At 63.9% G+C, this 53376-nt stretch carries 49 protein-coding genes and 1 pseudogene (1 of these 50 only partly in view); 24 read left to right on the top strand and 26 right to left on the bottom strand.

Annotated features, from left to right (window positions below; all coding sequences use genetic code 11):
• Positions 1-128, top strand: a pseudogene (locus AC19YR_RS05900) (IS5/IS1182 family transposase); the annotation flags it as partial.
• Between the two features lie 42 nt (positions 129-170).
• Here AC19YR_RS05900 and AC19YR_RS05895 read toward each other — a convergent pair.
• On the bottom strand, positions 171-641 hold the full coding sequence (locus AC19YR_RS05895) for a hypothetical protein (RefSeq protein WP_095107530.1): 471 nt from the start codon (positions 639-641) through the stop codon (positions 171-173).
• 552 nt (positions 642-1193) lie between these two features.
• Between AC19YR_RS05895 and AC19YR_RS05890 the strand changes: the two genes are divergently transcribed.
• Together AC19YR_RS05890 and AC19YR_RS05885 are read left to right on the top strand one after the other, a co-directional pair.
• On the top strand, positions 1194-2129 hold the full coding sequence (locus AC19YR_RS05890; RefSeq protein ID WP_095107531.1) for a chemotaxis protein CheV: 936 nt from the start codon (positions 1194-1196) through the stop codon (positions 2127-2129).
• Positions 2130-2196: 67 nt separating this feature from the next.
• Positions 2197-3003, top strand: coding sequence for an MOSC domain-containing protein (locus AC19YR_RS05885; RefSeq protein WP_500597536.1), 807 nt, complete (start codon positions 2197-2199; stop codon positions 3001-3003).
• A gap of 58 nt (positions 3004-3061) precedes the next feature.
• Here AC19YR_RS05885 and ppnP read toward each other — a convergent pair whose 3' ends face one another.
• The 7 genes from ppnP to AC19YR_RS05850 form a co-directional block, all read right to left on the bottom strand.
• Entirely contained in the window at positions 3062-3346 is a 285-nt protein-coding gene (ppnP, locus tag AC19YR_RS05880; RefSeq protein ID WP_095107533.1) for a pyrimidine/purine nucleoside phosphorylase, read from the bottom strand.
• An 80-nt stretch (positions 3347-3426) separates the two neighbouring features.
• Positions 3427-3969 (bottom strand): 3'-5' exonuclease, encoded by a 543-nt coding sequence (locus AC19YR_RS05875; RefSeq protein ID WP_095107534.1) that lies wholly within the window; start codon positions 3967-3969, stop codon positions 3427-3429.
• Between the two features lie 79 nt (positions 3970-4048).
• Complete coding sequence (locus AC19YR_RS05870; RefSeq protein ID WP_500597534.1) at positions 4049-6010, bottom strand: acetyl/propionyl/methylcrotonyl-CoA carboxylase subunit alpha; 1962 nt, start codon at positions 6008-6010, stop codon at positions 4049-4051.
• Between the two features lie 86 nt (positions 6011-6096).
• Entirely contained in the window at positions 6097-6900 is an 804-nt protein-coding gene (locus AC19YR_RS05865) for an enoyl-CoA hydratase-related protein (RefSeq protein ID WP_500597533.1), read from the bottom strand.
• Positions 6897-8054 (bottom strand): citronellyl-CoA dehydrogenase, encoded by a 1158-nt coding sequence (atuD, locus tag AC19YR_RS05860; protein WP_095107537.1) that lies wholly within the window; start codon positions 8052-8054, stop codon positions 6897-6899. The genes AC19YR_RS05865 and atuD overlap by 4 nt, the downstream gene beginning before the upstream one ends.
• Before the next feature lie 33 nt (positions 8055-8087).
• Positions 8088-9704, bottom strand: coding sequence for a geranyl-CoA carboxylase subunit beta (gene atuC / locus AC19YR_RS05855; RefSeq protein WP_500597532.1), 1617 nt, complete (start codon positions 9702-9704; stop codon positions 8088-8090).
• Positions 9705-11507, bottom strand: coding sequence for an acyclic terpene utilization AtuA family protein (locus AC19YR_RS05850; protein WP_500597530.1), 1803 nt, complete (start codon positions 11505-11507; stop codon positions 9705-9707).
• A gap of 179 nt (positions 11508-11686) precedes the next feature.
• Between AC19YR_RS05850 and AC19YR_RS05845 the strand changes: the two genes are divergently transcribed.
• The 3 genes from AC19YR_RS05845 (at position 11687) to AC19YR_RS05835 (ending at position 16184) form a co-directional block, all read left to right on the top strand.
• The gene (locus tag AC19YR_RS05845; protein WP_095107540.1) at positions 11687-12322 is read left to right on the top strand and encodes a TetR/AcrR family transcriptional regulator; all 636 of its coding nucleotides are present in this window, start codon (positions 11687-11689) and stop codon (positions 12320-12322) included.
• A 79-nt stretch (positions 12323-12401) separates the two neighbouring features.
• Positions 12402-13193, top strand: coding sequence for a substrate-binding periplasmic protein (locus AC19YR_RS05840; protein ID WP_095107541.1), 792 nt, complete (start codon positions 12402-12404; stop codon positions 13191-13193).
• Positions 13194-13457: 264 nt separating this feature from the next.
• Positions 13458-16184 (top strand): hypothetical protein, encoded by a 2727-nt coding sequence (locus AC19YR_RS05835; protein WP_500597528.1) that lies wholly within the window; start codon positions 13458-13460, stop codon positions 16182-16184.
• A gap of 50 nt (positions 16185-16234) precedes the next feature.
• On the opposite strand, the gene dsbG is transcribed toward AC19YR_RS05835, so the two are convergent.
• The 3 genes from dsbG to dsbD are packed head-to-tail and all read right to left on the bottom strand — an operon-like array spanning position 16235 to position 19577.
• Positions 16235-17005, bottom strand: coding sequence for a thiol:disulfide interchange protein DsbG (dsbG, locus tag AC19YR_RS05830; RefSeq protein ID WP_095107542.1), 771 nt, complete (start codon positions 17003-17005; stop codon positions 16235-16237).
• A complete protein-coding gene (locus AC19YR_RS05825) occupies positions 16981-17838 on the bottom strand; it encodes a TlpA family protein disulfide reductase (RefSeq protein WP_095107543.1) in 858 nt (285 codons plus the stop codon). The genes dsbG and AC19YR_RS05825 overlap by 25 nt, the downstream gene beginning before the upstream one ends.
• Positions 17838-19577, bottom strand: coding sequence for a protein-disulfide reductase DsbD (gene dsbD, locus AC19YR_RS05820; protein WP_500597526.1), 1740 nt, complete (start codon positions 19575-19577; stop codon positions 17838-17840). The genes AC19YR_RS05825 and dsbD overlap by 1 nt, the downstream gene beginning before the upstream one ends.
• A gap of 170 nt (positions 19578-19747) precedes the next feature.
• Between dsbD and AC19YR_RS05815 the strand changes: the two genes are divergently transcribed.
• Positions 19748-20422 carry a response regulator gene (locus tag AC19YR_RS05815; RefSeq protein WP_500597525.1) on the top strand — a complete coding sequence of 225 codons (675 nt, stop codon included), beginning with the start codon at positions 19748-19750 and terminating at the stop codon, positions 20420-20422.
• A gap of 2 nt (positions 20423-20424) precedes the next feature.
• Positions 20425-21750: an ATP-binding protein gene (locus tag AC19YR_RS05810; RefSeq protein ID WP_500597542.1), complete on the top strand. Its 1326-nt coding sequence runs from the start codon at positions 20425-20427 to the stop codon at positions 21748-21750.
• A gap of 120 nt (positions 21751-21870) precedes the next feature.
• Here AC19YR_RS05810 and AC19YR_RS05805 read toward each other — a convergent pair whose 3' ends face one another.
• The 8 genes from AC19YR_RS05805 to AC19YR_RS05770 form a co-directional block, all read right to left on the bottom strand.
• Complete coding sequence (locus AC19YR_RS05805; protein WP_500597523.1) at positions 21871-22770, bottom strand: metal ABC transporter solute-binding protein, Zn/Mn family; 900 nt, start codon at positions 22768-22770, stop codon at positions 21871-21873.
• Positions 22771-23670 carry a metal ABC transporter permease gene (locus tag AC19YR_RS05800; protein WP_095107547.1) on the bottom strand — a complete coding sequence of 300 codons (900 nt, stop codon included), beginning with the start codon at positions 23668-23670 and terminating at the stop codon, positions 22771-22773.
• Complete coding sequence (locus AC19YR_RS05795; protein WP_095107548.1) at positions 23670-24434, bottom strand: metal ABC transporter ATP-binding protein; 765 nt, start codon at positions 24432-24434, stop codon at positions 23670-23672. Before AC19YR_RS05795 ends, AC19YR_RS05800 begins: the two co-directional genes overlap by 1 nt.
• A complete protein-coding gene (locus AC19YR_RS05790; RefSeq protein ID WP_500597540.1) occupies positions 24431-25306 on the bottom strand; it encodes a metal ABC transporter substrate-binding protein in 876 nt (291 codons plus the stop codon). The genes AC19YR_RS05795 and AC19YR_RS05790 overlap by 4 nt, the downstream gene beginning before the upstream one ends.
• An 89-nt stretch (positions 25307-25395) precedes the next feature.
• Complete coding sequence (locus AC19YR_RS05785) at positions 25396-25971, bottom strand: DUF6162 family protein (RefSeq protein ID WP_500597522.1); 576 nt, start codon at positions 25969-25971, stop codon at positions 25396-25398.
• Positions 25968-26312, bottom strand: a complete 345-nt coding sequence (locus tag AC19YR_RS05780; RefSeq protein ID WP_095107551.1) for a hypothetical protein — start codon at positions 26310-26312, stop codon at positions 25968-25970. Before AC19YR_RS05780 ends, AC19YR_RS05785 begins: the two co-directional genes overlap by 4 nt.
• Positions 26309-26851, bottom strand: coding sequence for a PA2404 family protein (locus AC19YR_RS05775; RefSeq protein ID WP_095107552.1), 543 nt, complete (start codon positions 26849-26851; stop codon positions 26309-26311). Before AC19YR_RS05775 ends, AC19YR_RS05780 begins: the two co-directional genes overlap by 4 nt.
• Positions 26848-28068, bottom strand: a complete 1221-nt coding sequence (locus tag AC19YR_RS05770) for a PepSY-associated TM helix domain-containing protein (RefSeq protein ID WP_095107553.1) — start codon at positions 28066-28068, stop codon at positions 26848-26850. Before AC19YR_RS05770 ends, AC19YR_RS05775 begins: the two co-directional genes overlap by 4 nt.
• A gap of 269 nt (positions 28069-28337) precedes the next feature.
• On the opposite strand from AC19YR_RS05770, the gene AC19YR_RS05765 reads away from it, so the two are divergent.
• Positions 28338-29024 carry an HAD-IA family hydrolase gene (locus tag AC19YR_RS05765; protein WP_095107554.1) on the top strand — a complete coding sequence of 229 codons (687 nt, stop codon included), beginning with the start codon at positions 28338-28340 and terminating at the stop codon, positions 29022-29024.
• Between the two features lie 69 nt (positions 29025-29093).
• On the opposite strand, the gene AC19YR_RS05760 is transcribed toward AC19YR_RS05765, so the two are convergent.
• Positions 29094-29828, bottom strand: a complete 735-nt coding sequence (locus AC19YR_RS05760; protein WP_095107555.1) for a phosphoadenylyl-sulfate reductase — start codon at positions 29826-29828, stop codon at positions 29094-29096.
• 172 nt (positions 29829-30000) lie between these two features.
• Between AC19YR_RS05760 and thrH the strand changes: the two genes are divergently transcribed.
• Complete coding sequence (gene thrH / locus AC19YR_RS05755) at positions 30001-30618, top strand: bifunctional phosphoserine phosphatase/homoserine phosphotransferase ThrH (protein WP_500597520.1); 618 nt, start codon at positions 30001-30003, stop codon at positions 30616-30618.
• Positions 30619-30664: 46 nt separating this feature from the next.
• On the opposite strand, the gene pabB is transcribed toward thrH, so the two are convergent.
• The 4 genes from pabB to rloA form a co-directional block, all read right to left on the bottom strand.
• A complete protein-coding gene (gene pabB, locus AC19YR_RS05750; protein WP_500597519.1) occupies positions 30665-32008 on the bottom strand; it encodes an aminodeoxychorismate synthase component I in 1344 nt (447 codons plus the stop codon).
• A 149-nt stretch (positions 32009-32157) separates the two neighbouring features.
• On the bottom strand, positions 32158-33144 hold the full coding sequence (locus tag AC19YR_RS05745; RefSeq protein ID WP_095107558.1) for an alpha-L-glutamate ligase-like protein: 987 nt from the start codon (positions 33142-33144) through the stop codon (positions 32158-32160).
• Entirely contained in the window at positions 33144-34676 is a 1533-nt protein-coding gene (gene rloB / locus AC19YR_RS05740; protein WP_095107559.1) for an osmotic stress tolerance membrane protein RloB, read from the bottom strand. The genes AC19YR_RS05745 and rloB overlap by 1 nt, the downstream gene beginning before the upstream one ends.
• A gap of 5 nt (positions 34677-34681) precedes the next feature.
• On the bottom strand, positions 34682-35218 hold the full coding sequence (gene rloA, locus AC19YR_RS05735; protein WP_095107560.1) for a retropepsin-like aspartic peptidase RloA: 537 nt from the start codon (positions 35216-35218) through the stop codon (positions 34682-34684).
• Positions 35219-35507: 289 nt separating this feature from the next.
• Here rloA and AC19YR_RS05730 point away from each other — a divergent pair, with 289 nt between their 5' ends.
• From AC19YR_RS05730 to prpF, 5 genes are all read left to right on the top strand, one after another.
• Positions 35508-36230 (top strand): GntR family transcriptional regulator, encoded by a 723-nt coding sequence (locus AC19YR_RS05730; RefSeq protein WP_095107561.1) that lies wholly within the window; start codon positions 35508-35510, stop codon positions 36228-36230.
• A complete protein-coding gene (gene prpB, locus AC19YR_RS05725; RefSeq protein WP_095107562.1) occupies positions 36227-37120 on the top strand; it encodes a methylisocitrate lyase in 894 nt (297 codons plus the stop codon). Before AC19YR_RS05730 ends, prpB begins: the two co-directional genes overlap by 4 nt.
• A 54-nt stretch (positions 37121-37174) precedes the next feature.
• On the top strand, positions 37175-38302 hold the full coding sequence (prpC, locus tag AC19YR_RS05720) for a bifunctional 2-methylcitrate synthase/citrate synthase (RefSeq protein WP_500597517.1): 1128 nt from the start codon (positions 37175-37177) through the stop codon (positions 38300-38302).
• Between the two features lie 123 nt (positions 38303-38425).
• Complete coding sequence (acnD, locus tag AC19YR_RS05715; RefSeq protein ID WP_500597515.1) at positions 38426-41020, top strand: Fe/S-dependent 2-methylisocitrate dehydratase AcnD; 2595 nt, start codon at positions 38426-38428, stop codon at positions 41018-41020.
• A 47-nt stretch (positions 41021-41067) separates the two neighbouring features.
• Entirely contained in the window at positions 41068-42258 is a 1191-nt protein-coding gene (gene prpF / locus AC19YR_RS05710) for a 2-methylaconitate cis-trans isomerase PrpF (RefSeq protein ID WP_500597513.1), read from the top strand.
• A gap of 55 nt (positions 42259-42313) precedes the next feature.
• Here the strand turns inward: prpF and AC19YR_RS05705 are convergent, their stop codons facing one another.
• Positions 42314-43192 carry a DMT family transporter gene (locus AC19YR_RS05705; RefSeq protein WP_371856220.1) on the bottom strand — a complete coding sequence of 293 codons (879 nt, stop codon included), beginning with the start codon at positions 43190-43192 and terminating at the stop codon, positions 42314-42316.
• Between the two features lie 142 nt (positions 43193-43334).
• On the opposite strand from AC19YR_RS05705, the gene AC19YR_RS05700 reads away from it, so the two are divergent.
• Complete coding sequence (locus AC19YR_RS05700; protein ID WP_500597511.1) at positions 43335-44744, top strand: aminotransferase-like domain-containing protein; 1410 nt, start codon at positions 43335-43337, stop codon at positions 44742-44744.
• 70 nt (positions 44745-44814) lie between these two features.
• Here AC19YR_RS05700 and ppsR read toward each other — a convergent pair whose 3' ends face one another.
• A complete protein-coding gene (ppsR, locus tag AC19YR_RS05695) occupies positions 44815-45633 on the bottom strand; it encodes a posphoenolpyruvate synthetase regulatory kinase/phosphorylase PpsR (RefSeq protein ID WP_095107568.1) in 819 nt (272 codons plus the stop codon).
• Between the two features lie 176 nt (positions 45634-45809).
• On the opposite strand from ppsR, the gene ppsA reads away from it, so the two are divergent.
• From ppsA to AC19YR_RS05655, 8 genes are all read left to right on the top strand, one after another.
• A complete protein-coding gene (gene ppsA, locus AC19YR_RS05690) occupies positions 45810-48185 on the top strand; it encodes a phosphoenolpyruvate synthase (RefSeq protein WP_095107569.1) in 2376 nt (791 codons plus the stop codon).
• Positions 48186-48285: 100 nt separating this feature from the next.
• Positions 48286-49275 (top strand): alpha/beta fold hydrolase, encoded by a 990-nt coding sequence (locus tag AC19YR_RS05685; RefSeq protein WP_500597509.1) that lies wholly within the window; start codon positions 48286-48288, stop codon positions 49273-49275.
• A gap of 142 nt (positions 49276-49417) precedes the next feature.
• Entirely contained in the window at positions 49418-49909 is a 492-nt protein-coding gene (gene rraA / locus AC19YR_RS05680; protein ID WP_095107571.1) for a ribonuclease E activity regulator RraA, read from the top strand.
• A gap of 10 nt (positions 49910-49919) precedes the next feature.
• Positions 49920-50915: a divalent cation transporter CmaX gene (gene cmaX, locus AC19YR_RS05675; RefSeq protein ID WP_500597508.1), complete on the top strand. Its 996-nt coding sequence runs from the start codon at positions 49920-49922 to the stop codon at positions 50913-50915.
• A 63-nt stretch (positions 50916-50978) separates the two neighbouring features.
• Entirely contained in the window at positions 50979-51224 is a 246-nt protein-coding gene (locus AC19YR_RS05670; protein WP_095107573.1) for a CrfX protein, read from the top strand.
• 2 nt (positions 51225-51226) lie between these two features.
• Positions 51227-52051 (top strand): mechanosensitive ion channel family protein, encoded by an 825-nt coding sequence (locus AC19YR_RS05665; RefSeq protein ID WP_095107574.1) that lies wholly within the window; start codon positions 51227-51229, stop codon positions 52049-52051.
• Positions 52052-52141: 90 nt separating this feature from the next.
• Complete coding sequence (gene sigX / locus AC19YR_RS05660; RefSeq protein ID WP_095107575.1) at positions 52142-52732, top strand: RNA polymerase sigma factor SigX; 591 nt, start codon at positions 52142-52144, stop codon at positions 52730-52732.
• Positions 52733-52838: 106 nt separating this feature from the next.
• Positions 52839-53376, top strand: partial view of an OmpA family protein gene (locus AC19YR_RS05655; RefSeq protein ID WP_095107576.1) — the 5' portion only. The gene runs 494 nt beyond the window's last position; 538 of the gene's 1032 nt are visible here — the first part of the coding sequence; its start codon is at positions 52839-52841; the stop codon falls past the right edge of the window.

Raw genomic sequence — 53376 nt, 5'->3', positions numbered from 1 at the left:
TTGGCTGGCTGAAGGAGAACCGTCGCATCGTGACGCGCTTCGACAAGCTCGCAACAAGTTTTGCGGCGATGGTCTCATTGGCCTGCGCTATGCGGTGCTTGCGACAATACTTTACGTACAGAGCCTAAGTGCGTGGCAGCACACACTGCAAAGAAACTGGTTCAGGCGCGTCACGCCGGGCCTTGGGCGAAGGTCGCCACGGCCAGGGGCTTGGCCTGGTAGGCCGGCGGTGGTGGCGCCAGGCCCAGGTGGCGGGCGAGCACGTCGAGCAGGGCGGTTTGCTCGTTGTCGTCCAGGGCCAGTTTGCCGGTGCGCGCATCGATCAACTCCAGTTGCCAGGCCAGCAGGGTCAGGCAATCGTGCAGGGCTAGCAGGGCTGGCTCGGCCAGTTCCTGATGCCGCGGGTCACGGCTGAGCAAGGCGTGGATCTGCCGGCAAAACGGCGCGATAACCGACAGCGCCAAGGCGTCGGCGGCGCCGGCCAGTTTGAGCAAGGTGGCCTGCAGGCACTCGATGGCGTCCCGGTCATTGAGTATCAATTGCAGGTGACTGAGGCAGTCTTCTGACTTGGCCAGGAGCGTTTCGGCTTCGAGGAGAAACTCGGGGAAGCGCCGCTGCCATTCCTTCGCGTCGTTCAACATGCTTTTCTCCACAACATTATTGAATGTGAGAGGGGAATGTCGCGTGTGGCGAACGATCGCAATTTAGTTGGGCGCTCGGAATCTTGTATGTAGTCCACTTCCGAAAGTTTACGCACTGAAACAATTGTGTGCGCTATTTCACTTTCTTGTGGGGTTGCAGCATGGTAGGGGCTTGGGTCTTGCGCTGGCCAGGCATGAACGCCAGGAAAGACTGGGCGACGAGCGGCGTTTGTCCAAGGTTCGGGTATCACGAACAAAAGCCTGACTCCATTCATGCAATGAGAATGGCGTCACATTAATGGCTATTGGAAAGGGCGAATATCAGGCCGTGCCTGAGTGCCCATAGGGGAATCCCTTAGGCACAGGAACTTTCTGCCGGGAGGCGGGTCTGGCAGCGGTGATGGCAAAGTAATATGACTGATGTCAGTAAAGCATGATGTTAATGTGACATCAATGCTCGATCGTGGCATTTTGTCGGCAGGGTCAAGGTCCGGCGGTAGCCGCCGATAACTCTGTTTAGTGAATTCATCAGAACAAGCCCAGGAGTCATTAATGGCCGGCATTCTCGACACGGTAGACCAACGCACCCAACTGGTGGGTGAGAATCGCCTGGAAATCCTCATGTTCCGCCTGGCCGGGCGACAGTTGTTCGCGATCAACGTGTTCAAGGTCCAGGAAGTGCTGCAACTGCCCAAACTGACCCTGATGCCCCAGCGCCACCCGTTCGTGTGTGGCGTAGTCAACCTGCGCGGCCAGACCCTGCCGGTGATCGACCTGTCCCAGGCCATCGGCATGCGCCCCCTGGTGCCGGGGCCCGACAGCACCATCATCGTCACTGAGTACAACCGTTCGGTGCAGGCATTTTTGGTGGGCGGCGTGGACCGCATCGTCAACATGAACTGGGAAGCCATCCTGCCACCGCCCACCAGTGCCGGCCGCCAGCACTACCTGACTGCCATCAGCAAGGTGGACGAGCAGTTGGTGGAAATCATCGACGTCGAAAAAGTACTGGCCGAAATCGTGCCGTACAACGCCAAGGTCTCGCGCGACAAGCTCGACGACCCGCTGCTGGCGCGGGCCATTGGCCGCGAAGTGCTGCTGGTGGATGACTCCAAGGTGGCGCTGTCGCAGTTGCGCGACACGTTGTCGCAACTGGGGGTGAAGATGCACGTGGCCAGTGACGGCCTCAAGGCGTTGAACATGCTCAAGGCCTGGGCCGACAGCGGCGTGGTGATGACCGACAAACTGCTGATGATCTTCACCGACGCCGAAATGCCGGAAATGGACGGCTACCGCCTGACCACCGAGATCCGCAACGACCCGCGCCTGCGCGGCCTCTATGTGGTGCTGCACACCTCGCTGTCCGGCAGTTTCAATGACTCGATGGTCAAGAAGGTCGGCTGCGACAACTTTCTCTCCAAGTTCCAGCCCGACAAACTGGTGGACGTGGTGCGCCAGCGCCTGGTCCTGGATGAAGCGCCGGCCTGATCCCGGCCTTTGATTCGGCCCGCCACCTCGTATAGGGTGGCGTTTTGACCCTATCGGGAGCCGGATCATGCTCTACCTCAGCGCGCTGTATCGTTACCCGCTCAAATCCGCCAAGGCCGAGCCTTTGCAGCAGATCAGCCTGGACAAACTGGGCCTGGACGGGGACCGGCGCTGGATGCTGGTGGACGAAGCCAGCGGCCGCTTTCTCACCCAACGCGCCGAACCCGGCATGAGCCAGCTCACGGCCCTTTGGAACGCAACCGGCGGCCTGACCCTGAGTGCCGTCGGCCGTGCCTCCCTGGACGTACCCTTGCCCGGCGCCGATGAAGCCCTGCGCGGCGTGACCATTTGGCGCGACAGCCTGCGCGTGCCGGACGCCGGTGACGAAGCGGCGGCGTGGGTCAGCGAGTTCATTGGCAAGCCCACGCGCCTGGTGCAGGTGCCCGTGGCGCGGGCGCGCACCACCGAAGCCGGCTATGGCCGCGACGATGACAAGGTGGGGTTTGCCGATGGCTATCCGCTGCTGCTGATCGGCCAGGCGTCATTGGAAGACTTGTCCGGCCGCGTTGGCCGCTCCCTGGAGATGCTGCGCTTTCGTCCCAACCTGGTGATCGAAGGCAGCGGCGCCTTTGCTGAGGATGGCTGGAAACGCATCCGCATCGGCGACGTCGAGTTTCGCGTGGTCAAGCCGTGCTCACGCTGCATCCTGACTACCATCGACCCGCAGACCGGCGAGCGTGATGCCAGCCGCGAACCCCTGGCCACGTTGCAGAAATACCGGGCTCAGGAGGGCGGCGCAATGTTCGGCCAGAACCTGGTCAACGACGGCAACGGCGTGCTGGAAGTGGGCATGCCGGTGACTGTGCTGGAGTAAGGGGTGGGAGTGGGCACGCTCACTCCCACGGGAGGGACGACACATTCGGGGGCTGCAATCAGCCCCGGTACTCGCACAGGTAAGCCGAGTCGACCGCCACTTTGAGCTGGAACTTGCTGTTGGCCGGGATGTTGAACTGGCTGCCGGCGGGGAAGGTTTCCCAATCGCTGCTCTCGGGCAGCTTGACGGTCAGCGCGCCGCTGACCACGTGCATGATTTCGCGCTGGGCGGTGCCGAATTCGTACTCGCCCGGGGCCATGACGCCGATGGTCGCCGGGCCTTCGGCGGTGCCGAAAGCTATCGATTTGACCGTGCCGTCGAAGTATTCGTTGACTTTAAACATGGGCGATTCCTCGAAATGGGCTGAAAAGGCCGGCCAGTATGCACAAGCCCCCCTGAGCCGTCACCTGCCGCCTGCGGGGCTCAGGCCGGCAGAATCAGCGGCAGCAAGCGTGCGGTATTGCGCGCATCTTCCAGGGCGCGGTGTTGCTGCCCGTTGAATTGCATCCCGGCCAATTGCAGCGCGCCGTTGAGCCCCAGTGGCCGCTCCAGGCGCCGGGCCTTGGCGAAGCGCTGCTTGAGGTTGATGTGCGGCACCTGGCGCAGCAGGCTGTGTAACGGCTGGTCGCGCCATTCCTGTTCCAGTTGGCGGCGGTCGTAGTCGCCCCAACTGGCCCAGCCTTCGAGGCGGCTCGCGTGCTGGCCGAGCCAACGTTCGAACAGCGGCCACACCTCGGCCAACGGGCTGGCAGCGTCGATCTGGGCCTGGGTGATGTGGGTCAGCTCGCGGCAGAACGGTGTCAGCAGCGGGCGGCGCAGGGGCCGCACGAAGCGCTGGAAGTGATCCACCTCGCGGCCCTGGCGGGTAACCAGGGTGGCGCCGATTTCAATGATTTCCATCTCGGTGACCGGCCAACCGCCGTCGTCGGTGGTGGCTTCAAGGTCAATTACCAGCCAATGAGGCATTGCAGGGTTCCTGGTATCCGCGTCCTGATGGGGCTTGAGCGTAGCCAAAGCGTAAGGATAAGCCCAGCTGCCCGTAGGACTATTCGACCTCCAATAACACCTGACGGTTCTTCACCTGATCGCCCGGGCTCACCTGCACGCGGGTGACCACGCCGTCGATCCCGGCCTTGAGCGGGTGCTCCATTTTCATCGCCTCCAGCACCAGCAGCGGTTGCCCCGCGCGCACGCGGCTGCCGACCTCCACCAGCACCTGCACAATCGCGCCATCCATGGGCGCCCCTAGCACACCGCTGGCCACCCCGGCCTGGGCCGCCACCGGCGCGTGGGTGTAGTCATGCAGGTGCACGGCGCCCTGGCCGGTGAGCAGCCACAGTTCATCGCCCGCCAGGTGATAGGCGTGGCGGCGGCGCACGCCGTCCCGTTCCAGCAGCAGCCAGCGGCCATCGTCGTGCAGCAGCTTGAGGTCGATCAGTTGTTCGCCGACGCCAATGCACAGGGTTTGATCGCCCCGTGCACTGAGTTCAACGGGCCATTGCTGCTCGCCCTGGCCGATGCGGTAGGTCAGCGCCGTGCCCTGGTGGTTGCGCCAACCTTGCAGGCCCGTGGCGTGGGCGCTGGCCGAGCGCTGGTAGAACAGCGCGGCGGCGATGGCCAACGCACAGGCCTGGGGCGGTTGCGGATGCAGGCTGGGGGCATCGGCAAACTGCTGGGCGATGAACCCGGTGCTGAACTGGCCGCTGGCGAAATCCGGGTGAGCGAGCAACTCGGCGAGCAGCCGCTGGTTACTCGCCAGCCCCAGCAGTACGCAATCCTGCACGGCGCGCAGGAGTTTGCGCCGCGCCTCTTCGCGGGTGGCACCGTGGGCGATGAGCTTGCCCAGCATCGGGTCGTAGAACGGGCTGATGACCTGGCCCTCCACCACGCCATGGTCCAGGCGCACCCCCGGTTGCAGGGCCGGTTCCCAGCGCAGCACGCGCCCGGTTTGCGGCATAAAACCCTGGGCCGGGTCCTCGGCGTACAGGCGCACCTCCATGGCGTGGCCGTGGCACGCCACTTGTTCCTGGCGCAACGGCAGCGGCCACCCGGCGGCCACCTGCAACTGCCAGGCCACCAGGTCCAGGCCAGTGGTCATTTCGGTCACCGGGTGCTCCACCTGCAACCGGGTGTTCATTTCCAGGAAGTAGAACCGCCCCTGCTTATCCAGCAAGAACTCCACCGTGCCTGCACCCACATAGTCGACGGCGCGCCCGGCCTTGAGCGCCGCCTCGCCCATGGCCTGGCGCAAGGTATCGGTCAGTACCGGGCAGGGCGCTTCCTCGATGATTTTCTGGTGGCGGCGCTGGATCGAGCAGTCGCGTTCGCCCAGGTAAATCAATTGGCCGTGGTGGTCGCCGAACAGTTGTACCTCCACATGGCGCGGCTCGAGCAACGCCTGCTCGAGGATCAACTCGGCGCTGGCAAAGGCATTCAGCGCCTCGGAGCGGGCGGTGTGCAATTGCGCCACCAGGTCGTTGGCGTGCTGCACCAGGCGCATGCCGCGCCCGCCGCCGCCGGCGCTGGCCTTAATCATCAAGGGGTAGCCGATGCGCGCGGCTTCGCGTGCCAGGGTGGCGTCGTCCTGGGCCGCGCCCTGGTAGCCGGCGATGCAGGGTACGCCGGCCTCGAGCATGGCCAGTTTCGACAGGCGCTTGCTGCCCATCAGCTCGATCGCCGCGCTGCTGGGGCCGATAAAGGTGATGGCCGCCGCCTCGCAGGCCCGGGCGAACTCGGCGTTCTCCGAGAGAAAACCGTAGCCGGGGTGGATCGCATCGGCCCCGGTGCGCCGTGCTGCGTCGAGGATCGCGGCGATGTTCAGGTACGACTGCTGCACCGGCGCCGGGCCGATGTGCACCGCCTCGTCGGCCTGTTGCACATGCAGGGCCTGGGCGTCGGCATCGCTGAACACGGCCACCGTGCGATAGCCCAGGGCATGGGCAGTGCGCAGGATGCGGCAGGCGATTTCGCCACGGTTGGCGATCAGGATTTTGCTGAAACGGGGCATGGCGGCTCCTTGGGGAGTGGGCGCGAAGTGTGGGGGCGGCGGTGTTTCGCTTGCCATCCAACCCACTTCTATTGGCAGGCCTGTCGCTAGCGCGCCGGGCTCCAGTTGGGCGGGCGTTTTTGCATAAAGGCCTGGGTGCCTTCGCGGCCTTCGGCGCCGGTGGCGGCGTCGGCGAACCAGACGGCGGCCTGGTCCAGCAACGGCCCCAAGGCTAGTTCGCTGCTGGCCAGCAGCAGGGCTTTGGTCCGCGCGTTGGCGCCGGGGGCGCAGCGCAGCACTTGGCCGAGCACTTCGTCGAGGCGTTCGGCCAGGGCTTGCGGGTCGGCTTCGGTGAAGTGCACCAGGCCCAGGCGCAAGGCTTCGTGGCCGTCGAAGCGGGCGGCGGTGAGGGCCAGGCGCCGGGTGTGGCTGAGGCCGATGCGCTTGACCACGAACGGCGCGATCTGTGCCGGCAGCAGGCCGAGGCTGGTTTCTGGCAGGCCGAAGGTGGCGTTCTCGGCGGCAATGGTGATGTCGCTGACGCAGGCCAGCCCCAGGCCACCGCCCAGCACCACGCCTTGCAGCAGGCTAATCAGGGTTTGCGGCAGCTGTTCGGCCTCTTGCAGCAGGGTGCCGAAGGCGCGGTTCAACGCTTGGCACGCGGCCGGCCCAGCGTGGTGGGCTTGGGCCATGTCCGTGAGGTCGGCCCCGGCGCAAAAATGCCCGCCGGCGCCGCTGAGCACCAGGGCGCGCACCTGGGGTTGTTCGCGCACGGCGGCGAACACGGCGCGCAGTTCGCTGACCATCGCCAGGCTCATGGCGTTGTGGCTTTGCGGGCGGTTGAGGGTGACGTGCAGCACGCCGCCATGGGCGTCGAGCAGCAGGGTGGTGCAGGTGGGCAGAGTGCTCATGGCTTTTTCCCCGGCAGGGTGCCCATCAATTTGCAGATGATGCCCAGCATGATTTCGTCGGCGCCGCCGCCAATAGATACCAGGCGCATGTCGCGGTAGGCGCGGGCCACCGGGTTGTCCCACATAAAACCCATGCCGCCCCAGTATTGCAGGCAACTGTCGCTGACTTCCCGGCCCAGGCGCCCGGCCTTGAGCTTGGCCATGGATGCCAGGCGCGTGACGTCCTGGCCTGTGACGTACTGCTCGGTGGCCTGGTAGACAAGTGCGCGCAGGCACTCGATTTCGCTGGCCAGTTCGGCCAGGCGAAAGTGGATCACCTGGTTGTCGATCAGCGCATTGCCGAAGGTACGCCGCTCCTGGCAGTAGGCGATGGTGCTGTCGATGCAGTGCTCCAGGCCCTTAATCATGTTGGCGGCGCCGAACAGGCGTTCCTCCTGAAATTGCAGCATTTGCATCATGAACCCCGCGCCTTCGTGGCCGATGCGGTAGTGCTGGGGCACGCGCACGTCGTCGAAGAACACCTGGGCGGTCTGCGAGCTGCGCATGCCGAGCTTGTCCAGGTCGCTGCCCAGAGTGATGCCGGGGCTGTCCATCGGCACCACGATCAGGGATTTGTTGGCGTGGGGCTTGCCGTCCGAGGTGTTGGCCAGCAGGCAGATGAAGTCGGCGCAGGGCGCGTTGGTGATCCACATCTTGCTGCCGTTGATGACGTAGTCGTCGCCGTCCTTGCGTGCGCTGGTCTTGAGCCCGGCCACGTCGGAGCCGGCCCCCGCCTCAGAGACGCCGATACAGCCCACCTGTTCACCGCTGATGGCCGGGCGCAGGAACTGCTCGCGCAGTGCATCGCTGCCAAACCGTGCCAGGGCCGGGGTGCACATGTCGGTCTGCACGCCGATGGACATGGGAACGCCACCGCAGCGCACGGTGCCGAACTCTTCGGCGGCGACGATGGAATAGCTGTAGTCCAGGCCCATGCCACCGAACTGCTCGGGCTTGGAGATGCCCAGCAGACCGAGGTCGCCGGCCTTACGGAAAATCTCATGGATGGGAAAGCGCCCGGCCCGTTCCCACTCATCGACATAAGGGTTGATCTGGTGCTCGACAAAGCCGCGGACGGTGCGGCGCAGTGCTTCGTGTTCCGGGGTGAAGATCATGCGGGTACTCCCTGTCTATGCGGTGGTCGTGAATTAGAACCGCGCCACGCCGAAGGTGTTGGGCTGCAAGGGCCGCACCTGGGCTTCGTGGCAGATGTCCAGCAAGTAGCCCAATAGCGTGCGGCTGTCGCGCGGGTCGATGAGGCCGTCGTCCCACAGGTTGGCGCTGGCGTAGAGGGCGGTGGATTGGCTGTCGAGTTTTTGCGCGGTGGCCTGTTCGAGCATGTCCAGCATCTTCGCGTCCGGTTCCAGCCCTTCCTTGAGTTGCCGGGCCTCGGTGACGATGCGCAGCACCTTGCCGGCCTGGGCGCCGCCCATCACCGCCGTGCGGCTGTTGGGCCAGGCGAAGATGAAGCGCGGGTCCAGGCCGCGCCCGCACATGGCGTAGTTGCCGGCGCCGTAGGAGCCGCCGACCACCAGGGTGAGTTTTGGCACGCGGGCATTGGCCACGGCTTGGATCATTTTTGCGCCGTGCTTGATAACACCGTTGCGCTCGGACTCGGTGCCCACCATAAACCCGGTGGTGTTGTGCAAAAACAGCAGCGGCGTCTGGCTCTGGTCGCACAACTGGATGAACTGCGCCGCCTTGGCCGCGCCCTGGGCGGTGATCGGGCCGTTATTGCCGATCAGGCCACAGGCGCGGCCCTGGATGTGCAAATGGCCGCAGACCGTGTGGGGGTCGTATTCGTTTTTGAAGCCGAGAAAGCGTGAACCATCGGCCAGGCGCGCGACGATCTCGCGTACGTCGTAAGGCTGTTTTGGCTCCGCGGGGATCAGCCCCAGCAGTTCTTCGCTGGGGTACAGCGGTTCGTCATAGGCCGGGGCCGGGCGGTGCGGCAGGTGTGCGTTCCAGCCCAGCAGGCTGACGATTTCGCGCACGATGCGCAGGCCATCGGCGTCGTTCTCGGCCAGGTATTCGGCGGTGCCGGCCACTTGCGCGTGCATCTGCGCGCCACCCAGTTCCTCCTCGCTGGCCACTTCGCCGGTGGCGGCCTTGAGCAACGGCGGGCCGGCGAGGAACAAACGGGCCTTGTCGCGCACCACCACCACATAGTCCGACAGCCCCGGCTGATAGGCGCCGCCCGCCGTGGCCGAACCGTGGACGAGGGTGATCTGCGGCAGGCCCATGGCCGACATCCGCGCCTGATTGGCGAAACTGCGCGCGCCTTCGACGAAGATTTCCGCCGCGTAGTTGAGGTTGGCGCCGCCGCTCTCGGCCAGGGTGATGATTGGCAAGCGGTTTTCCAGGGCGATCTGTTGCAGGCGCAGGGTCTTTTTCAAACCGCTGGGGGAAATGGTGCCGCCCTTGATCGCGCTGTTGTTGGCCACCACCAGGGCGCGCACGCCACTGACGTAGCCGATGCCGGCAATCAGGCCGCCGCCGGCCTGGGTGCCGTCCTTGTCGTCGTGCAGCTTGTAGCCGGCCAGGCTGGCCAGTTCGAGAAAGGGCGCGCCGGGGTCGAGCAGCAGGTTCAAGCGCTCGCGGGGCAGCAGTTGGCCGCGCTGGTCGAACTTGGCTTTGGCCGTGGCGGCCTTGTCCAGCAGGGCCTGTTGCAGGGCCTGCAAGTGGCCGAGGCTGTCGAGCAGGGCGGCGCGGTTGTGGGCGTAGGCGGCGCTGGCGGGGTCGAGGTGGGAGTGGATCACCGGCATTTAGGCGTTCCTCGGCAGGACGTGGTCGGCGATGTGGCGCGGCACTGGGATCTGAATTTCCAGCAATTGCTGGGCGAACGCCTTGCCCTGGGGGTCGATGCGCAGGCTGGCGACACCGCCGCCGCCCAGGGCGTTTTCCAGGACGAAGTTGAGGCTGTGGCTGGCGGGCAGATACCAGCGCTGCACGCGGCCGTGGATCGGGTCGAGTACGTGGCCCATCCACTCGACCACCACTTGGGCGCTCAAGGCTTCGGCGATCCAGGGCAGAAAGCGCGGCTCGCGGGCCATCACGCCGATGTTGCTGTGGTTGCCCTTGTCCCCCGAGCGCGCCACGGCCAGGTGCACCAACGCCACGCTGGCATCGGCCAGGCCTTCGGCGGCGGGCGGTTCGGCGGGGGCGGGCAAGGTGCTCCACTGCGGCGCGGCGAGTTCCGGCAACGCGCAGGGGTGGCGCTCGCCGGCCAGTTCCACCGCCAGGGTGCAGGCGCTTTTGTCGATCAAAAACGAGAACAGGCGAATCAGCGGGTACACGCTCGGGCGCCCGCCGACGATCCCGGTCAGCCCCGGCGCCATGCCGGTGGCGGCCTGGGCGATCTCCCGGGAAAACAGCACCAGTGCGGCTTTGAGCGGGTGGCGCACGGCCAGTTTGATAACCACTTCGCGGCTGTCGCGGCGCTGGCCGTGAGGGCCGTAGGTGGCTTCGCTGCCCAACAGTTCAATGTTGACTTCGCTATAGGGCGCCCAGCCGCGTTCGCTGAACATGTGTGCGGTCTTGGCGATGATCGCCTGGCTCACGCGCTCGGCCTTGGCCACGGCGTCGATGCCGGCGAGCACGCAACTGGCGGTGCAGCGAAAACCGTCCGGGTAGGTGGCGCTGACCTTGTATTGAGCGGTGGGCGGCAGGCCTTTGGCGCCGTGTACCTGGACGCGGTCGGGGCCGTGCTGGCGCAGTTGCACGGCGGTGAAATCGCAGATCACATCCGGCAAGCGATAGGCGCGTGGGTCGCCGATTTCGTAGAGCAATTGCTCGCCCACCGTCAGCGGGCTGACCAGGCCACCGGTGCCGGCGACTTTGCTCACCGTGAACGTGCCGTCGGCGCTGACGTCGACGATGGGGAAGCCGATGTGCTCGTAGTCGGGTACGTCGCGCCAGTCGGTGAAATTGCCGCCGGTGCACTGCGCGCCGCATTCGATGATGTGCCCGGCCAACGCGCCCTGGGCGAGGCGGTCGTAGTCGTCCCAGGCCCAGGCGAATTCATGCACCAGGGCCGCGCTGACCACCGCGCTGTCCACCACTCGGCCGGTGATGACGATGTCGGCGCCCAGTTCCAGTGCGCGGACGATGCCGGGGGCGCCCAGGTAGGCGTTGGTGGATACGCACAGCGGCGGCAGCGGGGTGTCGTTGAACATTTCCCGCAGGCCCAGGGTCGCCAGGTGTGGGAACTGCGGTTGCAGGTCATCGCCCAGCAGCACGGCGATTTTCAGCGCCACCCCGGCCCGCTCGCACGCCGCTTGCAGGGCGGCGGCGCAGGCGTGCGGGTTGATCCCGCCGGCGTTGCTGATGACGCGGATGTTTTGCGCGCCGATCTGTGGGAGCAGCGGTGCGAGGACTTCGACAAAATCCGTGGCGTAGCCGGCGTTGGGGTCTTTGAGGCGGGCGCCGGCCAGCAGCGACAGGGTGATCTCGGCCAGGTAGTCGAACACCAGGTAGTCGAGTTGGCCGCCCACCACCAATTGTTCGGCGGCAGTGCTGGTGTCTCCCCAGAATGCGCTGGCGCATCCGATGCGCACGGTCTTGTTCATCACCCAGGCCCTTTGCGAAAGAATGCTGGCGAGACTACCAAGCAAGCGCTTGGTTTGTAAATCCTCGATGCATCTGTGGGCCAAGCGCTTGCTTGGTTGCCCCTGTGGGCTTAAATTGCCGCCCACACCGCGCCTGTGGGGCGCGTGGCAGACGATTGAAGTTGAGGCAGGAGACAGGCGTGGACGAGCAGACAGCCTTGCGCGTGATGCGCGGCATGGTAGACGAAGGGCAACTGACCGACCCCGACAGCGCCCGCGGCAAGCTGTTGCAAACCGCCGCGCACCTGTTCCGCAACAAGGGCTATGAGCGCACCACGGTGCGCGACCTGGCCAGCGCGGTGGGCATCCAGTCGGGCAGCATCTTCCATCACTTCAAGAGCAAGGACGAAATTCTGCGGGCGGTGATGGAGCAAACCATCCTCTACAACACCGCGCTGATGCGCGCGGCCCTGGCCGAGGCCACCACCCTGCGCGAGCGCGTGCTGGCGCTGATCCGCTGTGAACTGCAATCGATCATGGGCGGCAGCGGCGAGGCCATGGCGGTGCTGGTCTACGAATGGCGCTCGTTGTCGGCGCCGGCCCAGGCCGATGTGCTGGCGCTGCGCGACATCTACGAGCAGATCTGGATGCAGGTGCTGGGGGAGGCCAAAGAGGCGGGGTTCATCAAGGGCGATGTGTTCATTACCCGGCGTTTCCTCACGGGCGCGCTGTCCTGGACCACCACCTGGTTTCGCCCCCAGGGCAGCCTGAGCCTGGACCAATTGGCTGACGAGGCGCTGACCCTGGTGCTATCGGCGCCGGCCTTAGCGCGATAAACCGCAGCAAAGTTGTTTAAGTGCTGGAAACCGCCTAGCTTGGTGGTATCGATTGTGTTTCCAGAGGTGTGTGGTCTTGATGTTTTCACCAACGCGCACGGCTTTGCGGATCGGCCTGGTGCTACTGGCCGGGCTTTGGGTGGCACCGGTGTTCTGTGCACAGTTGGTCAGAGTGGGCGCGGCTCACTTCCCGCCCTACACGGTGCGCCCGGAAAACGGCGCCGACACCGGCCTGCTGCCGCAGATGCTGGACGCCCTGAACCGCTTGCAGGATGACTACCAATTCGTCCTGGTGCCCACCTCCATTCCCCGGCGCTTTGGCGATTTCAAACAGGGCCGGGTGGATTTGGCCATTTTCGAGAACCCCGACTGGGGCTGGCAGGACATTCCCCACACCAGTGTCGATATGGGCCTGGAAGACGCCGAAGTGTTCGTCGCCCGCCGCGAACCGGAACGCCAGCAAGACTACTTCACCGATCTACAAGGCAAGCGCCTGGCACTGTTCAGCGGCTATCACTACGCCTTCGCCGATTTCAACGCCGACCCCAAGTACCTCGCCGAGCACTACACCGCCACGCTCACCTACTCCCACGACAGCAACCTGCTGATGGTCCTGCGCGGCCGGGCGGACATCGCGCTGCTGACCCGCTCGTACCTGAGCGACTACCTGCTGCGTAACGGCAAGACCGCCGACAGCTTCCTGGTGTCCGAACGCATCGATCAGCTGTATCACCACTACGCCTTGATCCGCCCCCGCGCGCCCATCAGCGCCGCCACCTTCAAGCAATTGCTGGCGCAACTGCACCGCAACGGCGAGATGGTGAAAATATTCGCGCCGTACCGCATTGCTATTACCACAATGGCGCCTTAGGCCTTGCAGCAAGCGGCCTCGGCTGCGCGGCGGCGGTAAAAACCTGCCATGGGTTGAATGACCTGATGGTCCAGTTCGAGACATTGAAGGCGGTTTTCTCGCCACTAGCGGCATGTCGCCACTGGTCGGAAAACCGTTTTTTTTCGCGCTGACCTGTCAGATCTGACAGTAGGCAAGCGCTCCTTTCCAGGCGTTAGATAACCCAGGTTCCCCCTGCATTGGCGGTGGGTTACACCGGTTACTTTCCTGGACAGGAGTCATGTGATGGCCAAAAAGCCCCCCTCCAAAGCCACTTCGCAGCCTGCTACGAAGTCCGTATCGCCACCGAGTACTGCCGCTGCCGAATTGCCCTACCCGCAGATCGAGCATGCCACCAACAACAGCGTGCTGTACCCCATCGATGCCCTGGAGGGCACCTCGGCCACCCTTGCTTTTACCGGCATGACCACCGCGCCCATCACCCTGTATTGGGCGATCAAGGGGCAGGACGAGCCCGCGTTCGAGCCCATCGTGCAGCCAGGCAGTACCAGCGGCAGCATCCAGATTCCCATTCCCTGGCAACAGGTCAGTACCTGCATCGGCCACACGGTGTTGGTCTGGTATACCGCCACGGTGGGCGGGGTGCTCAAGGAGTCTTTGGTGTTGGAATTGGAGATCCAGCACATCCGCGAAGCCGACCTGCGTGGCTCGCTGCCGGTGTTCGTGCACTCGCGCGAGGAGTTCAGCACCTGGTGGCTGAACATGTACGAGTTCCAGGGCGACGAGACCATCCGGATCAAGGCCTGGCCGATGATCCAGGCCGGGCAGCGGCTGTTCGTCACTGTGGCCGGTGACCAGCATCAGGTGCCGTATCAGTTTATTTGGGTGGTGTTCGACCACCTGGTCACGGCGGCGGAAACCGATCCCGAGCATGTCTTCGAGTTCCGCCTGGCGCGGGGTTGGATGTCGCGCCGTCAGGACTATTCGGCCCTGACCACCCACATGGGGGTGATCTGGGACGGCACCGAGCCGAAATTGCCCGAGCCTGACGATCCGGTGCACGAAAACCCACTGCCTCTCAATGCCCAGGATTTTCACCTGCGCACCACCACTTTACTGCGGGTGGCCCCGGCCCTGGACTTACCGCCACCGCACCTCAAGGAGTCGGTGGATTGCGGCAGCGACGGTTGGCTGGTGAACCCGGTCAACACGGTGAAGGGCGCCCATGTAGTGATCGTCTATGACGGCATGCATGCCGGGGATGTGGTCTGCCCCACTTTCAGCGGCACGCCGGGGCTGGGTTCGCCGGCCCTTGAATGCCGCACGGTGAAAGAGGGCGAAAGCAGCCTGGAATTCTTCGTGCCGCCTTCGGCCATCAGCGCCAATTTCGGCTTGCCGATTAACCTGACCTACAACGTCAGGTACAACGGCACCGGCCCCTGGCAATCGCCGCCCAGGGTGGTCAGGGTGCTGGACATCAGCGGCTTGCCCACCCCTGTGGTGGAACAGGCGACGGCAGGCCACCTGGACCTCAATACCTTCAGCGGCGATGCCGATTGCACGGTTATCCCCTGGCCATACATTGCGCTGGGCCAGCCTTGCTGGCTGTGGGTCACGGGCGTGTTGGAGGACGGCACGCTCTACAGTTTCCCAGTGCTGGAAGGCGAACCGGTGACCGCTGAGTGGCTGGCCAGTGGCGTGAACACGCCGCTGCCGCGCCGTGAGCTGGAAAAATTCGCCGATTGCGGTAAGTTCCAGGTGCATTTTGCGGTGAACTTCAATGGCCAATCCGATAGGGCGACGGCGAAGAAATTCCCAGTGCTGACACTGGGCATCGAGCAGGAAAACCTGGTGCTGGATCCACCGACCGTGCGCGAGGCGGTGGGCTCGCAACTGACGATCTACAACGGCCGTGACGGCGTAACGGTGCGGGTGGCCTATGCGCGAATGAGCACCCATCACCAGATCAGCCTGTGCTGGCAGCGCGCCGACGGTACGTGCCTGCCGCTGGCGGCAAAGCCGGGCAGCAGTCACCCCAAGCAGGTGGACTTCGCCATCCCCCGCGAAGCGGTGATCCAGGGCAGCGGCAAGACAGTGGCCATCACCTACACCGTGACCAGCGCCTGCAAAGTGGCCACCTGCGCGCCGTTGAACCTGCAGATCAGCGTGCCGGTGCGGCTACCCACCCCCGTGGTGCCGCAGGCCACCAACAACATCCTGGATTTGCGCACCTTGAGCGGTAACGCTGATATCACGGTGCAGAAATGGTGGTTCATCCTGCCGGAGCAAAAAGTTTGGTTACGCGGTGTCGGCACCCAAAAGGATGGCAGCCCTTACACCCTGAATGTGTATTTGGGTAAAGCGGTGACGGCGCAGGAAGTGAGCGCCGGGTTGGCGCATATTTTGCGGCGCGAGGAGTTGGATTTACTCAAGGACGGCAGCGAGTTGACATTCACCTGCAAAGTCACGGCCGATGGCAGTAGCCATGAAAGTGAGGCGGTGGTGTTTCCGACCCTCACATTGCAGGTACGAACGTTACGAGTGCCGACGATCGATCATGAGGACTTTGAAAGCTACCCCCCAAGGTTCATTACGGCTGGGCAGAGTATTGATACGGCGTTTATGACCCTCACGCTGCCGCCTGGCATGGCCGGGTTGGCGGGGATTTCGGAGTATCCGTACGCCACGCCAGGGATGCACCACATCAACGCCATCGTCATTGCGCACAAGGGGGAAAGGCTCAACCCTCCACAACAGCTGAACATCGACTTCAAACACGAATACGAGCGGATCAGGTTCGCTTGGAGTTGGTTGCAAGAGCGTGGCTGGGTCACGTTTTACGGCGCGGGCAATCAGGCGATAAAAACCCTTGAATTCAAGGGTACGCTTGAGGGCGGAGCGGTGAACCATTTCTGGGTCGAGTGCTACAGCCCGGATGTTCCTATCGTCAGGATGGAGGTGTTTGCAGTGGACTGGGGGTTCCTGGACTTCTTCACGATGTGGCGTATCTGAGCGGGAAGCGGCCGGGCGGCTCGTGCGTGCCGCCCGGCTGGACGAACGCTCTAGGGCTTGGCCCCGAGAATCTTCACCAGCTTGTCCGGCGACGGCGCGCCTTGCTGTTGTTGCAGTTCGCCTTTGTCGTCCATGTAGAAAATCGCCGGGGTGGCGGACAGTTCCAGCTCTTCCATCAACTGCATGTTGGCGTTGAGCTGGGCCTGAACGTCAGCCGGGATCTTGCCCAGGGCTTTGAGCTTGCTGGCCTTGCCGGCCTTTTCGTGGTCGTGCAGGGCCTTGGCGGGGTCTTTGGCGGCCAGCAGCGCGGCGGATTTGCCTGGGCTGTCTTCGCGGATGATGCCAACCATGATGTGGCGTAGTTGCACCTTGCCCGCGTCCACCCACGGCCGCGCCTGCTCCCAGAACATATTGCAGTAAGGGCAGTTGGGGTCGCTGAACAGGTACACCACGCGCGGGGCGTCGGCCTTGCCATCGGCGATCCAGTGGCTGGCCTCCATCTTCGCCCACACGGCCTTGGCCATGGGCGCGTAGACCAATTTTTGCAGGGGCTCGGCGCTCAGGTCGGTGCCGTTGGCGTCGTACAGGTTGCCCAGCAGCACGTGCTTGCCGTCGGGCGTCAGATACAGGGCCATGCCGCGGTTCTGGTACTGCGCCGCATAGCCGCGCAGGCCATCGGGGGCGTCGAAGGTGCCGAGGATCTTGGCGCCCTTGTCCTGGATCTTTTGGATCGCCGCCGGCAGTTCTTCGGCGTGCAGCAGCGGGCTTTGTAGCAGGGCGGCGCCCAGGCTCAGGGTCAGCAGGTGGCGGAGGCGGAGCATGGTGGTTTCCTTGCAGAAGTGGCCGGGGTCGGCGTGTCGAAGTTTTCCAGGGCCCGGGCCAGGCTGGCCTGGGACAATTCCCCGAGATGGTTGCCCAGCAGGCGCCCGTCGGCGCTGTAGAACAGCGTCGTGGGTAGGGCCATGGAACCCACGGCCTGGCCGAGGCGCCCGCCGCTGTCGAACAGCATGTTGTCCAGGTTCAGGCCCTGGGTTTCCAGGTAGGTGCTGACGCTTTGCATGCTTTCGCCCTGGTTGACGAACAGGAAGGTCAGGTCCGGGCGTTGTTGTTGGGCGTGTTCGAGCACCGGCATTTCCCGCCGGCATGGCGGGCACCAGGTGGCCCACAGGTTGATGACCAACGGGCCGCCCTGGTAGTCGCTCAGTTGTACGGTTTGCCCGGCGGCGTTGCGCAGGGTGATGTCCGGCAGGCGGGTGCCCTGTTCATAGACACTCAAAGACAGGCTGGCCAGCACCCAGAACAGCATGCCAGTGGCCACGCCCGCGCCCAGGGGCTTGCGCAAGGGCGGGCGGCGCCAGCCCCAGAACAGGGCGCCCAGCAACAGGGCAATCGCCCCGGGCCAGGGTAAAAAGCCGCCGTCGCGCAGGTCGACCACTTGCCACGGGTCGTCGCGATAGAACGGCCAGTAGGCCAGGACAAAACCGATGCGCGCCGCCAGCATGCCCAGCAGGAACAGGCTGAACAGCACGGACTCCGGGTTTTCACCACCGCGCTTGGCCACGCGCCAGCCCACCAGCGTGGCCAGGGCCAGGGCGCTAATCAGCAGCAGGTGGTTGAGGGCGATGGCGAAGGTGCCGATGGTGAACGTGAGCATCAGCGGGCATCCCGGGTGGCGTTCCAGCGTTGCAGGAAACCGGCGGCGTCCACTTCGCCGGTGATGCGCTGGCTACGCCGCTCGTTGCCGTCCGGGCCGATCCACAGCAGGCTGGGCGGGCCGGGCACCTTGTAGCGGCTCATCAGCTCACGGCTGTCGGCGTTGTCGGCGGTGACGTCCAGGCGCAACAGGTGCACGTCGCTCAAAGCGGCGAGTACCTGGGCTTTGCCGAACACCTGCTTCTCCATGATCTTGCAGGACACGCACCAATCGGCGTAGTAGTCGATCAGCACCCATTGGCTGCGGGCCTGGGCCTGGTCCAGCTCGGCTTGCAGGGCGGTGGGGGTCTTGATGGTAATAAAGGCGTCGTGAGCGGTGGGTGCCGGCACGCCCGTGGTGCGCGAAGCCGCGTAGACCTGCAACGGTTTCCACAGGTCATCGCTGCCGCCCGCGGCGCCCACCAGCAACGCAGTGCCCCACACCCCGGACACAATGGCGCCGGCACCGAACACCTGGGCCACCCGGCCGAACCCGGCCGACTGACGCCAGCCGACGAACGCCATGACCAGCAGCAACACGCCCCACAGGCCGATCCACAGCGACTCGTCGAGCACCGGGCGCAGCATCAGGATCGCCGTACCCAGGAACAGGAAGCCGAACAAGCCTTTGAGCTGGTTCATCCATTGCCCCGGCTTGGGCAGGAAGCGGTTGCCTACGGTCACCAGGATCAACAGCGGCAGGCCGATGCCCAGGCCCATGCTGAACAGGATCAACCCGCCGTGCAGCGCGTTGCCGCTTTGGGCGATGTACAGCAGGGCGCCGGCCAGGGGGGCAGTCATGCACGGGCCCACCAGCAGGCCGGACAGTGCTCCCAGCACACCGGCGCCGACGAGGCTGCCACCACGGCGCTGGTTGCTGACGTTTTCCAGGCGATCGCGCACGGCCACCGGCAGTTGCAGTTCAAAGAAGCCGAACATCGGCAGGGCCAGCAGGACGAAAATCGCCGCGAAACTGCCCAGCAGCCAGGGTTGTTGCAGCATCGATTGCAGGTTGCCGCCCAGCAGCGCGGCGATCACTCCGAGGCTGGCGTAGACCAGGGCCATGCACACCACATAGCTGCTGGCCAGGGCCAGGCCACGGCGGGGGCTGGCGCCGCTGCCGACGATCAGGCCGGAGAGGATCGGTAGCATCGGCAGCGAGCAAGGGGCGAAGGCCAACAACAGGCCCAGGCCGAAGAACACCAGCAGGCTCCAGCCCAGGCTGCGTTGTTGCAGGCCGCTGGCCAGGGCTTCGTCCTGGGCCTGGCCGGAGGCGGCGGTGGCCGAGGGCGCGCCGCCCAGGTCAACTTTAAGGGTTTGCGGCGGGTAGCACAGGCCGGCATCGGCGCAGCCTTGCCAGCCCAGTTTGATTTCCCCGCTGGCACTGGCCGGGAGCTTGACTTCCAGGCCCTGGCGATAGACCTGCTGGTCGCCGAAGAACTCGTCGCTATGGGCCTCGCCCTCGGGCAGCACGGGTTTTTGCGCCTCGGGCAAACCGTCGAACTTCATGCGCTGCTGGTACAGGTAATAGCCGTCGGCGATCTGCCAGAACAGCTGGGTTTCCCCGGTATCGAGTTTCTGCGAGGTAAAGGTGAAGGCCTTGTCCACCGGCAGGAATTCGGGCTTGGACTCAAACGGGTTCGATGCCGCTTGAGCCAGCCCCGACAGGAACACTAAACATAAAATAAACAGTCGACGCATGAGGCGAGCCTTAGAACGAAGCAAGTGGGGGCACAATGGGAGGCAACGATTAACCGATTATTAACCCTGGCGGCCATGGACACAGGACTTTTGCCGGGTTTTGCCGCCGCGCAGCATAATGCCGGCTTAATCCGTTATCTTCTTAATTCGCATTTTTTACGGGTTCGATCATGCATGTACTTGTTTGTGAAGACGATGAACTGATCGCCAGTGGCATCGTCGCCGGCCTTTGCGCCCAGGGCCTGACCGTGGAGCATGTGGCCACCGCCAGCGCGGCGCGGGCCATGCTCAAGGCGGCGGAGTTCGACGTCATGGTGCTGGACCTCGGCCTGCCGGACGAGGATGGCCTCAAGCTGCTGCAGCAGTTGCGCAAACAGGGCCTGGAGCTACCGGTGCTGATCCTTACCGCGCGGGACTCGGTGACCGACCGCGTCGACGGCCTGCAAGCGGGCGCCGACGACTATTTGCTCAAGCCCTTCGACCTGCGCGAATTGGCCGCCCGCCTGCACACCTTGCTGCGCCGGGTGGCGGGGCGCAGCGTCAACCTGATCGAACACGGGCGCTTGACCTACAACCCCAGCAGCCGTGAGACCTTCCTGGGTGGGCAACCGGTGGACCTGTCGCGCCGCGAGCAGGCGCTGTTGCAGGCCCTGCTGCACAACCGTGGGCGGGTGCTGTCCAGCGAACAATTGAAGGACAGCGTCTACGGCTTCAACGATGAGCTGGAGAGCAACGCCCTCAACGTGCACATCCACCACCTGCGGCGCAAACTCGGCAACGGCATCGTCGAAACCGTGCGCGGCCTGGGCTATCGCTTGGGCCCGGCCGATGGCGGGGAGGCGTGAGCGTGATGAGCCTGCGCTTGCGCCTGAGCCTGACCCTGGGCGCCGCGTTCGCGATGATCTGGGCCCTGGCTGCGGCCTGGATGCTCAGTGACTTGCGCAACCAGATGATGTTTTCCCTGGACCAACGCCTGGTGGCGTCGGCGCGCATGGTGGCGGGCCTGCTGGAGCAACTGCCGGCCCTGCCGACCCAGGGCGAGGGCAGCCATTTGAGCGCTGAGCAATTGAGCGTCCCCGGTGGCATGGCCTGCCAGGTCAGTTCCTTGCGCGGCGAAATCCTCGCCCGCAGCCACAGCACCCCGGAGCAAATGCTCGAGGCCGAGCAGACCGGTTTTCGCGACCAGATGATCGAGGGTGTGCGCTGGCGTAGTTTTACCCTCGACCGCGGCGACTTGCGTATCACCACCGCCGACCGCCAGGTTGAGCGCGAAGCCTTGAACATGTCAGTGCTGCTGGCCGCCTCGGTGCCGGTGGGCGCGGCGCTGCTCGGCTGCCTATGGCTGCTGTGGCTGGGCATCGGCCGGGGCCTGGCGCCGCTCAACCGCATGCGCGATGCGCTGATGCGGCGCAGCGTCGATTCCCTGGAGCCCTTGCAAGTGGCGCCATTGCCCAGTGAATTGCAGCCGCTGCTCGACACCCAGAACCAATTGCTGCAACGCATCGGCAAGACCATCGAGCGGGAGCGGCGCCTCACCGGCGATGCCGCCCATGAGCTGCGCAGCCCGCTGACCGCAATCAAGACCCACCTGCAAGTGGCGCGCATGACCGAGGGCGTGGCCCGCGACCAGGCCCTGGGCCGTGCCGAGGAGGGCGCCGACCGCTTGCACCGGACTCTGGAGCAATTGCTGTTGCTGGCGCGAGTGGAGGGCAGCCTGTCGTTCGACGACGGGGTGCAGTGCAGCGCCGAGCAAGCCGCGCGGCTGGCGATCCAGGACGCCACTAGCGGCCAACGCGAGCGCATCCGCCTGCATCTGCCCCTGGGCCTGTCCAGCGCGCCGCTGGAAATGCCCTCGGCGCTGTCGATTGCCGCGCTGCGCAACCTCCTGGACAACGCCCTGCGCCACACCCCAGGCGACGCGCCGGTGGAGCTGAGCTTGCACACCGAAGGCAACCGCGTGCGTTTCGAGGTGCGCGACCACGGCCCGGGGATTCCCGCCGAGCACCTGCCCAACCTGACCCAACGCTTCTGGCGCAATGGCCAGAGCACCGGGTGCGGGCTGGGGCTGGCGATTGTCCAGGCGATTGTGCAGCGCTGCGATTGCGTGCTGACCTTCGACAGCCGCCCCGACGGTTTGTGCGTAGAACTGACCATGCCGCTCAAGCCCCAGTAATCCCTTTGCGCCTTGGGCCGCCCTCCTCAGTTGCAGAGCGCGGGCGGGCCCGCTGACTACACAAAGCACCGCCTACAAAAAAACCGCTGACTTCAGCGGTTTTTTTGTAGGCGGTGTACCTCAGGCGTCGGTCAGGGCCTTGACCAGCGCATCGATGTTGCCTTCGAGTTCGGCCACCGGGTCGGCGCCGTCCACCTTGAGCACCAACAGTCGGCTGCCGGATGCGGCAATCGCGGCCTTGATCGCCTCGGCCGGTTGGCGGTGGTGCAGAACCAGCGCGACGTCGTTGGCCTTGAGGGTCTGGGTCAGTTGCTGGAGGGCCTCGGGGGTCCATTCGGTGTCGGCCCGCGGGTCGACGCCGGCCGATTCCAGGTTGAGGCCGCTGAGCAGGTAGCCGAAGTGGTCGCTCAGGCTCATTACGCTGAGGTTGTCGGCATCGGCCAGGCGCGCCTCGCTGGCGGCGCTGAGTTTGAGCAGGCGCTGCTTGAGGGCACTGAGGTTGGCCTCGATCTGCGGCTTGGCGCCGGGGGCCAGGCGCACCAGGTCGGCGGCGGTGACGTCGGCCATGCGCCCCAGGTTGTTGCTCGACATCCACGGCTGGCTGTTGAGGCCGTCGGCCTTGCCCGGTTGCAGGGCGATGCCGGGCAGGGCGCCGTCCACGGGGCGGGCGGCGTCGATTTCGACGACGCGGATGTTGCTGCGCCGCGACACCGGGTACAGCGGGTCATCGGGCCACAGCGAGCGGATGCCGATTACGGCGTCGGCCTCCACCGCCAGTTTGTGCAGCGCCGGGGCGCCGCGCCCGGTGAAGTAGGCGGTTTGGCGCGAGCCCGGCAGGTTGGCCGGCGCGGCGCGTTCCAGCGTCACGTGGGTGCCTTTGAGCAGCAGTTCGCCCAGGCCATGGGTGACAGGCAGGGCGGCGAGCACCCGCAGCGGCTTGGCCTCGGCGGCCATCAGCGGTGTACTCGCCAGCCCACAGAGGGCCAGGGCCAGGGTCAGTTGACGCAAGGAGATAGGCATTTATCCGATATTCCCTTTCAGGCTGGGGACCGTGCCGCGCGCGATGGCGGCCAGGGCGAAGGCGATGCCGGCGGTCAGGATGATGGCCGCGCCGGACGGTACGGGCAGGTCGAAGACAATCGGCGCCATGATCCCGCACAGGGTGCTGAGGGTGGCGATCAGCACCGAGATCCAGAAGAAGCCCTTGAGCGACTGGCTCAGCAGGCGGGCCGCCGCGGCGGGAATCACCAGCAGGGCGCCGACCAGGATCGCGCCGATGACTTTTACCGCGGCCACGGTAATCAAGGTCACCAGGATCACGAACAGGTAATCCAGGGTCTTGACCGCAACCCCGCGTACCGCCGCCAGTTGCGGGTTGAAGCTGGCCAGCATGATGCGGTTGTACAGCGGCAGGGCCAGGCCCATCACCAGGCTGCCGACGATGCCCAGCACCAAGAGGTCGTTGCCGTTGACTGTGAGCACCGAGCCGAACAGCACGTTTTCCAGGATGTGCACGTTGATCTTGCCGGCCAGGATCAACAGCAGGCTGGCGCCCAACGCCAGGGACACGGAGAGGAACACGCCAATCAGGGTGTCCGGCGCCAGGCCGGTGCGGTTGCGCAGGTAGTTGAGCAGGATGCCGAACAGCAGGCAGTAGCCGAACAGGCTGCCATAGGGGCCGGTGTAGGGTTCGCCCAGGAGGATGCCGATGGCCACGCCGGTGAGGGCGGCGTGGCCCACCGCTTCGGAGAAGAACGCAAAGCGCTTGACCACCACCAGGGTGCCCAGGCCACCCAGCACCGGGCCGATCAGCAGGCCGGCGAGCAAGGCGTTGACCACGAACCCGTAGGCCAGCGCTTCGGGCAGGTAACCGGACGAGGCCCAGCCCTGGATCATCAAACGGAAGGCTTCGTAACTCATCAGGCAAGGCTCCCGCTGGCGGCGTGCTCGGCACGCGGATGGGTGGAGAACAGGCTCAGCAGGCGTTCCGGGGTCAAGGCCTCGCGGGGCTTGGCATCGAACAGCACGCGGCGGTTGAGGCCGGTAACGCGGTCGGCCAGGCGCCCGACGGCTTCCAGGTCGTGCTCGATCCACAGCACGGTGATGCCGCTCAGGCGCCAATCCCCGAGCAGGCGCTCGAAAACCTGGATGCCGGCTTCGTCGAGGGCCGACATTGGCTCGTCGAGCACCAGCAGGTGCGGCGCGGGAATCAAGCCTTGGGCCAACAGCACCCGTTGCCGTTCGCCGCCGGACAGCGCGCCCATGCGTCGCTTGCGTTTGTCCTGCATGCCGACCCGCTCCAGGGCCTCGCCAATGGCGGCGGCGTAGTGCCGGCTCAGGCCGAGGAACGCCGGGCGGCGCTGGCACATGGCGGCCATGAAATCGTCCACGGTCATCGGCAGCCCGCGGTCGAATTCCAGGGCCTGGGGCACGTAGCCGATGGTGCCGGGCGCGCCCGGCCAGTGCAGGCTCAGTTGGCCCTGGTGCGGCATTTGCCCAAGCAGGGTCTTGATGAGTGAACTCTTGCCGCCGCCGTTGGGGCCAACCAGGGCGTGGACGCTGCCCGGTTGCACGGTGAAGCTGACGTTGTCGAGGATGGTGGTGCGGCCTAGGGTCAGGCCGACGTTGGCGAACTCCAGGGTCGGGCCGTCGCTGCGCACGGCCAGGTGGGCGGCGGCGGTCATGCCCCGGCCTCCTGGATCGCGCGGACCACGGTATTGAGGTTGCCGGTCATTTCCTTCTCGTATTTCTCGGCGCTGTAGTCGCCGTAGGAGATGTGCGACAGCGGGTAGAGCTTGACCCCGGATTCGCGCTGGATGGTGTCAACGTAGGAGGACGGGAAGTCCATTTCCGAGAAGATCACCTTGACGTCCAACTCGCGCAGTTGGTCGATGGTTTTCTTCAACTGGCTGGGGCTGGGCTCGATGCCGTGGGCCGGCTCGACCACGGCTGTTACTTCCAGGCCGAACTCGCGCAGCAGGTAGTCGTAGGCCGCGTGCACGGTGGCCACGCGCAGGTCGGCGTTGGGCGCGCTGGTGAGCTTGGCCAGGGCGTCGGCGCGTATTTGGCGCAGGCGCTTGCCGTAGGCCCGGGCGTTTTGCGTGTAGGTTTTGGCGTTGGCCGGGTCGAGCTTGCCCAGTTCGCGGGCGATGTTGTTGACCTGGGCGATGGAGGCGCTGATGGACAGGAAGGTGTGCGGGTTGACCACTTTACCGGCGCCGCGGGCGGCGTTGCCGGTGGCGGCCAGCAGCGGCACGTTTTCGTTGGCTTCGATGACCTTGATGCGCGGGGTTTCGCTGGCTTCGATCATGCGGTCGGCGAAGTCGTCGTGGCCCACGCCATTGAGCACTATCACGTCCAGCCCACCGATGCGCTTGATGTCTTCGGCGCGGGGTTCGTAGGCGTGGGGGTTGAAGCCGGCGGGGATCAGCGGCACCACCTCGGCCTTGTCGCCGACAATGTTGCTCACGTAGCTGTAGTAGGGGTGTAGGGTGATGCCGATACGCAGGCGCTTGGCCTCGTCGCTGCTGGCGTGGGTGGCGAACAGGCTGGCCATCAGGCCAACCAGCAGCAGACGCAACAGCGCAAAACGGTGAGATGAACTAGACATGGGGGAACGGTCTTCTCTCGGGTGAAGGCATGGATTCAGTGGCGGTGCTGGCGAGTCACCCCAGCATCGAATTGCGCGACGATCTGCTGCCAACCTGCGCTGGCCAGCGCCTGGTCATCCAGGCTGGCCGGGGCCGCAAGGCCTGCGCTGCGGTTGAGCCAGACGTCCGGGGCGGCGTCGCTGTGCTCGCTGACGCGCATCAGGAACGAACCGGCGACGCTGGGGTTTTGGCTCAGGCCCAGGTAGGCGTTGGCCGCCAGCAAGCGCCAGGCGTGGCCGCCACGGCTGACCGAACTGGCGTCCTGGGCGAAGGGCGCAAAACCTTCCTCGGCCAACTGCTGCGGGGTGGCCAGGGCATTTTGCTCGGCGCGCAGCAGGTGGATTTCGTCCAGGGTTACCCGCAGGTCGGCGTAGATGCCTTGCTCGGCGGCGCTTAGGTCGCGGCGCGCGTCCAGTTGATGGCTGGGCACGGCGCTGAGGGTTTGGGTTTCGCCGCGCCACAGCACCACGGATGCGGCAACGGCGAGGATCAACAGGCACAGCCCGAGGACATAGAGGGTTTCATGGCCGGCGCCGGCGGGGCGCACGACCTGGGTAGTGGGGCTGGTCATGGCGCTTGGATATCCGCTTGGTCGATTTCCACGACGTGGCCGGGGCCGGCGTCGAACAGCACATAGAACTCGGCGCCGGGTTTCTTGAAGGTCAAGGTCGAGTCGGCACCGAGTTTGCCTGGCACCAGGATGGTTTCGTCGTAGCCGATCACGTCCAGGGTCACTCCCGGCGCGCCGCTGCCATCGGAAAAACCGCCGGTGCACTGGATCTGCTCGCCGTCGATTTCCTTGCATTCGCACAAGGGGTTGTGGGCCAGGGCTGTGCCGCTCAGGCCAAGGCCCAGCAGGAAAGCGCCGGCCAGGGCCAGGCGCAGGCGGGAAAAGCGTGGAACAGGCTTCATGGTTTGCCTCCTTGTTTGTTCAGCCAGGCAACGGTGGCCGGTGAGGCCTTGCTCAGGGGAATGCCGGCCTGGTGCATGCTGCCGTCCCAGCCTTCGAGGGTGATCCACAGTTCGGCGTCGGGCTTGGTCTTGGGCGGGATCTGCAGCGACGCGCCCATGTTGTACGGCGTGCCGAAGAAGATCACCCCGGCGGCGCGCAGGCTGCGGGGCTTGCCGATGCGCAGGTAAGTGGCCTTGACCTTGTCGGTGCAGGCCTCGCACAGGGCGGCGTTGAAGCTTTTCAGGTAGCCGGAAGCGCCGCTGAGCTGCGGCGCTTCGTTGCGCATTTCAGCCAGGCGCAGGCTCCAGGGGCCGACCTGGATCTCGCCGACTTCCCGCTCGCCCAGGCCCGCGTCACCGCGAAACAGCGCCTGGTCGGCGAAGTATTTGGGCATCAGGCCCAGGGGAATGAGCAGCAGCAGGATGTTCAGGTGGAAGCGCCACTTACGCCACCACAGGCTCAGGCGGGACGGTTGCGCGGCGGTCTGGGACTGGCTCACAGGTGGCCCTCCGAAGTCTGGGCGGCCATGGCCGGTTGGCCCTGGGACGCAGGGGTCGGGCGCGCGGGGCGTGGTGGTTTGTTGGCGCGCTTGAGGGCGTTGGCGGTGGCCAGCGCGGTGCGCTTGGTCCAGATCAGCAGGCCACTGAGCACCATCATGCTCAGCAGCAGGCCGAAGAAGAACCAGATCAGCTTGATCCACAGCCCACCGAAGTCACCGGTGTGCAGCGGGCGCATGGATTCGGTGACGAACTCCAGGGCCGTGCGGTCGGACAGCAGGCTGGTCACGGCGATTTCGCCGGTGTAGGGGTTCAGTTGCGCGGTCTGGAACATCAGCGGGTACCAGCCACGGCCGCCGATCATGATGTGGCTGTAGGCGTTGCTCGGCAGGCTGACGAAGGTGGCCTCCAGGCCGGGGATTTTCTTCAGGGTTTCGGCGATGGCGTTGTCCAGGCTGATGCGCGGCGCCGGGGAGCCGTCGGCGGTCAGGGGCACGCTTTCACGCGAGACCACCGGCACGATGGGCTCGCTGGAGATGGAGATCTGGTTGTCGCCCAGGATCGCCTGGATCAGGAACCAGGTGCCGGTGATGGCAATCACCGCGATGAACCAGATCGACCAGATACCGCTGAGGCGGTGGAAGTCGCCCCAGAAAATCCGTGCACCGTGGTTGAAGCGCAGGGTGGGCTTGAAGAAGCCTTTCCAGAAACGCTTGTAGACCACCAGCCCGGTCACCAGCGAGGCCAGCAACGGCAGGCCGAGGATCGACACCAGGTACCAGCCCCAGCTGTAGCCATTGGTGAAGGGCACCAGCCACCAGCCGTGCAGGGCGCGGGTGAAGCGCTCGAAGTCGAAGGCCGGCGCCACGCCCTGGATCACCCCGGTGTAGGGGTTGACGTAGGTGGTCATCGAACGGCCGTCGGGGTAGCTGGCGCTGACGCTGAGGGCAAAGTGGGACTCTTGGGGCCGCACGATCTGGTCGACGATGGTTTGCGGCTCGGCCTTGGCAATCGCGGCGATGATCTGGTCGTAACTCAGCGGCTGGGCATCGTCCGAAGGCTTGCTGGCGCGTACGTCGGGGTTGGCCAGCCACACGATCTCCTGGCTGACCACCGCCAGGGTGCCGGTGACGCACACGATCAGCACGAAGAACCAGATGGGCAAGGCCAGCCAGCTATGAACGAGAAACCAGAGTTTTGAACGGGACTTCTTCGACATGGAATAGGGTCTTGATTCGGGGGGTGGTGCGGTACAAACCTCACGGCTTGCAGCGCATGCCAGAAAAGCCGGCCGTGGCTTTTGCCTACGCAGCCTGCTGCATCATAGTAAGACGAATGAGAATCGTAAAACCCGCAACTGTATATGAAAGCAAATGTTTCTGATCCTGATTATTTGTCGCATCCCCCCTGTAGCAAACAGGTGAGCCCGCTTGCTACAGGGGGCGGTGCTATGCTGCGGGCCCTTTATGAGTTGTCAGGTCGGTCGCAATGAATGCGCAGTTGGAGACAAGCCCCATCAAGGCCGTGATTTTCGATATGGACGGCCTGTTGTTGGACACCGAAGGTATCTACACCGAGGTCTGCCAGATCATCGCCCAGCGCTACGGCCGCAGTTACGGCTGGGAGATCAAGCAGAACATCATTGGTCGGGGCGCCCAGGACCTGGCGCGCTACGTGGTGCAGGCCTTGGATTTGCCCCTCAGCGCCGAAGAATTTCTGGTGATCCGCGAACCTCTGTTGCAGGCGCGCTTCCCCAAGGCCTTGGGCATGCCCGGTGCCGAGGCGTTGGTGCGCCATCTCAAGGCCCATCACGTGCCGATTGCCGTGGGCACCAGTTCGTCGCGCCATTCCTTTGCGCAAAAAACCACCCTGCATGGCGACTGGTTCGCCTTGTTCGACACCATCGTCACCGCCGACGACCCCGAAGTGAGCGCCGCTAAACCGGCGCCGGACATCTTCCTCACCGCCGCCCGGCGCCTGGGTGTGGCGCCCGCCGATTGCCTGGTGTTCGAGGATTCGCCCTTTGGCGTAACCGCCGCCAAGGCTGCCGGCATGACCGCGATTGCCGTGCCGGATGCGGCGATGGCCGATGAAAAGTACGGCCACGCCGACCGCATCCTGCGTCGCCTGGCCGATTTGCGCTTAGCGGACTACGGCTTGCCTCACCTGGCGTGAACCGCCCCACGGATGGGCGCGGTTCAGCCCACTGGCGCTGTTGTAGCAAGCGGGCTCGCCCGCTTGCTACTAGGCCTTGCTGATGATGTTGCCTGCATGCAGCCCGCATTCTTTCTGGGTGGCTTCTTCCCACCACCAGCGGCCTTCGCGTTCGTGCTGGTTGGGCAGCACGGGCCGGGTGCAGGGTTCGCAGCCGATGCTGATGAAGCCGCGTTCGTGGAGGCTGTTGTAGGGCAATTCCAGCATGCGGATGTAGCCCCAGACCTCTTCGCTGCTCATCTGCGCCAACGGGTTGAACTTGTAGAGGGTGCGCTCGGGGGTGGAAAAGGCGCTGTCGATTTCCAGTACGGCCACCTGGCTGCGGGTGCCGGGGCTCTGGTCGCGGCGCTGGCCCGTGGCCCAGGCGCTGACGGTGGACAGCTTGCGTCGCAGCGGCTCGATCTTGCGCACGCCGCAGCACTCGCCGTGGCCGTCTTTATAGAAGCTGAACAGGCCTTTTTCCTTGACGAAGGGTTCCAGCTTGCTCTGGTCGGGTGACACCAGTTCGATCTGGATCTGGTAGTGCTCGCGCACCTGCTCGATAAAGCGGTAGGTCTCGGGATGCAGGCGCCCGGTGTCGAGGCTGAACACCTTGACGTTCTTGTTCAGCTTCCAGGCCATGTCCACCAGCACCACGTCTTCGGCGCCGCTGAAGGAAATCCACAGCTCATCGCCGAACTGGGCGAAGGCCAGTTTGAGGATGTCTTGCGCGGATTTGTTGGCATAGGTCGCGGCGAGTTGGGCGACGTCGAATGGCTGGCTCATCAGGGCGGTTTCCTACAGGTCGGTGGCGCTGGGCGCTCTATATGGCGGCGATGGTAGCAAAAGCAGGGCGCGGTGGCGCGCGCGGGCGCGTTGCAGTGCCCCGCCCGAGCCGCTAGAGTTCGGCAGTCTTTTTGCTGGCTCAACTCAATAAACATTACAAATGGGGTGTGTTGTGGAAATTGCCTGTCTGGATCTGGAAGGTGTGCTGGTCCCGGAAATCTGGATCGCCTTCGCCGAAAAAACCGGGATCGACTCCCTCAAGGCCACGACTCGGGACATTCCCGACTACGACGTGCTGATGCAGCAACGCCTGCGCATCCTCGACGAACATGGCCTGAAGCTGTCGGACATCCAAGAAGTGATCGCCACCCTCAAGCCCCTGGAGGGCGCCATCGAATTCGTCAATTGGCTACGCGAGCGCTTCCAGGTGGTGATCCTCTCCGACACCTTCTACGAATTCTCCCAGCCGCTGATGCGCCAACTGGGTTTTCCGACCCTGCTGTGCCATCGCCTGGTCACCGACGACAGCGGCCGGGTGACCGGTTACCAACTGCGCCAGAAAGACCCCAAGCGCCAATCGGTGCTGGCGTTCAAGAGCCTGTACTACCGAGTGGTCGCCGCAGGCGACTCGTACAACGACACCACCATGCTGGGCGAGGCGGACGCGGGGATTCTGTTCCACGCCCCCGACAACGTGATCCGCGAGTTCCCGCAGTTCCCCGCGGTGCATACGTTCGAGGATCTCAAGCGCGAGTTCATCAAGGCGTCCAACCGCGAGTTGAGCCTGTAGTTTTGTAGTGCTGCGGGTGTTGTCATCGCGGGCTTGCCCGCGATAGCTACAACCCTCCAAGGGTGTCGAGCAGCACCTTCACCTTGGTGATCGATTCCTGATATTCGGCCTGCCAGTCGGAGTCGGCCACTATCCCACCACCGCCCCAGCAGCAGATCTGCCCGTCCTTGACCAGCAGGCTGCGGATGGCGATGGAGCTGTCCATTTCCCCGCGCACGTCCAGGTACAGCAGTGAGCCGCAATACAGGCCACGGCGAGTGGGCTCCAGTTCGTCGATGATCTGCATGGCGCGAATTTTTGGCGCGCCGGTGATGGAGCCGCCGGGGAAGCTGCCGGCGATCAGGTCCAGGGCGTCTTTGCCCGGCGCCAGTTCGCCGGTGACACTGCTGACCAGGTGATGGACGTTGGGGTAGCTTTCCAGGCTGAACAGCTCCGGCACCCGCACCGAGCCGACGCGGCAGGTACGGCCCAAGTCGTTGCGCAGCAGGTCGACGATCATCAGGTTCTCCGCACGATCCTTGCTGCTGGCTAGCAGTTCGGCGGCGTTCGCCGCATCTTCCTCGGTATTGGCACCCCGTGGCCGGGTGCCCTTGATGGGCCGGGTTTCCACCTGGCCCTGGCTGACCTTGACGAAGCGCTCGGGCGACAGGCTCAGCACCGCGCCGCCCTCCGGCAGGCGCAGGAAACCGGAGAACGGCGTCGGGCAGGCCTGGCGCAGCGCGCTGTAGGCGGCCCAGGCGTCGCCCTGGCACGGTGCGCGAAAGCGCTGGGCGAAGTTGACCTGGTAGCAGTCGCCGGCCTGGATATAGGCCTGGATATGCTCAAAAGCCTGCCGGTAGCCGTCGGCGTCGAGGTCGGCGGTCATGGCGCCGTTGAGTGCAAAAAGCGCGGCCGGCGCGGCAGCGGGTTGGCTGAACAGCGCGATCAGGCGTTGGCGCTCACTTTCTTCCAGGCTGGGGTGGAACACTAAGTGGCTGCTGGCGCGCAGGTGATCGCTCATCAGCGCCCAGTTGTACAGGCCCAGGCGTGCGTCGGGCAGGTGCAGGTCGTCCCGCGAGTGGCTGGGCAGGGCTTCGAGGTGGCGGCCGAAGTCGTAGCTCAGGTAGCCGATCAAGCCCCCGGCGAACGGCAGTTCGCAACCTTCGGGCAAGGTGGCCTCGCCCAACCGGGCCAGGCTGTTGCGCAACCTGGCGAGAAACCCGGCGCCGCTTTCCTGTTCGGCTACCGCCAGTTCCTCCACCGGCCAGGCACTGAGCAGGTCGAAGCGCCCGCGCCCGGCCACCGGGCGGCCACTGTCGAGCAGCACCGCACCGGGGGCGTGGCTGATGGCCGCGAAGTAGCGCGCCGGGTCGGCGTGGTAGGGCACAGGGTGTACGGAGCAGGTTGGCATGCGGGGCATATCAGTCAGCGAGGGGCGGGCGGCGATTGTAGTCCCCCTGGCGGGTTGCTCCTAGGGGCGGTCTTCTGTGGGAGCGGGGCCAGTGCAGACTGGCATGCCGCCATCGCGGGCAGGGCCCGCTCCCACAGGGTTTGTGGTATTTAGCCCTCGACCGGTGGGATGTGGCCGAACAGTTCCTGGGCGAACTTGACTCGTTCTTCCACGGTTTCGGTCTTGCCCTGGGCTTTGAGCTGTTCCAGGTGCGCTTCCACGGCGTGGGTGCGCAGGGTCAGGCCGCAGTCGTTGGCGATCTGGATGTTCAGGCCGGGGCGGGCGTTGAGTTCCAGGATCAGCGGGCCTTTTTCCTGGTCCAGCACCATGTCTACGCCGATGTAGCCCAAGCCGCAGAGTTCATAGCAGCCGGCCGCCAACTTCATGAAACCGTCCCAGTTGGGCAGTTGCACGTTGTCCACCGCGTTGGTGGTGTCGGGGTGCTTGGTGATGATGTTGTTCAGCCAGGTGCCGCGAAGGGTCAGGCCGGTGGCCAGGTCCACACCCACGCCGATGGCGCCCTGGTGCAGGTTGGCCTTGCCGCCGGACTGGCGCGTGGGCAGGCGCAGCATGGCCATCACCGGGTAACCCATCAGCACGATGATGCGGATGTCCGGCACGCCTTCGTAGCTGATGCTTTTGAAGATCTGGTCGGGGATCACCCGGTACTCGATCAACGCCCGGTCGCGGTGGCCGCCCAGGGAATAGAGGCCGGTGAGGATGCTGGAGATCTGGTGCTCGATTTCCTCGTGGCTGATGATCTTGCCCGACACCGTGCGGTAGCGCCCCTCGAAGCGGTCGGCGATCACCAGGATGCCGTCGCCGCCGGCACCCTGGGCCGGCTTAATCACGAAATCGCTGCGATCACCGATGATCTCGCCCAGCTTTTCGATTTCCTTCTCGGTGGAAATGATCCCGTACATCTCGGGTACGTGGATGCCCGCCTTGATCGCCCGTTCCTTGGTGATGATCTTGTCATCGACAATCGGATACAGGCTGCGCTTGTTGTACTTGAGCACGTAGTCGGCGTTACGCCGGTTGATGCCCATGATCCCCCGCGCTTCCAGGGCCTTCCACGTCTTCCAGAAGCCGAACATCAGGAGTCCGCCTTGAGGAAGGCTTTAAAGCGCACCAGCTCGGTCAGGCGGTAGCCGCGATAGCGACCCATGGCCAGCATGAAGCCGACGAGGATCAGCAGAATCGCCGGGAAGGTGAATACGAAGTAGACCAACTCCGGCACGCTCATGATGAGGTGCGCCAGGGAGGCGGCGAACAGGGTGCCGACCGCGACTTTCATCGCGTGGCCACCGCCGCGTTCTTCCCAGGTGATGGACAGGCGTTCGATAGTCATGGTCAGGATCACCATCGGGAACAGCGCCACCGACAGCCCGCGCTCCAGGCCCAGCTTGTGGCTGAACAGGCTGATGGCGGCGATCAGTACCACCACGAAAGTCAGTACCACCGACAGGCGCGGCAGCATTTGCAGCTTGAGGTGCTCAAGGTAGGAACGCAGCGACAGGCCCAGGGCGGTGATGACGGTAAACAGCATGATGCCGAAGCCCAGTTGGGTCTCGCGAAACGCCAGGGCGATCAACACCGGGGTGAAGGTACCCAGGGTTTGCAGGCCGATCAGGTTGCGCAGCACCAGGATCACCAGTACGCCGATGGGGATCATCACCATAATCATGAAGGTCTGCTGGGTTTGCAGCGGCAGGCCGTAGAGCGAGTATTCGAGGAAGCTGGCGTCGGTATTCTCGTCGGTCAGCTTGGCCAGGCGAATGGCGTTCATTTCGCTGTTGTTCATGCTGAAGGTGACGTTGGCTTTTTTGCCGCCATCGACGGTAATCAGGTTGTCATCGCCGGTCCACCACAGCAGGCGGTCGGAGGGCAGGCCCTGCTCGCCGGTTTCCGGGTTGAAGTACAGCCAGTCGGTGCCGTTGAAGCTGCGCAGCCACAGTTCCGGGGTTTGCGGCTGGTCGGCCACCAGGCGGATGGTGTGGACCTTTTCCACCGGCACGTGGGCGATGGACAGCAGCAGTTCGACGATTTTGGCCTTGTGCGCGGTGGACGGGTCGCCCGCCAGCAGCAGCTTGACGTTGTCGTCGTTGAGGTTGTTGACGCGCTTGATCGCCTCGCCGATGAAGGTCTCGACGTCGGCCGAGTGCTGGCGGATCGGCGCCAGCAGGGCTTCGGCGGCGACTTTCTCGGCACCTTCCACCGCGATGCTGTCGCGGAAGGTCGGGCCCTTGATCTTGAGCTTCTCGGCCGAGTAGCGCTTGGTCAGCACCAGGCGGTAGTAGAGGGTCTGGTTGCCGCTGGCACGGCGCGCCGACCAGGTGACCTTGCGGTTGCCATCGACGCGGTTGACCGCCACGCCGTAGTTGTTGGAGATGAAGCTCTCATTGAGGCTCACGTAGTCGCGGCTCAGCGGCGGTACGAACATCTGGATCTTGATCGGGTCCTTGCCGCTGGCGACGAACTCGACCTTGGCGTCGATGTTCCACAGGTCGTCGGTGGCGTCTTCGGTCACCGGGATGCCGAGTACAAAGATCTGATAAGCCGTGATCGAAATGCCCAGCACCACCAGGATGGCAATCAGGACTTTCAGATGGAGGGTAAGAGCGCGCATTGGAATTACTCTGCGGTTGGAGCGTCGGTGGCGCAGGCGGGTTTGCCAGCAGCGTATTTAAGACTGGGGTCGACCAGTGCATCGAAGCGTTTGAGTGCCTCGGAGCCGATCAAAAGCGGGAATTGGAACGCACTACGGTCGGTCAAGTTCACTTCGATGCTGCGCAGCGCCGTGCCCATGCAGATATCCAGGGCGATCACCGGGCGGGCGGTGTAGTTCTTGCCTTCCTCGGGATCGTAGTCGCCGGCGCGGCGCTTGATCTTGCTGACCCGGGCCAGGGGCCGCTCGATGGGGTGGGAGTGGGCGGTGTCGATGGCCAGGTAGAAGCGCACCCAGGACTCGCCATCGCGCTTGAAACGCTTGATGTCGCGGGCACTGAGGGAGGCGGTCTTGGCCCCGGTGTCGAGTTTGGCCGCCACCTCCAGGTCGATGCCGTCGAGCTTGGCGTATTCGTTGAGGCCGTACACGGTTTTACCGGCCGCGAAGCTCACGGCGGGCAGGCACAGCAGGCATAAAAATGTGGGGAAGGGCTTGAGTCTCATAAATCCTGACGCGTGGCGGTGCGGTCTTCAGGTTCAAGGCGGCTGGCATGGCCGCGCAAGCGCCCTCGTGTGCCGGCCCCTCTGTATGAAAGTGGCAGGCGAATGCGGGCGGCATTCTAGCACGGTGGCTTTTTGGCGCCACCGCTGCGCGAGGGCATTAAAGGAGGGCGGATGAAACCGACGGTAGGCGAGCCGTATTAGACGATTGTCGACAATTGCTATTTTGTCTTTGACTGATTGCTGCTGATTGGCTAGTTTCTGCCGTATTGTTTTTAAAGGTGTCGACAATATGCTCGGTCAGCTCGAAGCCCCGGTGGCGATGCAGGACGAATCAGAGACCCTCTCCGAGAACGTCTTCCGCCGTATCCAGGCGGCCATCGTCAAGGGCGAAATCGCCCCGGGCAGCAAGATCTCGGAGCCGGAGCTGGCGCGCACCTATGGCATCAGTCGCGGCCCGCTGCGCGAGGCGATCCATCGCCTGGAAGGCCAGCGCCTGCTGGTGCGCATTCCTCATGTCGGGGCGCGGGTGGTGTCGTTGAGCCACGCCGAGCTGATCGAACTGTATGAAATCCGCGAATCCCTGGAAGGCATGGCCTGCCGCCTGGCCGCCGAGCGCATGAGCGACGCCGAGATCGAGGAACTGCGCCAGGTGCTGCACACCCACGAGCGCGACGCCGCGTTCCAGGCCGGCGTGGGCTATTACCAGCAGGAAGGCGACTTCGACTTCCACTACCGCATCATCCAGGGCAGCGGCAACCGCACCCTGAGCCAGATGCTGTGCGGCGAGCTGTACCAGTTGGTGCGCATGTACCGCATCCAGTTCTCCGCGACGCCCAACCGCCCACGCCAGGCCTTTGCCGAACACCACCGGATCCTCGACGCGATCGCTGATCGCGACGGCGAACTGGCCGAATTACTGATGCGCCGCCACATCGGCGCCTCCAAACGCAATATCGCCCGTCACTACCAGGACGGCGCCCAGCCGACAGCCACTCCACGAGGTGAGTCATGAGTTCTACTAACAACAGCACCCCAGGCCAGCGTTTCCGCGATGCGGTCGCCAGCGAACGGCCCCTGCAAGTCGTGGGCGCGATCAACGCCAACCACGCCTTGCTGGCCAAACGCGCCGGTTTCAAGGCGATCTACCTCTCCGGCGGCGGTGTCGCCGCCGGCTCCCTGGGCGTGCCGGACCTGGGCATTACCGGCCTGGACGACGTGCTCACCGACGTGCGGCGCATTACCGACGTCTGCGACCTGCCGCTGCTGGTGGACGTGGACACCGGTTTTGGCTCCTCGGCCTTCAACGTGGCGCGCACCGTGCGTTCGATGATTAAGTTCGGCGCCGCCGCTATCCACATCGAAGACCAGGTCGGTGCCAAGCGCTGCGGCCACCGCCCGAACAAAGAGATCGTGTCCCAGCAGGAAATGGTCGACCGCATCAAGGCGGCCGTCGATGCGCGCACCGATGACAGCTTCGTCATCATGGCCCGCACCGATGCCCTGGCGGTCGAAGGCCTGGAATCGGCCCTGGAACGCGCCGCCGCGTGCATCGAGGCGGGCGCCGACATGGTCTTCCCCGAGGCCATCACGGAACTGGAGATGTACAAGCTGTTCGCCAGCCGCGTGAAAGCGCCAATCCTGGCCAACATCACCGAATTCGGCGCCACGCCCTTGTACACGGTCGAACAGTTGAAATCTGCCGATGTTTCCCTGGTGCTGTACCCGCTCTCGGCCTTCCGCGCCATGAACAAGGCAGCCGAGAACGTCTACACCGCGATCCGTCGCGACGGCACCCAGCAGAATGTGGTCGATACCATGCAAACCCGCATGGAGCTTTACGATGCCATCGACTACCACGTCTTCGAGCAGAAGCTCGACGCACTGTTTGCCGCAAAGAAATAACGCTCCCAACACCGTGAAAGCGTTTCCCTAACAACTACAACATTGGAGAAAACCATGGCCGAAGCAAAAGTATTGAGTGGCGCCGGGCTACGTGGCCAGGTTGCCGGGCAAACTGCGCTGTCCACCGTCGGGCAGTCGGGTGCGGGGCTGACCTACCGTGGCTATGACGTGCGCGAACTGGCCGCCGAGGCGCGGTTCGAGGAAGTCGCCTACCTGCTGCTCTACGGCGACCTGCCGAACAAAGAACAACTGGCCGCCTACATGGCCAAGCTCGCCACCCTGCGTGACCTGCCCCAGGCGCTCAAGGAAGTGCTTGAGCGCATTCCCGCCCAGGCCCACCCGATGGACGTGATGCGCACCGGGTGTTCGTTTTTGGGCAACCTGGAGCCGGAGAAAGACTTCTCGGCCCAGAACGCCGTCACCGACCGCTTGCTCGCAGCCTTCCCGGCGATCATGTGCTACTGGTATCGCTTCAGCCACGAGGGCGTGCGCATCAGTTGCGTGAGCGAGGAAGCCTCCATCGGCGGGCATTTCCTGCACCTGCTGCACGGCAAGGCGCCGAGCGAGCTGCACCGCAAGGTGATGGACGTGTCGCTGATCCTCTACGCCGAGCACGAGTTCAACGCCTCCACCTTCACCGCGCGGGTCTGCGCCTCCACCCTGTCGGACCTGTATTCCTGCGTCACCGCCGCCATCGGCTCGCTGCGCGGCCCGTTGCACGGCGGCGCCAACGAAGCGGCGATGGAAATGATCGAGCGCTTCGCCTCCCCCGAAGAGGCCATCAAGGGCACCCTCGGCATGCTGGAGCGCAAAGACAAGATCATGGGCTTTGGCCACGCGATCTACAAAGACAACGACCCGCGCAACGAGGTCATCAAGGGCTGGTCGAAAAAACTCGCCGACGAAGTGGGCGACACGGTGCTGTTCCCGGTCTCCGAAGCCATCGACCAGACCATGTGGGCGCAGAAGAAGCTGTTCCCCAACGCCGACTTCTACCATGCCTCGGCTTACCACTTCATGGGCATCCCGACCAAGCTGTTCACGCCGATCTTCGTCTGCTCGCGCCTGACCGGCTGGGCCGCCCACGTCTTCGAGCAACGCGCCAACAACCGCATCATCCGTCCAAGCGCCGAGTACATCGGCGTTGAACAGCGCAAGTTCGTGCCAATCGAACGTCGCTGAGTACAGACCTAAAAGGCACGGCAAATGAGCTGTTCTGTGGGGGCGGGCGAGCCCGCTCCCACAGGTACCGCTGTCGATGCCCACAGTTCGCTTTTGTGAACCTACCGTGACCGAGTCCCGACGATGAACACACACTTTCGCAAACCGCTGCCCAACAGCCGACTCGACTACTTCGACGCCCGCGAGGCGGTCGATGCCATCAGCCCCGGCGCCTACGCCACCTTGCCGTACACCTCCCGCGTGCTGGCGGAAAACCTGGTGCGCCGTTGCGACCCGGCGACGCTCACCGCGTCGCTCAAGCAACTGATCGAACGCAAGCGCGACCTCGACTTTCCGTGGTTTCCGGCCCGCGTGGTGTGCCACGACATCCTCGGCCAGACCGCCCTGGTGGACCTCGCCGGCCTGCGTGACGCCATTGCCCTGCAAGGTGGCGACCCGGCCCAAGTCAACCCGGTGGTGCCGACCCAGTTGATCGTCGACCACTCCCTGGCGGTGGAATGCGGCGGTTTCGACCCCCAGGCCTTCGAGAAAAACCGCGAGATCGAAGACCGGCGCAACGAAGACCGTTTCCACTTCATCAACTGGACCAAAAAAGCCTTCAAGAACGTCGATGTGATCCCGCCCGGCAACGGCATCATGCACCAGATCAACCTGGAGAAAATGTCCCCGGTGATCCAGGCCCGCGACGGCGTGGCTTTCCCTGACACCTGCGTGGGCACCGACAGCCACACGCCCCACGTCGATGCCCTGGGCGTGATCGCCATCGGCGTCGGCGGCCTCGAAGCCGAGAGCGTGATGCTCGGCCGCGCTTCGTGGATGCGCCTGCCTGAAAGCGTCGGCGTCGAGCTGACCGGCAAGCTGCAACCGGGCATCACCGCCACCGACATGGTGTTGGCACTGACCGAGTTCCTGCGCCAGCAGAAGGTCGTCGGCGCCTGGCTGGAGTTCTTCGGCGAGGGTGCCAGCGCCCTGACCCTGGGCGACCGCGCGACCATCTCCAACATGGCCCCGGAGTACGGCGCCACGGCGGCGATGTTCTACATCGACCAGCAAACCATCGACTACCTGCGCCTCACTGGCCGCGAAGACGAACAAGTGAAACTGGTGGAGGGCTACGCCAAGCTCACCGGCCTGTGGGCCGACAGCCTGGCGGGCGCGCAGTACGAGCGCAGCCTGCGCTTTGACCTGTCCTCGGTGGTGCGCAACATGGCCGGGCCGAGCAACCCCCACGCCCGCGTCGCCACCAGCGACCTGGCGGCCAAAGGCATTGCCGGGCAATGGGACGACGTGCCGGGGCAGATGCCCGACGGCGCGGTCATCATCGCTGCTATCACCAGTTGCACCAACACCAGCAACCCGCGCAACGTCATCGCCGCCGGCCTGATGGCGCGCAACGCCAATCGCCTGGGCCTGGCCCGCAAGCCGTGGGTCAAATCGTCGTTGGCGCCGGGCTCGAAAACCGTCGCCCTGTACCTGGACGAAGCCGGCCTGACCAAGGAACTGGAACAACTGGGCTTTGGCGTCGTGGCCTTTGCCTGCACCACCTGCAACGGCATGTCCGGCGCTCTGGACCCGGCGATCCAGCAGGAAATCATCGACCGCGACCTGTACGCCACCGCCGTGCTCTCGGGCAACCGCAACTTCGACGGGCGCATCCACCCTTACGCCAAGCAGGCCTTTTTGGCTTCGCCGCCGCTGGTGGTGGCCTACGCCATTGCCGGGACCATCCGCTTCGACATCGAGAAGGATGTGCTGGGCCTGGACGCCGAGGGCCGGGAAATCCGCCTCAAGGACATCTGGCCCAGCGATGAAGAGATCGACGCCGTGGTCAAGGCCGCGGTCAAGCCGGAGCAGTTTCGCAAGGTCTACATCCCGATGTTCGCCATCCACGAAGACACCGGGCCGAAAGTCGCGCCGCTGTACGACTGGCGCCCCATGAGCACCTACATCCGCCGCCCGCCGTACTGGGAAGGCGCCCTGGCCGGGGCACGGCCCCTCAAGGGCATGCGCCCGCTGGCCGTGCTGCCGGACAACATCACCACCGATCACCTGTCGCCGTCCAACGCCATCATGCTCGACAGCGCCGCCGGCGAGTACCTGGCGAAAATGGGCCTGCCGGAAGTGGACTTCAACTCCTACGCCACCCACCGCGGCGACCACTTGACCGCCCAGCGCGCGACCTTCGCCAACCCTAAGCTGTTCAACGAAATGGTCGTGGAAAACGGCAAGGTCAAGCAGGGGTCCCTGGCGCGCATCGAACCCGAGGGCAAGGTCACGCGGATGTGGGAAGCCATCGAAACCTACATGGAGCGCAAGCAGCCGCTCATCATCATCGCCGGCGCCGACTACGGCCAGGGCTCGTCCCGCGACTGGGCGGCCAAAGGCGTGCGCCTGGCCGGGGTGGAGGCGATTGCCGCCGAAGGCTTCGAGCGCATCCACCGCACCAACCTGGTGGGCATGGGGGTGTTGCCGCTGGAGTTCGCCCCGGGCACCAACCGCCACACCCTGGGCATCGACGGCAGCGAAACCTATGACGTCATCGGCCAGCGCACCCCGCGCGCGACCCTGACCCTGGTCATCAACCGTAAGAACGGCGAGCGCGTCGAAGTGCCGGTGACCTGCCGCCTGGACACCGCCGAAGAAGTGTCGATCTACGAGGCCGGGGGCGTGTTGCAGCGCTTCGCCCAGGACTTCCTGGAATCGGCTGCCGCCGTTTAACTCGATGGGGCGCGGGGGGCAAGCCCCTGCGCCTGATAAGGACAACCATGGCCCACGTACCGCAAATCAAGATCCCCGCCACCTACATGCGCGGCGGCACCAGCAAAGGCGTGTTCTTCAGCCTGCAAGACCTGCCCGAAGCGGCCCAGGTTCCGGGCCCGGCCCGCGATGCCCTGATGCTGCGGGTGATTGGCAGCCCCGACCCCTACGATAAGCAGATCGACGGCATGGGCGGGGCGAGCTCCAGCACCAGCAAAAGCGTGATCGTGTCCAAGAGCATCAAGGCCGGGCACGACGTCGACTACCTGTTCGGCCAAGTGGCCATCGACAAACCGTTCGTGGACTGGAGCGGCAACTGCGGCAACCTGTCGGCGGCGGTCGGTTCGTTCGCCATCGGCAGTGGCCTGGTGGACGCCAGCCGCATTCCCGCCAATGGCGTGGCGGTGGTGCGTATCTGGCAGGCCAACATCGGCAAGACCATCATCGCCCACGTACCGATTACCGACGGCGCGGTGCAGGAAACCGGCGACTTTGAGCTCGACGGCGTGACCTTTCCCGCCGCCGAGGTGCAGCTGGAGTTCATGGAACCGGCGGCTGAGGAGGAGGGCAGCGCCGGGTCGATGTTCCCCACCGGCAACCTGGTGGACGACCTGGAGGTGCCGAGCGTCGGCACCTTTAAGGCGACCCTGATAAACGCTGGCATCCCGACGATTTTCCTTAACGCCAAGGATTTGGGTTACACCGGCACCGAGTTGCAGGGCCAGATCAACGGTGATGCCAAGGCCTTGGCCATGTTTGAAACCATCCGCGCCTACGGCGCCTTGCGCATGGGCCTGATAAAGGACGTGGCCGAGGCCGCCCAGCGCCAGCACACGCCGAAAGTGGCGTTCGTCGCCGCGCCTGCCGACTACACCGCGTCCAGCGGCAAGCAGGTGAAGGCGACGGACATCGATTTGCTGGTGCGGGCGCTGTCCATGGGCAAGCTGCACCACGCCATGATGGGCACCGCCGCGGTGGCCATCGGCACGGCGGCGGCGATCTGCGGCACCCTGGTCAACCAGGCTGCCGGCGGCGGCGCGCGCACGGCGGTGCGTTTCGGCCACCCCTCGGGTACCCTGCGCGTCGGCGCTGAGGCGCGCCAGGTCAACGGCGAATGGACCGTGAAAAAAGCCATCATGAGCCGCAGCGCGCGGGTATTGATGGAAGGTTGGGTGCGGGTGCCGGGGGATTCGTTCTAACGCCACATTCTGCCTCTGTGTGGGCTAGCCCACACAGACTCTCTCCAAGTCGTCCTCACCCTTGCCGTGCCGGCAACTTGGTAATGGCAAACCCCGCCAACAAAATCGCCGAATACAGCATCAACTCCCGGGATACCACCTGGCCTTCGTACCAGGCGCCGATCACCACGGCGAACACCGGGAAAATGATGAACACGAACGACAGAATGATCGGGCTCAAGCGCTTGAGCAGGATGAAGTACACGATAAAGCCCCCCACCGACGCCACCAGCCCCAGGTACAGCAGGGCGGCCCACGAGCGTTGGCTGATGGCGCCGAACGCGGGCGCTTCCAAAAAACAACCGGCGACGAACAGCATCAGCCCGGCAATGCCGATGGGCAGGGTGTTGTAGGTGATGACGCCGATGGCCGTGCCTTGTTTCTTGGTTATCACGTAGCACAGCGCATGCAGGATGGCGGCCGTGAGGATCGCCACCACGCCGAGGAACTCCGCGTGGTCCAGGCTCAGGCCCTGGCTGCGCAGGATCATGAACAGGCTGGCAAAACCGATGCCGATCCCCAGCACCTGCGCACCACGAATGCGCTCGCCGAGGAACAGTGCGCTGAAAATCAGGATGAACACCGGCATGCAACTGAACAGCAGGGCCGTGAGGCCGGACGAGACGTGCATTTCGCCGTAGTTGAGCAAGTAGTACGGCACGCTGAAGTACGACAGGGTGACGAACACGAAAAACCAGCGGCTTTGCCGAGGGAACAGCAGGGGTTCGCGGCGCCACAGGGCAAAGCCCAGGAACAGCGGGAAAGCGATCAGAAACCGCAGGCCCGCCGAGGTCAGGGGCGGCACGCTTTCCACGGCGATCTTGATCCCCAGCCAGGTGGTGCCCCAGCTCAGGCAGACAATCAGGAACAGCACGCTGGTGACCAGTTTGGCCAGCCACGCCTTGCGCGCGGGGAGGGCCGGGTGGGCGGTGATGGCAGTGGGCATTGATTGCTCCTTTCGTGAAACGGAATTGACCTCTATATTTCGAGGCTTGATCCGAAATTGAACCCTTTTCGGCACGTTATTAGGGAAGCAGATGGCCGTCAAAGTAAGTATTGCCATGGTGTCAATGATGCGGGCCGGGTTGGCCGATGGCCTGGGCGCCAAGTACCAGCGCCTGGCCGAGGCGGTGGCGGCGGGCATCGCCCAGGGTTTGATTGAGCCTGGTTGCAAGTTGCCACCGCACCGTTTGCTGTCCGACAGCCTGGGGGTGACCATCGGCACCGTCAGCCGTGCCTATGGCGAGTTGGAACGCCTGGGCCTGGTAGTGGCGCGGGTCGGCGACGGTACCTATGTGCGCGAGCAGGGCATGGAACGGGTACGTGACCAGGGCTTTCGCAATGTCGGCGATGAACCGCGCGCCTGCCTGGACATGAGCCGCAACCAGCACATCCCCGGCCAGGAAACCGCCAGCATGGCCCGCACTCTGCAAACCCTGGCCGGTGACCGCGCGGCGTTGCAGGGCATGGGTGGCTACACCGCCGACGCCGGGCTATTGCGCTACCGCATGGCGGGTGCGCAGTGGATGCGTCACGACGCCTTTGTGCCAGACCCGGCCCAGGTCATCTGCGTCAATGGCGGCCAGCACGGCCTGCTGTGTTGCCTGATGGGCCTGCTCAAGGCCGGCGACACCCTGGTCACCGAGCACTTGACCTACCCGGGGCTTATCAGTGTGGCGCGCATGCTGGGTATCAAGTTGCTGGGCCTGGCCATGGACGAGCAAGGCCTGCTGCCCCAGGCGTTGGCTGAGGCGTGCCGCATGCACCGGGTCGCGGCGCTGTACTGCACGGCGACGCTGCAAAACCCGAGCACGGCGGTGATGTCTGCCGAACGGCGCGAGGCCATCGCCCGGGTCTGCCGGGAGCACAACCTCTTGGTGCTGGAAGATGAGGCCCACGGTGTGCTGATGGCTGACCGGCCCTTGCCCCTGAGTCATTTTGCCGCTGAGCGCAGCGTGCTTATCAGCAGCTTGAGCAAGGCCTTGGCGGCGGGGTTGCGGGTTGGCTACCTGCATGCGCCCGCCGCGTTGGTGGGGCGCTTGGCAGCCGCGGTGCGCGCCACCTGCTGGATGGCCACGCCCCTGAGCCTGGAGCTGGCCACGGCCTGGATTGAACAGGGTGTGGCCGCGCAGTTACTGCAGCAGCAGGTGGCCGAGATTGCCCGGCGCAAGGCGCTGGTAGAAGGGCAGTTGAGCGGGCTTGAGTACCAGACCCAACCCGGGTGCCCGCATTTCTGGATCAAGGTGCCCGAGCCGTGGCGGGCCTCGGAGGTGGAGGCGCGGCTCAAGGAAGGCAATTACCTGGTCGCCACCGCCGAGGCGTTCGCCGTGGGGCAGGCCGCGGTGCCGCAGTTCATCCGCGCCAGTGTGTGCAATGCCAGCGCAGATGACGCCTGGCTGGCAGAGGGTTTTGCCTTGTTGGGCGAGGTGCTGCGCCGGCCAGGCTAGTGAAATGGCCGAGAGTGATGACGGCTGTCCAGGCCAGGTCACGTCACTTGGGCCGCCGGTCATGGCCCGCTTATTTGAAGCGCCGTTCCACGCCTTTTTCGACGAGGATCTTCGCAGAGATCTCTTCCACCGAAAAATGCGTGGAGTTGATGTGGGGAATGTTCTCGCGGCGGAACAGGTTTTCCACCTCACGCACCTCGAACTCGCACTGGGCATAGCTCGAATAGCGGCTGTTGGGCTTGCGCTCGTTGCGGATCGCGGTGAGGCGGTCGGGGTCTATGGTCAGCCCGAACAGCTTGTGCTGGTGGGCGCGCAGGGCATTGGGCAGTTGCAGGCGCTCCATGTCCTCTTCGGTCAGCGGGTAGTTGGCGGCGCGGATGCCGAATTGCATGGCCATGTACAGGCAGGTCGGGGTCTTGCCACAGCGGGACACGCCCACCAGGATCAGATCGGCCTTGTCGTAATAGTGGGTGCGGGCGCCGTCGTCGTTGTCGAGGGCGAAGTTCACCGCCTCGATACGCTCCATATAGTTGGAGTTGTGGCCGATGGAGTGGGATTTGCCCACCGAGTACGAGGAGTGCTCGGTCAGCTCGGCCTCCAGCGGCGCGAGGAAGGTGGAGAAGATATCGATCATGAAACCATTGGACGTGGCGAGAATCTCACGGATGTCCTGGTTGACGATGGTGTCGAAGATGATCGGACGCAAGCCGTCCTTTTCGGCGGCACTGTTGATTTGTTGTACCATTGCCCGCGCTTTTTCCGCACTGTCGATGTACGGACGGGTGAATTTGGCGAAGGTAATATTTTCGAATTGCGCCAACAGGCTCTGGCCGAGGGTCTCGGCTGTGATACCTGTGCCGTCGGAGATAAAGAAAGCAGATCGTTTCATTTGCGCCTTGGGCCTTAAGCTAGTCACGATTCTTGGATATGATAGGCGCGATTTGTTGGCCGCCAATTGGCCAGCATTCTCACTTATTTTCCAGGTCCAGGCCATATCGCTGGCAAATGCTCCTTTGAGCTGCCGGCCTCCTGAGCTTTTCCAACACAGTTAGTGGAGAGATCACCTTGGTAGAGTACGTAGTTTCCCTCGATAAGCTCGGCGTCCATGATGTGGAGCATGTAGGGGGCAAGAACGCATCCCTTGGCGAGATGATAAGCAACCTGGCGGGTGCTGGCGTGTCGGTGCCGGGTGGCTTTGCCACGACAGCTCAGGCTTACCGTGATTTCCTCGAATTGAGCGGCCTCAACGAACAGATCCACGCCGCGCTCGACGCGCTGGATGTGGACGACGTCAATGCCCTGGCCCGCACCGGCGCCCAGATCCGCCAATGGATCATGGAAGCCGAGTTCCCCGAGAAGCTCAACGCCGAGATCCGTACCGCGTTCGCCGCCCTGTCGGCCGGCAACCCGGATATGGCCGTGGCCGTGCGTTCCTCTGCCACCGCCGAAGACTTGCCGGATGCCTCTTTCGCCGGCCAGCAAGAGACTTTCCTGAACATCCGTGGCGTGGAAAACGTGATCCGCGCTGCCAAAGAGGTGTTCGCCTCGCTGTTCAACGACCGCGCCATTTCCTACCGAGTGCACCAGGGCTTCGACCATAAGCTGGTGGCCCTGTCTGCGGGTGTGCAGCGCATGGTGCGTTCGGAAACCGGCACCGCCGGCGTGATGTTCACCCTCGACACCGAGTCGGGTTTCCGTGACGTGGTGTTCATCACCGGCGCCTACGGCCTGGGCGAAACCGTGGTGCAAGGCGCGGTCAACCCGGACGAGTTCTACGTGCACAAGCACACCCTGGCGGCCGGTCGCCCGGCAATCCTGCGCCGCAACCTGGGCAGCAAGGCCATCAAGATGATCTACGGCGACGAGGCCAAGGCCGGTCGTTCGGTCAAGACTGTCGATGTTGACAAGGCTGATCGCGCGCGTTTCTGCCTCACCGACGCGGAAGTGGCCGAGTTGGCCAAACAAGCGATGATTATCGAGAAGCACTACAAGTGCCCGATGGATATCGAGTGGGCCAAGGACGGTGACGACGGCAAGCTGTACATCGTGCAGGCCCGCCCGGAAACCGTGAAGAGCCGCACCCAGGCCAACGTCATGGAGCGCTATCTGCTCAAGGAAACCGGCACCGTGCTGGTGGAAGGCCGCGCCATCGGCCAGCGCATCGGCGCTGGCAAGGTGCGCATCATCAAGGACGTGTCCGAGATGGACAAGGTCCAGCCAGGCGACGTTCTGGTCTCCGACATGACCGACCCGGACTGGGAACCGGTCATGAAGCGCGCCAGCGCCATTGTCACCAATCGCGGCGGGCGTACCTGCCACGCGGCGATCATCGCCCGTGAACTGGGTATCCCGGCAGTCGTCGGTTGCGGCAACGCCACCGAGCTGCTCAAGGAAGGCCAGGGCGTGACCGTTTCCTGCGCCGAAGGCGACACCGGCTACATCTTCGAGGGCCAGTTGGGCTTCGACATCAAGAAAAACTCCGTGGATGCCATGCCGGACCTGCCGTTCAAGATCATGATGAACGTCGGCAACCCGGATCGCGCCTTCGACTTCGCCCAATTGCCGAACGCCGGCGTGGGCCTGGCCCGCCTGGAATTCATCATCAACCGTATGATCGGCGTGCACCCCAAGGCACTGCTGAACTACGCCGGGCTGCCACAAGAGATCAAAGACAGCGTCGACAAGCGCATCGCCGGCTACGACGATCCGGTCGAGTTCTACGTCGAGAAACTGGTGGAAGGCATCAGCACCCTGGCGGCGGCTTTTACCCCGAAAAAGGTCATCGTGCGCCTGTCGGACTTCAAGTCCAACGAATACGCCAACCTGATCGGCGGCAAGCTCTACGAGCCAGAAGAAGAAAACCCGATGCTGGGCTTCCGTGGTGCTTCGCGCTACATCAGCGAAGCCTTCCGCGACTGCTTCGAGCTCGAATGCCGCGCCCTCAAGCGCGTGCGCAATGAAATGGGCCTGACCAACGTCGAAATCATGGTGCCGTTCGTCCGCACCCTGGGCGAGGCGAGCCAGGTGATCGACCTGCTGGCCGAAAACGGCCTGGCCCGTGGCGATAACGGCCTGCGCATCATCATGATGTGCGAACTGCCGTCCAACGCGATCCTGGCCGAGGAATTCCTGGAGTTCTTCGACGGCTTCTCCATCGGCTCCAACGACCTGACCCAGCTGACCCTGGGTCTGGACCGTGATTCCGGGATCATCGCGCACCTGTTCGACGAGCGTAACCCGGCGGTCAAGAAGTTGCTGGCCAACGCCATCCAGGCCTGTAACAAGGCTGGCAAGTACATCGGCATCTGCGGCCAGGGGCCTTCGGACCATCCTGACCTGGCCAAATGGCTGATGGAGCAGGGCATCGAAAGCGTCTCGCTGAACCCCGATTCCGTGCTGGAAACCTGGTTCTTCCTGGCTGAAGGCCAGGCAGCAGGCTGATCGATGGATGAGGCGCCGCGCAGCCTTGGCTGAGCGGCGCTTTGGGATTCAAGCAGGGCGGGCTCCATTCGGATGCCGCCCTTTTTTGTGCAAGAGCATTATGCAAAGCAGCAGCAACCTATTTCCTGTCGCCCTGATTAGCGCCGAACGGCGCGGTGATCTGAGCGAAGATGTCTACCGCCTCAAGCCCGGGAACAGCCCGGACGGCTCCGTGGAGCTGGCCGTCACCCGTTTGGGCATGGCCGATGGCGGCCCGGTGCGCGGCGTTCCGGTGGTCTTGCTGCATGGCAGTTTTTCCAATCGACGCTTCTGGTTTTCCCCCAAGGGCCTGGGCTTGGGCGCCTTTCTGGCGCGGGCCGGGTTTGATGTGTGGATTCCGGAGATGCGCGGCCATGGTCTGTCCCAGCGCAACCAAGCCTATCGCAACAACCGTGTGGCCGATTACGCGCGCTACGACCTGCCGGCCATCGCCGCCTTCGTGCGTGAGCAAAGCGGCCAGGTACCGCACTGGATCGGCCATTCCCTGGGCGGCATCACCCTCGCCGCGGCGCTGGGCGGGCAGTACCTAGGCGAGCCAGCAGTGGCGTCCGTGGCGTTTTTCGGCACCCAGGTCAGCCGCACCTATTGGCCTTTGAAAATTCCGCCGGTGGAATGGAGCGGGCGTTTCATTCTCAAGCGTTTTGCCCAGTTGTCCGGTTCCCGGCTCAAGCGCGGCCCGGAGGACGAGCCTATTGGCCTGGCCCTGGAAAGCCTGCGCTGGTATGGCTTGTTTGGCCGTTTTGGCGAAAAGGACAAGGACTGGTGGGCCGGGCTGGCCGAGGTACAAGTGCCGGTGCTGGCGGTGAGCGCCGCGGGCGACGATCAAGACCCGACCTGGGCCTGCCGCAAACTGTTCGACCAACTGGGCTCGGCGCACAAACAATTCGTCTGCCTGGGGCCGGAGCAAGGCTTCAGCGAGCGCTTCGGTCATGTTGAGATGCTGGTCAGCAAGAATGCGCGCACCGAGGTCTGGCCGCTGGTGGCACGCTGGCTGGCCGAGCCGCTTTCGCCCTTGTTGACCCAGGAGTCTAAGCAGGCCCTGGCAGTCTGATTGCGACGCTCTAACATCGGCGTTCCGCTGGCTCGGGCTAACGGCTAAGCTATGGCGCATTGCACGGCTGGCGGCCTCAACATCTGCTACCGTGGCGCGTGTTTTTCGACCCCTCGTGTTTTTCCTCTACAGGAGTTTCTCGATGAACCATTACATCACTCCCGACTTGTGCGACGCCTACCCGGACCTGGTCCAGGTGCTCGAGCCGATGTTCAGCAATTTCGGCGGCCGAGACTCGTTCGGCGGCGAAATCGTGACCATCAAGTGCTTTGAAGACAATTCGCGGGTCAAGGAACAAGCAGAACTCGATGGGCAGGGCAAGGTGCTGGTGGTCGATGGTGGCGGCTCCCTGCGCCGTGCGTTGCTGGGCGACATGATCGCCGAGCGAGCGGCCAAGAACGGCTGGGAAGGGCTGGTGATCTACGGCTGCATCCGCGACGTGGATGTCATCGCGCAAACCGACCTGGGCGTACAGGCCCTGGCCAGCCACCCGATGAAGACCGACCGGCGTGGCGTGGGCGACCTGAACGTGCCCGTGACCTTCGCGGGCGTGACCTTCCGCCCGGGCGAGTACATCTACGCCGACAACAACGGCGTGATTGTCTCCCCCAGCCCGCTGAAAATGCCTGAATAAAGGGATTCAGATGTTCGAGGAAGAAAACGCGCAGTGGGGCCTGGTCCATGCCCTGGTGCTGGACGGTAAAGGCGGTGCGCGTTCGATTGCCCGGACTGAACTCGATGATTTGCAGCTTCAGGCCCACGAAAGCCTGTGGCTGCATTGGGATCGCAGCCACCCGCAAACCCAGACCTGGTTGCGCAAGTCCAGTGGCTTGAGCGAATTCAGTTGCGACTTACTGCTGGAAGAAAATACCCGCCCACGCCTGCTGGCATTGCCCGACAGCGAACTGTTGCTGTTCTTGCGTGGGGTCAACCTCAACCCGGGGGCCGAGCCCGAGGACATGGTGTCGGTGCGCATCTTCGCCTCGGCGCAACGGGTGATTTCCCTGCGTCTGCGGCCCTTGCGCGCCACCGATGAGCTACTGGCGCAACTGGCCGAGGGCAAAGGCCCGAAAACCAGCTCTGAACTGGTCCTTTATATGGCTCAGTACCTCACCAATAAAGTGCAGGACTTGGTCAGCGACCTCTCGGAAGTGGTCGATGAGGAAGAGGAAAAACTGGATACCGACGAGCGGTACACACCCGAGCACGGGGCCATTTTGCAGATCCGCCGCAGAGCGGCGGGGCTCAAGCGCTTCCTGGCGCCACAGCGGGATATTTTCGCCCAGTTGACCCGTATCAAACTGCCCTGGTTCGTCGATGACGATGGCGATTACTGGAACGAATTGAACAACAGCCTGACCCGTTATCTCGAAGAACTGGAATTGACCCGCGAGCGCGTGGGGCTGGTGCTGGAGGCCGAAGACCGGCGTTTGAGCGTGCGCATGAACCGCACGATGTACCGCTTCGGTATCGTGACCGGGATTTTTTTGCCCATGAGTTTTCTCACCGGCCTGCTGGGGATCAACGTCGGCGGAATTCCGTTCTCCGACAGCCCATATGGCTTCCTCCTGGCGTGCCTGATGATGGTTTCGGTGGCGCTGGGGCAATGGTGGTTGTTCCGCCGATTGCGATGGGTATGACGGCGCGCCGTGTGACCCGAAGAATTTTGATCGCGTCTTTCACTGACATCTCGAGAGGTGCGTATGCACGATCCGTTTGAACAGTCCCTACGTGACATGCTTAACGCCACGCCGTCGAGCCGCGACGACGACGCCTGCTTGGGTCGCGTACTGAAAACCGCCAACCGCCAGGTCGGTGCCGGTGATCTCTTCAGCCTCCTGGGCCGCTGGTTGCCGGCGCTGATGATCGCGCTCAATAACGGCTCGGCCCACGTCTCGCCGGTTTCCCGCCGCAAATCTACCGCTCGTACTGCTGATAAGGCTGATTGAATATGGAACTTGATCTCTGGACCCAGAGCCTCGTCACGGCAATGACCGCGTTGTGGACCAAGGTGGCGAACTTCATTCCCAACCTGTTCGGGGCGCTGGTCGTTCTGTTGCTGGGCTTTGTCGTGGCCAAGCTGCTTGACACCCTGCTGTCCAAGTTGCTGGCCAAGCTGGGCCTCGACCGGCTGATGGGCGGCACCGGCTTGACCAAGTTGCTGTCGCGCGCGGGCCTGCAAGTGCCGATCTCCACACTGATTGGCAAGATCGTCTACTGGTTCGTCCTGCTGATTTTTCTGGTTTCTGCCGCAGAGTCCCTTGGCCTTCAGCGAGTTTCAGCTACGCTCGACATGCTTGCGCTGTATTTACCGAAGGTTTTCGGCGCTGCGCTGGTGTTGTTGGTTGGGGTGTTGTTGGCGCAATTGGTCAACGGGTTGGTGCGCGGGGCGGCAGAAGGCGTGGGTCTGGACTACGCTGCCGGGCTTGGTCGCATTGCTCAGGGGCTGGTCATTATCATCAGCATTTCTGTTGCAATCAGCCAGTTGGAGGTCAAGACCGACCTGCTTAACCATGTGATCGTGATCGTTTTGATAACCGTTGGTCTGGCAGTTGCCTTGGCCATGGGATTGGGAAGCCGGGAAATCGCCGGTCAGATTCTTGCAGGAATCTATGTGCGTGAGCTGTATCAGGTTGGGCAACAAGTGCGTGTAGGCGAGGTCGAAGGCCAGATCGAGGAAATCGGCACGGTGAAAACCACCGTGCTGACCGACGAGGGCGAGCTAGTCTCCCTCTCCAATCGGATCCTGCTGGAGCAGCATGTGAGTAGCCGCTAACCCGGCAAACCCTGCTACTGTATGCCGCCGCAAAAGCCCGCGAAACGCCGGCTGCGGCGGACATTGACCTGACTGTCGGCCCGACTCGTTTTGAATAAAGCCCAATCGCTATCCACGCGCTACGATCCCCGCGAGCTCTCTGATGAGGAGTTGGTTGCGCGCTCGCACACGGAGCTGTTTCACATAACACGCGCCTATGAAGAATTGATGCGGCGTTATCAGCGGACCCTGTTTAACGTTTGTGCGCGTTATTTAGGGAACGATCGTGACGCCGATGATGTCTGTCAGGAGGTGATGTTGAAGGTGTTGTACGGGTTGAAGAACTTCGAGGGGAAATCGAAGTTCAAGACATGGCTCTATAGCATCACGTACAACGAATGCATCACGCAGTATCGAAAGGAACGGCGAAAGCGTCGCTTGATGGACGCCTTGAGCCTGGACCCCCTCGAAGAGGCGTCTGAAGAAAAGACACCAAAGCCCGAGGACAAGGCCGGACTCGACCGCTGGCTAGTGCACGTGAACCCGATTGACCGCGAAATCCTGGTGCTACGATTTGTCGCAGAACTGGAATTTCAGGAGATCGCAGACATAATGCACATGGGTTTGAGTGCTACAAAAATGCGTTACAAGCGTGCTCTAGATAAATTACGTGAGAAATTTGCAGGCGTCGCTGAAACTTAGTTCGATGCAAATATCTCTTACGTCCAGGCAAGTCTGTTAGACTGGCCGCCGAGTTGTCCCCCGGTTTGCGGGACTGCTTTACAATCACCAGATGGGGATTTAACGGATGAAACTGAAAAACACCTTGGGCTTGGCCATTGGTTCTCTTATTGCCGCTACTTCGTTCGGCGCGCTGGCACAAGGCCAAGGCGCAGTTGAAATCGAAGGTTTCGCCAAGAAAGAGTATTACGACAGCGCTCGTAACTTCAAAAACGACGGCAACCTGTTCGGTGGCTCGGTTGGTTACTTCCTGACCGACGACGTAGAGCTGCGTCTGGCCTACGACGAAGTGCACAACGTACGTGCCGACAACGGCCGTAACATCAAGGGCTCCAATACCGCACTGGACGCTCTGTACCACTTCAACAACCCGGGCGACATGATCCGTCCGTACGTTTCGGCTGGTTTCTCCGATCAAAGCATCGGTCAGAACCAATCCGGTCGTAACGGTTCCACCTTCGCCAACCTGGGCGGCGGTGCCAAGCTTTACTTCACCGAAAACTTCTACGCCCGTGCTGGTGTTGAAGCTCAGTACAACATCGACCAAGGCGACACCGAGTGGGCGCCAAGCGTCGGTATCGGTGTGAACTTCGGTGGCGGCTCCA

Source organism: Pseudomonas sp. MF08817, assembly GCF_059862705.1.
The sequence above is the reverse complement of the archived record's forward strand: the minus strand, read 5'-3'. Positions and strand labels throughout refer to the sequence as shown.

Coding starts and splice junctions, on each gene's coding strand:
- AC19YR_RS05850 (WP_500597530.1), bottom strand. CDS start 11,507: ATGAACAAGACCGTGCGCATCGGATGCGCCAGCGCATTCTGGGGAGAC.
- AC19YR_RS05890 (WP_095107531.1), top strand. CDS start 1,194: ATGGCCGGCATTCTCGACACGGTAGACCAACGCACCCAACTGGTGGGT.
- AC19YR_RS05875 (WP_095107534.1), bottom strand. CDS start 3,969: ATGCCTCATTGGCTGGTAATTGACCTTGAAGCCACCACCGACGACGGC.
- AC19YR_RS05835 (WP_500597528.1), top strand. CDS start 13,458: ATGGCCAAAAAGCCCCCCTCCAAAGCCACTTCGCAGCCTGCTACGAAG.
- ppnP (WP_095107533.1), bottom strand. CDS start 3,346: ATGTTTAAAGTCAACGAATACTTCGACGGCACGGTCAAATCGATAGCT.
- dsbG (WP_095107542.1), bottom strand. CDS start 17,005: ATGCTCCGCCTCCGCCACCTGCTGACCCTGAGCCTGGGCGCCGCCCTG.
- AC19YR_RS05770 (WP_095107553.1), bottom strand. CDS start 28,068: ATGTCGAAGAAGTCCCGTTCAAAACTCTGGTTTCTCGTTCATAGCTGG.
- AC19YR_RS05790 (WP_500597540.1), bottom strand. CDS start 25,306: ATGGCCAGCCTGTTCGCCACCCACGCCAGCAGCGACGAGGCCAAGCGC.
- AC19YR_RS05840 (WP_095107541.1), top strand. CDS start 12,402: ATGTTTTCACCAACGCGCACGGCTTTGCGGATCGGCCTGGTGCTACTG.
- acnD (WP_500597515.1), top strand. CDS start 38,426: ATGAACACACACTTTCGCAAACCGCTGCCCAACAGCCGACTCGACTAC.
- AC19YR_RS05765 (WP_095107554.1), top strand. CDS start 28,338: ATGAATGCGCAGTTGGAGACAAGCCCCATCAAGGCCGTGATTTTCGAT.
- AC19YR_RS05895 (WP_095107530.1), bottom strand. CDS start 641: ATGTTGAACGACGCGAAGGAATGGCAGCGGCGCTTCCCCGAGTTTCTC.
- AC19YR_RS05700 (WP_500597511.1), top strand. CDS start 43,335: ATGGCCGTCAAAGTAAGTATTGCCATGGTGTCAATGATGCGGGCCGGG.
- AC19YR_RS05665 (WP_095107574.1), top strand. CDS start 51,227: ATGGAACTTGATCTCTGGACCCAGAGCCTCGTCACGGCAATGACCGCG.
- AC19YR_RS05760 (WP_095107555.1), bottom strand. CDS start 29,828: ATGAGCCAGCCATTCGACGTCGCCCAACTCGCCGCGACCTATGCCAAC.
- AC19YR_RS05745 (WP_095107558.1), bottom strand. CDS start 33,144: ATGTTCGGCTTCTGGAAGACGTGGAAGGCCCTGGAAGCGCGGGGGATC.
- AC19YR_RS05795 (WP_095107548.1), bottom strand. CDS start 24,434: ATGACCGCCGCCGCCCACCTGGCCGTGCGCAGCGACGGCCCGACCCTG.
- AC19YR_RS05730 (WP_095107561.1), top strand. CDS start 35,508: ATGCTCGGTCAGCTCGAAGCCCCGGTGGCGATGCAGGACGAATCAGAG.
- AC19YR_RS05685 (WP_500597509.1), top strand. CDS start 48,286: ATGCAAAGCAGCAGCAACCTATTTCCTGTCGCCCTGATTAGCGCCGAA.
- AC19YR_RS05815 (WP_500597525.1), top strand. CDS start 19,748: ATGCATGTACTTGTTTGTGAAGACGATGAACTGATCGCCAGTGGCATC.
- prpB (WP_095107562.1), top strand. CDS start 36,227: ATGAGTTCTACTAACAACAGCACCCCAGGCCAGCGTTTCCGCGATGCG.
- AC19YR_RS05865 (WP_500597533.1), bottom strand. CDS start 6,900: ATGAGCACTCTGCCCACCTGCACCACCCTGCTGCTCGACGCCCATGGC.
- AC19YR_RS05805 (WP_500597523.1), bottom strand. CDS start 22,770: ATGCCTATCTCCTTGCGTCAACTGACCCTGGCCCTGGCCCTCTGTGGG.
- atuD (WP_095107537.1), bottom strand. CDS start 8,054: ATGATCTTCACCCCGGAACACGAAGCACTGCGCCGCACCGTCCGCGGC.
- rraA (WP_095107571.1), top strand. CDS start 49,418: ATGAACCATTACATCACTCCCGACTTGTGCGACGCCTACCCGGACCTG.
- rloA (WP_095107560.1), bottom strand. CDS start 35,218: ATGAGACTCAAGCCCTTCCCCACATTTTTATGCCTGCTGTGCCTGCCC.
- AC19YR_RS05670 (WP_095107573.1), top strand. CDS start 50,979: ATGCACGATCCGTTTGAACAGTCCCTACGTGACATGCTTAACGCCACG.
- rloB (WP_095107559.1), bottom strand. CDS start 34,676: ATGCGCGCTCTTACCCTCCATCTGAAAGTCCTGATTGCCATCCTGGTG.
- pabB (WP_500597519.1), bottom strand. CDS start 32,008: ATGCCAACCTGCTCCGTACACCCTGTGCCCTACCACGCCGACCCGGCG.
- prpF (WP_500597513.1), top strand. CDS start 41,068: ATGGCCCACGTACCGCAAATCAAGATCCCCGCCACCTACATGCGCGGC.
- AC19YR_RS05885 (WP_500597536.1), top strand. CDS start 2,197: ATGCTCTACCTCAGCGCGCTGTATCGTTACCCGCTCAAATCCGCCAAG.
- AC19YR_RS05800 (WP_095107547.1), bottom strand. CDS start 23,670: ATGAGTTACGAAGCCTTCCGTTTGATGATCCAGGGCTGGGCCTCGTCC.
- AC19YR_RS05825 (WP_095107543.1), bottom strand. CDS start 17,838: ATGCTCACGTTCACCATCGGCACCTTCGCCATCGCCCTCAACCACCTG.
- atuC (WP_500597532.1), bottom strand. CDS start 9,704: ATGCCGGTGATCCACTCCCACCTCGACCCCGCCAGCGCCGCCTACGCC.
- ppsR (WP_095107568.1), bottom strand. CDS start 45,633: ATGAAACGATCTGCTTTCTTTATCTCCGACGGCACAGGTATCACAGCC.
- AC19YR_RS05785 (WP_500597522.1), bottom strand. CDS start 25,971: ATGACCAGCCCCACTACCCAGGTCGTGCGCCCCGCCGGCGCCGGCCAT.
- cmaX (WP_500597508.1), top strand. CDS start 49,920: ATGTTCGAGGAAGAAAACGCGCAGTGGGGCCTGGTCCATGCCCTGGTG.
- dsbD (WP_500597526.1), bottom strand. CDS start 19,577: ATGCGTCGACTGTTTATTTTATGTTTAGTGTTCCTGTCGGGGCTGGCT.
- prpC (WP_500597517.1), top strand. CDS start 37,175: ATGGCCGAAGCAAAAGTATTGAGTGGCGCCGGGCTACGTGGCCAGGTT.
- AC19YR_RS05870 (WP_500597534.1), bottom strand. CDS start 6,010: ATGCCCCGTTTCAGCAAAATCCTGATCGCCAACCGTGGCGAAATCGCC.
- AC19YR_RS05780 (WP_095107551.1), bottom strand. CDS start 26,312: ATGAAGCCTGTTCCACGCTTTTCCCGCCTGCGCCTGGCCCTGGCCGGC.